This is a genomic window from Streptomyces sp. TRM68367, from assembly GCF_014495685.1.
Taxonomy (GTDB): Bacteria; Actinomycetota; Actinomycetes; order Streptomycetales; family Streptomycetaceae; genus Streptomyces.
This window is the reverse complement of sequence record NZ_JACTVI010000040.1, coordinates 1-55,854: the sequence shown is the minus strand read 5'-3', so window position 1 is coordinate 55,854 and position 55,854 is coordinate 1. Positions and strand designations below refer to the sequence as shown.

At 70.5% G+C, this 55,854-nt stretch carries 53 protein-coding genes and 5 pseudogenes (1 of these 58 only partly in view); 41 read left to right on the top strand and 17 right to left on the bottom strand.

What is annotated here, in order from left to right:
- Nucleotides 1-233 carry the 5' portion of a helix-turn-helix transcriptional regulator gene (locus tag H8R17_RS24380; protein ID WP_316959521.1) on the bottom strand. The gene continues 655 nt to the left of window position 1, outside the view, so 233 of the gene's 888 nt are visible here — the first part of the coding sequence; its start codon is at nt 231-233; its stop codon lies beyond the left edge, outside the window.
- 179 nt (nt 234-412) lie between these two features.
- Between H8R17_RS24380 and H8R17_RS24375 the strand changes: the two genes are divergently transcribed.
- The gene (locus H8R17_RS24375; protein ID WP_187825340.1) at nt 413-841 is read left to right on the top strand and encodes an ATP-binding protein; all 429 of its coding nucleotides are present in this window, start codon (nt 413-415) and stop codon (nt 839-841) included.
- Between the two features lie 94 nt (nt 842-935).
- Complete coding sequence (locus H8R17_RS24370) at nt 936-1,619, top strand: ankyrin repeat domain-containing protein (protein WP_223125416.1); 684 nt, start codon at nt 936-938, stop codon at nt 1,617-1,619.
- A 27-nt stretch (nt 1,620-1,646) separates the two neighbouring features.
- On the opposite strand, the gene H8R17_RS24365 is transcribed toward H8R17_RS24370, so the two are convergent.
- Nucleotides 1,647-2,345, bottom strand: a complete 699-nt coding sequence (locus tag H8R17_RS24365; protein WP_187825339.1) for a TetR/AcrR family transcriptional regulator — start codon at nt 2,343-2,345, stop codon at nt 1,647-1,649.
- Nucleotides 2,346-2,477: 132 nt separating this feature from the next.
- Here H8R17_RS24365 and H8R17_RS47300 point away from each other — a divergent pair, with 132 nt between their 5' ends.
- The 3 genes and pseudogenes from H8R17_RS47300 to H8R17_RS24355 form a co-directional block, all read left to right on the top strand.
- Nucleotides 2,478-4,220 (top strand): ABC transporter ATP-binding protein, encoded by a 1,743-nt coding sequence (locus H8R17_RS47300; RefSeq protein WP_316959520.1) that lies wholly within the window; start codon nt 2,478-2,480, stop codon nt 4,218-4,220.
- Nucleotides 4,217-6,054, top strand: a pseudogene (locus H8R17_RS47295) (ABC transporter ATP-binding protein). Before H8R17_RS47300 ends, H8R17_RS47295 begins: the two are co-directional and overlap by 4 nt.
- 64 nt (nt 6,055-6,118) lie before the next feature.
- Nucleotides 6,119-6,368: pseudogene (locus H8R17_RS24355) on the top strand (IS5/IS1182 family transposase); the annotation flags it as partial.
- Nucleotides 6,369-6,620: 252 nt separating this feature from the next.
- Here H8R17_RS24355 and H8R17_RS24350 read toward each other — a convergent pair.
- Nucleotides 6,621-7,337, bottom strand: a complete 717-nt coding sequence (locus H8R17_RS24350) for an SDR family oxidoreductase (RefSeq protein ID WP_187825338.1) — start codon at nt 7,335-7,337, stop codon at nt 6,621-6,623.
- Nucleotides 7,338-7,408: 71 nt separating this feature from the next.
- On the opposite strand from H8R17_RS24350, the gene H8R17_RS24345 reads away from it, so the two are divergent.
- A complete protein-coding gene (locus H8R17_RS24345; RefSeq protein WP_187825337.1) occupies nt 7,409-8,185 on the top strand; it encodes a helix-turn-helix transcriptional regulator in 777 nt (258 codons plus the stop codon).
- 116 nt (nt 8,186-8,301) lie between these two features.
- On the opposite strand, the gene H8R17_RS24340 is transcribed toward H8R17_RS24345, so the two are convergent.
- On the bottom strand, nt 8,302-9,741 hold the full coding sequence (locus H8R17_RS24340) for an MFS transporter (RefSeq protein ID WP_316959519.1): 1,440 nt from the start codon (nt 9,739-9,741) through the stop codon (nt 8,302-8,304).
- 115 nt (nt 9,742-9,856) lie between these two features.
- Between H8R17_RS24340 and H8R17_RS24335 the strand changes: the two genes are divergently transcribed.
- On the top strand, nt 9,857-10,498 hold the full coding sequence (locus H8R17_RS24335; RefSeq protein WP_187825335.1) for a TetR/AcrR family transcriptional regulator: 642 nt from the start codon (nt 9,857-9,859) through the stop codon (nt 10,496-10,498).
- 59 nt (nt 10,499-10,557) lie between these two features.
- Here H8R17_RS24335 and H8R17_RS24330 read toward each other — a convergent pair whose 3' ends face one another.
- Nucleotides 10,558-12,126, bottom strand: a complete 1,569-nt coding sequence (locus H8R17_RS24330; protein WP_187825334.1) for a carbohydrate-binding protein — start codon at nt 12,124-12,126, stop codon at nt 10,558-10,560.
- A 225-nt stretch (nt 12,127-12,351) separates the two neighbouring features.
- Nucleotides 12,352-13,065: a MerR family transcriptional regulator gene (locus tag H8R17_RS24325; protein ID WP_187825333.1), complete on the bottom strand. Its 714-nt coding sequence runs from the start codon at nt 13,063-13,065 to the stop codon at nt 12,352-12,354.
- Between the two features lie 111 nt (nt 13,066-13,176).
- Here H8R17_RS24325 and H8R17_RS24320 point away from each other — a divergent pair, with 111 nt between their 5' ends.
- The 5 genes from H8R17_RS24320 to H8R17_RS24300 all read left to right on the top strand — a co-directional run bounded on the left by H8R17_RS24320 (nt 13,177) and on the right by H8R17_RS24300 (nt 17,791).
- On the top strand, nt 13,177-13,770 hold the full coding sequence (locus H8R17_RS24320; RefSeq protein WP_316959518.1) for a putative immunity protein: 594 nt from the start codon (nt 13,177-13,179) through the stop codon (nt 13,768-13,770).
- The gene (locus H8R17_RS24315; RefSeq protein WP_187825332.1) at nt 13,767-14,282 is read left to right on the top strand and encodes a putative immunity protein; all 516 of its coding nucleotides are present in this window, start codon (nt 13,767-13,769) and stop codon (nt 14,280-14,282) included. The genes H8R17_RS24320 and H8R17_RS24315 overlap by 4 nt, the downstream gene beginning before the upstream one ends.
- Nucleotides 14,283-14,599: 317 nt before the next feature.
- The gene (locus H8R17_RS24310; RefSeq protein ID WP_187825331.1) at nt 14,600-15,952 is read left to right on the top strand and encodes an NAD(P)-binding domain-containing protein; all 1,353 of its coding nucleotides are present in this window, start codon (nt 14,600-14,602) and stop codon (nt 15,950-15,952) included.
- 25 nt (nt 15,953-15,977) lie between these two features.
- Nucleotides 15,978-16,370: an ArsI/CadI family heavy metal resistance metalloenzyme gene (locus H8R17_RS24305; RefSeq protein ID WP_187825330.1), complete on the top strand. Its 393-nt coding sequence runs from the start codon at nt 15,978-15,980 to the stop codon at nt 16,368-16,370.
- 407 nt (nt 16,371-16,777) lie between these two features.
- Nucleotides 16,778-17,791 (top strand): cytochrome c oxidase assembly protein, encoded by a 1,014-nt coding sequence (locus H8R17_RS24300; RefSeq protein WP_187825329.1) that lies wholly within the window; start codon nt 16,778-16,780, stop codon nt 17,789-17,791.
- Nucleotides 17,792-18,213: 422 nt separating this feature from the next.
- Here H8R17_RS24300 and H8R17_RS24295 read toward each other — a convergent pair whose 3' ends face one another.
- A complete protein-coding gene (locus H8R17_RS24295; protein ID WP_187825328.1) occupies nt 18,214-18,651 on the bottom strand; it encodes a hypothetical protein in 438 nt (145 codons plus the stop codon).
- Between the two features lie 588 nt (nt 18,652-19,239).
- On the opposite strand from H8R17_RS24295, the gene hemL reads away from it, so the two are divergent.
- The 10 genes from hemL (at nt 19,240) to H8R17_RS24250 (ending at nt 28,125) form a co-directional block, all read left to right on the top strand.
- Complete coding sequence (hemL, locus tag H8R17_RS24290; RefSeq protein ID WP_187825327.1) at nt 19,240-20,556, top strand: glutamate-1-semialdehyde 2,1-aminomutase; 1,317 nt, start codon at nt 19,240-19,242, stop codon at nt 20,554-20,556.
- A gap of 38 nt (nt 20,557-20,594) precedes the next feature.
- Nucleotides 20,595-21,242 (top strand): histidine phosphatase family protein, encoded by a 648-nt coding sequence (locus H8R17_RS24285; RefSeq protein WP_187825360.1) that lies wholly within the window; start codon nt 20,595-20,597, stop codon nt 21,240-21,242.
- Nucleotides 21,243-21,569: 327 nt separating this feature from the next.
- Nucleotides 21,570-21,704: a hypothetical protein gene (locus H8R17_RS47290; protein ID WP_262505471.1), complete on the top strand. Its 135-nt coding sequence runs from the start codon at nt 21,570-21,572 to the stop codon at nt 21,702-21,704.
- A gap of 66 nt (nt 21,705-21,770) precedes the next feature.
- Complete coding sequence (locus H8R17_RS24280; protein ID WP_187825326.1) at nt 21,771-22,415, top strand: TlpA disulfide reductase family protein; 645 nt, start codon at nt 21,771-21,773, stop codon at nt 22,413-22,415.
- Nucleotide 22,416: 1 nt separating this feature from the next.
- On the top strand, nt 22,417-23,184 hold the full coding sequence (locus H8R17_RS24275; protein WP_187825325.1) for a cytochrome c biogenesis protein CcdA: 768 nt from the start codon (nt 22,417-22,419) through the stop codon (nt 23,182-23,184).
- Between the two features lie 3 nt (nt 23,185-23,187).
- A complete protein-coding gene (locus H8R17_RS24270) occupies nt 23,188-24,924 on the top strand; it encodes a cytochrome c biogenesis protein ResB (RefSeq protein ID WP_187825324.1) in 1,737 nt (578 codons plus the stop codon).
- Nucleotides 24,921-26,003: a c-type cytochrome biogenesis protein CcsB gene (gene ccsB, locus H8R17_RS24265; protein ID WP_187825323.1), complete on the top strand. Its 1,083-nt coding sequence runs from the start codon at nt 24,921-24,923 to the stop codon at nt 26,001-26,003. Before H8R17_RS24270 ends, ccsB begins: the two co-directional genes overlap by 4 nt.
- Nucleotides 26,004-26,200: 197 nt before the next feature.
- Nucleotides 26,201-26,491, top strand: coding sequence for a hypothetical protein (locus H8R17_RS24260; protein WP_316959516.1), 291 nt, complete (start codon nt 26,201-26,203; stop codon nt 26,489-26,491).
- A gap of 38 nt (nt 26,492-26,529) precedes the next feature.
- Nucleotides 26,530-26,955: a hypothetical protein gene (locus H8R17_RS24255; RefSeq protein ID WP_187825322.1), complete on the top strand. Its 426-nt coding sequence runs from the start codon at nt 26,530-26,532 to the stop codon at nt 26,953-26,955.
- Between the two features lie 402 nt (nt 26,956-27,357).
- Nucleotides 27,358-28,125: a CDP-alcohol phosphatidyltransferase family protein gene (locus H8R17_RS24250; protein WP_187825321.1), complete on the top strand. Its 768-nt coding sequence runs from the start codon at nt 27,358-27,360 to the stop codon at nt 28,123-28,125.
- Here the strand turns inward: H8R17_RS24250 and H8R17_RS24245 are convergent.
- Complete coding sequence (locus tag H8R17_RS24245; protein ID WP_187825358.1) at nt 28,064-28,837, bottom strand: MerR family transcriptional regulator; 774 nt, start codon at nt 28,835-28,837, stop codon at nt 28,064-28,066. The two genes, H8R17_RS24250 and H8R17_RS24245, sit on opposite strands and share 62 nt — an antisense overlap.
- 92 nt (nt 28,838-28,929) lie before the next feature.
- Here H8R17_RS24245 and H8R17_RS24240 point away from each other — a divergent pair, with 92 nt between their 5' ends.
- Nucleotides 28,930-29,451 (top strand): hypothetical protein, encoded by a 522-nt coding sequence (locus H8R17_RS24240; RefSeq protein WP_399477183.1) that lies wholly within the window; start codon nt 28,930-28,932, stop codon nt 29,449-29,451.
- 207 nt (nt 29,452-29,658) lie between these two features.
- On the opposite strand, the gene infA is transcribed toward H8R17_RS24240, so the two are convergent.
- A complete protein-coding gene (gene infA / locus H8R17_RS24235; protein WP_010981942.1) occupies nt 29,659-29,883 on the bottom strand; it encodes a translation initiation factor IF-1 in 225 nt (74 codons plus the stop codon).
- Nucleotides 29,880-30,671, bottom strand: coding sequence for an N-acetyltransferase (locus tag H8R17_RS24230; protein WP_187825320.1), 792 nt, complete (start codon nt 30,669-30,671; stop codon nt 29,880-29,882). The genes infA and H8R17_RS24230 overlap by 4 nt, the downstream gene beginning before the upstream one ends.
- A gap of 495 nt (nt 30,672-31,166) precedes the next feature.
- Between H8R17_RS24230 and H8R17_RS45800 the strand changes: the two are divergent.
- From H8R17_RS45800 to H8R17_RS24215, 3 genes and pseudogenes are all read left to right on the top strand, one after another.
- Nucleotides 31,167-31,564: pseudogene (locus H8R17_RS45800) on the top strand (Scr1 family TA system antitoxin-like transcriptional regulator); the annotation flags it as partial.
- Nucleotides 31,509-31,634 (top strand): DUF397 domain-containing protein, encoded by a 126-nt coding sequence (locus H8R17_RS47285; RefSeq protein WP_316959523.1) that lies wholly within the window; start codon nt 31,509-31,511, stop codon nt 31,632-31,634. The pseudogene H8R17_RS45800 and the gene H8R17_RS47285, both read left to right, overlap by 56 nt.
- A 66-nt stretch (nt 31,635-31,700) precedes the next feature.
- Nucleotides 31,701-32,621: a DMT family transporter gene (locus H8R17_RS24215; protein ID WP_187825318.1), complete on the top strand. Its 921-nt coding sequence runs from the start codon at nt 31,701-31,703 to the stop codon at nt 32,619-32,621.
- Here H8R17_RS24215 and H8R17_RS24210 read toward each other — a convergent pair.
- A complete protein-coding gene (locus tag H8R17_RS24210; RefSeq protein ID WP_187825317.1) occupies nt 32,569-33,474 on the bottom strand; it encodes a LysR family transcriptional regulator in 906 nt (301 codons plus the stop codon). The two genes, H8R17_RS24215 and H8R17_RS24210, sit on opposite strands and share 53 nt — an antisense overlap.
- Nucleotide 33,475: 1 nt before the next feature.
- On the bottom strand, nt 33,476-33,805 hold the full coding sequence (locus H8R17_RS24205; RefSeq protein WP_187825316.1) for a PLD nuclease N-terminal domain-containing protein: 330 nt from the start codon (nt 33,803-33,805) through the stop codon (nt 33,476-33,478).
- Between the two features lie 87 nt (nt 33,806-33,892).
- Between H8R17_RS24205 and H8R17_RS24200 the strand changes: the two genes are divergently transcribed.
- From H8R17_RS24200 to H8R17_RS24155, 11 genes are all read left to right on the top strand, one after another.
- Nucleotides 33,893-35,344, top strand: a complete 1,452-nt coding sequence (locus H8R17_RS24200) for a menaquinone biosynthesis decarboxylase (RefSeq protein ID WP_187825315.1) — start codon at nt 33,893-33,895, stop codon at nt 35,342-35,344.
- Nucleotides 35,341-36,243 (top strand): menaquinone biosynthesis prenyltransferase MqnP, encoded by a 903-nt coding sequence (gene mqnP / locus H8R17_RS24195; protein WP_187825314.1) that lies wholly within the window; start codon nt 35,341-35,343, stop codon nt 36,241-36,243. The genes H8R17_RS24200 and mqnP overlap by 4 nt, the downstream gene beginning before the upstream one ends.
- A gap of 67 nt (nt 36,244-36,310) precedes the next feature.
- A complete protein-coding gene (locus tag H8R17_RS24190) occupies nt 36,311-36,985 on the top strand; it encodes a UbiX family flavin prenyltransferase (protein ID WP_187825313.1) in 675 nt (224 codons plus the stop codon).
- A gap of 67 nt (nt 36,986-37,052) precedes the next feature.
- On the top strand, nt 37,053-37,508 hold the full coding sequence (locus tag H8R17_RS24185; RefSeq protein ID WP_187825312.1) for an Lrp/AsnC family transcriptional regulator: 456 nt from the start codon (nt 37,053-37,055) through the stop codon (nt 37,506-37,508).
- 85 nt (nt 37,509-37,593) lie between these two features.
- On the top strand, nt 37,594-38,757 hold the full coding sequence (mqnE, locus tag H8R17_RS24180) for an aminofutalosine synthase MqnE (RefSeq protein WP_187825311.1): 1,164 nt from the start codon (nt 37,594-37,596) through the stop codon (nt 38,755-38,757).
- A gap of 269 nt (nt 38,758-39,026) precedes the next feature.
- Nucleotides 39,027-39,692: a UdgX family uracil-DNA binding protein gene (locus H8R17_RS24175; RefSeq protein ID WP_187825310.1), complete on the top strand. Its 666-nt coding sequence runs from the start codon at nt 39,027-39,029 to the stop codon at nt 39,690-39,692.
- A gap of 56 nt (nt 39,693-39,748) precedes the next feature.
- On the top strand, nt 39,749-40,273 hold the full coding sequence (locus H8R17_RS24170; protein ID WP_187825309.1) for a GNAT family N-acetyltransferase: 525 nt from the start codon (nt 39,749-39,751) through the stop codon (nt 40,271-40,273).
- Nucleotides 40,274-40,360: 87 nt separating this feature from the next.
- Nucleotides 40,361-40,660, top strand: a complete 300-nt coding sequence (locus H8R17_RS24165; protein WP_187825308.1) for a DUF4229 domain-containing protein — start codon at nt 40,361-40,363, stop codon at nt 40,658-40,660.
- 174 nt (nt 40,661-40,834) lie between these two features.
- A complete protein-coding gene (locus H8R17_RS48795) occupies nt 40,835-40,936 on the top strand; it encodes a putative leader peptide (protein WP_316959515.1) in 102 nt (33 codons plus the stop codon).
- A 51-nt stretch (nt 40,937-40,987) separates the two neighbouring features.
- On the top strand, nt 40,988-42,289 hold the full coding sequence (locus H8R17_RS24160) for a dicarboxylate/amino acid:cation symporter (protein ID WP_187825356.1): 1,302 nt from the start codon (nt 40,988-40,990) through the stop codon (nt 42,287-42,289).
- A 65-nt stretch (nt 42,290-42,354) separates the two neighbouring features.
- On the top strand, nt 42,355-43,005 hold the full coding sequence (locus tag H8R17_RS24155; protein WP_187825307.1) for a TetR/AcrR family transcriptional regulator: 651 nt from the start codon (nt 42,355-42,357) through the stop codon (nt 43,003-43,005).
- 3 nt (nt 43,006-43,008) lie between these two features.
- Here the strand turns inward: H8R17_RS24155 and H8R17_RS47280 are convergent, their stop codons facing one another.
- Nucleotides 43,009-44,331, bottom strand: a complete 1,323-nt coding sequence (locus H8R17_RS47280) for an SDR family oxidoreductase (RefSeq protein WP_262505464.1) — start codon at nt 44,329-44,331, stop codon at nt 43,009-43,011.
- 87 nt (nt 44,332-44,418) lie between these two features.
- On the opposite strand from H8R17_RS47280, the gene H8R17_RS24140 reads away from it, so the two are divergent.
- Both H8R17_RS24140 and H8R17_RS24135 read left to right on the top strand, forming a co-directional pair.
- Nucleotides 44,419-45,705, top strand: a complete 1,287-nt coding sequence (locus tag H8R17_RS24140; RefSeq protein WP_187825306.1) for an acetyl-CoA C-acetyltransferase — start codon at nt 44,419-44,421, stop codon at nt 45,703-45,705.
- Between the two features lie 286 nt (nt 45,706-45,991).
- Nucleotides 45,992-47,917: a long-chain fatty acid--CoA ligase gene (locus tag H8R17_RS24135; protein ID WP_187825305.1), complete on the top strand. Its 1,926-nt coding sequence runs from the start codon at nt 45,992-45,994 to the stop codon at nt 47,915-47,917.
- A 42-nt stretch (nt 47,918-47,959) separates the two neighbouring features.
- On the opposite strand, the gene H8R17_RS24130 is transcribed toward H8R17_RS24135, so the two are convergent.
- The 3 genes and pseudogenes from H8R17_RS24130 to H8R17_RS24120 all read right to left on the bottom strand — a co-directional run bounded on the left by H8R17_RS24130 (nt 47,960) and on the right by H8R17_RS24120 (nt 49,265).
- Nucleotides 47,960-48,637 carry a class I SAM-dependent methyltransferase gene (locus H8R17_RS24130; protein ID WP_187825304.1) on the bottom strand — a complete coding sequence of 226 codons (678 nt, stop codon included), beginning with the start codon at nt 48,635-48,637 and terminating at the stop codon, nt 47,960-47,962.
- Nucleotides 48,638-48,714: 77 nt separating this feature from the next.
- Nucleotides 48,715-48,846: pseudogene (locus H8R17_RS24125) on the bottom strand (branched-chain amino acid ABC transporter permease); the annotation flags it as partial.
- 215 nt (nt 48,847-49,061) lie between these two features.
- Nucleotides 49,062-49,265: a cold-shock protein gene (locus tag H8R17_RS24120; protein ID WP_187825303.1), complete on the bottom strand. Its 204-nt coding sequence runs from the start codon at nt 49,263-49,265 to the stop codon at nt 49,062-49,064.
- Nucleotides 49,266-49,609: 344 nt separating this feature from the next.
- Between H8R17_RS24120 and H8R17_RS24115 the strand changes: the two genes are divergently transcribed.
- Both H8R17_RS24115 and H8R17_RS24110 read left to right on the top strand, forming a co-directional pair.
- Nucleotides 49,610-50,458: a menaquinone biosynthetic enzyme MqnA/MqnD family protein gene (locus H8R17_RS24115; RefSeq protein ID WP_187825302.1), complete on the top strand. Its 849-nt coding sequence runs from the start codon at nt 49,610-49,612 to the stop codon at nt 50,456-50,458.
- 45 nt (nt 50,459-50,503) lie between these two features.
- Nucleotides 50,504-50,926, top strand: a pseudogene (locus H8R17_RS24110) (serine/threonine protein kinase); the annotation flags it as partial.
- A gap of 102 nt (nt 50,927-51,028) precedes the next feature.
- Here the strand turns inward: H8R17_RS24110 and H8R17_RS24105 are convergent.
- The gene (locus tag H8R17_RS24105; protein ID WP_187825301.1) at nt 51,029-55,630 is read right to left on the bottom strand and encodes an FtsK/SpoIIIE domain-containing protein; all 4,602 of its coding nucleotides are present in this window, start codon (nt 55,628-55,630) and stop codon (nt 51,029-51,031) included.
- Between the last annotated feature and the right edge of the window lie 224 nt (nt 55,631-55,854).

Here is a 55,854-nt window from a genome sequence, read left to right as displayed (position 1 = left end):
TGGTCGGTGAGTCTGCGCAGCCGCTCCTCGCTGATGCCGTGCTTCCCGGACTCGATGTTGCTGATCTGCGCCTGGCTCGTGCCCAGCCAGGCGGCGACATCGCGGGACACCAGCCCCGCTGCCTCGCGCAGCCTGCGCAGTTCCGTGCCAAGGCGTCCCTGACGTGCGGTGGGCGTGCCCCTGGGCGGCATGCCGTCCTCCTGGATTCCGGTGACGCGGTTGCGCCGTTGCAAATATACCGAGTACCTTCGTTGCGTACTCACGGAGCGTGCCCGCGTGGTCACTCATCCGCAACTCCCCCTGCCCATCGCCCGTTGGAAGTGCCACCCCGGCCCGTCGACACCCGGGGCGCCGGACAGCAACGCGGCCGGGCTCAGTAGAAACCCGCTCACCACAACGGAGTTGATGCCCCATGCCCTCGTACACCCTCATCTGCCCACCCCTGGACACCTCCCCGCGCATCGCCCGCGACTTCGTCGCCACGGTCCTCCGTGAACTGAGACTCGACGCCGAACTCGTGGACGACGCGACCCTCTGCACCTCCGAACTCGTCACGAACGCCTGCGTGCACGCGAAGGGCGACGGCGCCGCGCTGTGGCTGGCCGTGGAGGCGGGACGCGTCCGGGTGGTCGTGTACGACGGCGACGAGAACCCGCCGGTGATAAGGGAGTTGACGCCCGAGGTGTGGGGGACGGGCGGGCGCGGGCTGTATCTGGTGGACGCGCTCACCGGTGGGTGCTGGGGCCACGGTCGGGCCGTGCAGTACGACGGGCTGCTGCGACCGGAGGGCAAGGCGGTCTGGTTCGATCTCACGACTCGGGTCAGTGGCGGGTGTCCGTGAAGTCCCTTTCAAGAACCCCAGACCAACCAGACCAAGGCGTGTCCAGCGCAACTCCCGCTGCCGTCACCGCGGCGTGATCCATAGACTCGGCCACGTGGATGCCGAGAAGAAGGTCGCGCAGTGGGACGGTGTCACCCGTCGGACGTCGCTCAAGCCGGAGTACGCGAAGAAACGGGACCAGCTCGCCGACGCCGCGCGGGACGGGGACTGGGCCACCGTCTTCCGGATCCTCGACGACAGCTGGAACACCGAATGGATCAACTCCGCGCGCCTCGAAGGCCGCAGCGGCTACGCCCCGCTGCACCAGGCCGCTTGGCACGGTGTCCCCGCCGAGGTGGTCGAGCGCCTCCTGGGATACGGCGCCTGGCGCAGCCTGCGGGCAACTGACGGAACCCGCCCCGTGGACATCGCCGAACAGCGCGGCCACCACCAACTCACCGCCCTCCTCCGCCCCGAGTTCCCGCACCCCCTGCCGGACGACGTACGCACCGGCCTGCAACAGCACCTGCACCGCCTGATCCGGCACAGGGCGGGCCTTGAGGGCGGCTCGGACCTGGCCACCGATCAGGGCATGCGCCTGCCGGAGGTCGAGGTGCTGACCGAACTCGCCAACCCCGTGTGCTGGTTCCCCGTGCCGGGCATGTACGGGGGCTTCAAGATCGAGCTGCGCGGCCGTGAGCTGATCGTGGACAGCTGGATCCGGGTCGTCGGAGGCTCGGAACGCACGGACCGCGTCACGCCCGACGGGGTGCACCTGCAGGAGGGCAAGCAGCTCTGACGCCGCTGCCCGTCTGCGGGAGGCCGGTCAGTCGGCTGTCAGGGTGATCGCGTCGGGGACTGCCGCGAACGCCTCGTCCACGCGGGCGGCGAGGGGGGTGGGGCCGCCCTCGCCCCGGGGGCCCGCGCCCTCGCCACGGCCGGCGGTCCAGTTCTTGGCGCCGACGCGGTAGGCGCCGAACGCGATCTCGGCGAGGAGGCGCAGGCGCACGTCCCCGCGGCTGTTCAGGCCCAGCTTGGCCTCCAACTGCTCGACGATCTGCTGCTGGTGGTGCGCGGCCATCATCAGGCTGTGCTTGCGCAGTCCGTTGTGGCGGGCGGCCAGGCGGCGGGTGGCCCAGAAGCGGCGCGGCCAGTCCTCGTCCATGCCGGTGATGGTGTCGACGAGCGTGGTGCGCAGAGTGGTGAGGACGTCGCCGTGCAACTCGGTCTCCGTGAAGGCGTCGACGTAGGAGATCCAGAGTTCGGCCTCGGCGGCGAGGGCGACCGACTCCTTGGAGGAGTAGTAGCGGAAGAAGGTCCGCTTGGAGACCTCCACCTCGTCGACCAGCTCGTCGAGCGTCACCTCGTCGAAGCCCCGCTCCGTGAACCGTGCCAGTGCCACGTCGGCCAGGGCGCGGAACGTGCGCTGCTTCTTGCGTTCGCGCAGGGGGAGGACACGGTCGTCCTGCGCGTCGTTCTTCCTGTCGCCTTTTGCGCTGGTCGTGGCGGAGTTCCGGCTCTCCATGCGGCACACCTTAGCTTCCCGCGCGCAGACCACTCGCCGGAAAGTCACTGATGGGTAATCGCCTCTCATGTCATACTGCCACTGAGTGGCATTTCGCTCTCAGTGCCCCCCTGCCTGCCGTGAGGAGCCCGCGTGCGTGTCCTGATCCGGCTGCTGGCCGCCGGCCTCCGCCCCTACGCCCGCTCCGTGGCCGCCATCGCCGTCCTCCAACTCGCCCAGATCACCGCCACGTTGTACCTGCCGATGCTGAACGCCGACGCCGTCAACCACGGCGTGCTCACCGGCGACAGCGGGCACGTGCTGCGGGTCGGCGGCGTGATGCTCGCGCTGACGCTGGTGCAGCTGACGTGCGCGGCGGCGGCCGTGTACGTCGGCGCGCGCACGGCGATGGCGCTCGGGCGGGACCTGCGGGCCCGGGTCTTCGCGCGGGTGCGAACCTTCTCCGTGCGGGAGATGAGCCGCTTCGGCGCGGCCTCGCTGATCACCCGGGCCACGAACGACGTGCAGCAGATCCAGACCCTGGTCGTGCTCGTGTTCACCCTGGTTGTCGCGGCCCCCGTGATGGGAGCGGGTGCCCTGGTGATGGCGGTGCGCCTGGACGCTCCGCTGTCGCTGCTGCTCGTCGTGGTGCTGCCCGTGCTGACCTGCGTCATGGGGGTCATCTTCGGCCGGCAGATGCCCCTGTCGGCCTCCCTCCAGCAGCGCGTGGACCGGCTCACCAAGGTGGTGCGCGAGCAGATCACCGGCATCCGGGTCGTGCGCGCTTTCGTCCGGGACGAGCACGAGCAGGCCCGGTTCGCCGAGGCCAACCGGGACCTGTTGGAGGTGGGGCTACGGCTGGGCCGTATGCAGGCCTTCGCGATGCCGGCCGCCATGCTCATCATGGAGTTCTCGGGCATCGCCGTGCTGTGGTTCGGCGGGCACCGCGTGGCCGGCGGCGGGATCCAGGCCGGGACACTGATCGCGTTCCTGCAGTACCTCACCCAGATCCTCCAGGCCGTGATGATGGCGATGCTGGCGTTCCTGATGTCGCCGCGCGCCAGCGCGTGCGCCCGGCGCATCCGCGAGGTCCTCGACACCGCCGGCGGACTGCACGTCCCCGCGACACCGGTCACCGAACTACCCGAACCGGGGCGGCTGGAGCTGCGCCGCGTCGGCTTCCGCTACCCCGGCGCCGAGGAGCCGGTGCTGCGCGCGGTGTCCCTGACCGCCCGGCCCGGCGAGACCGTCGCCGTCGTCGGCTCGACCGGCAGCGGCAAGTCGACGCTGCTCCAGCTGGTGCCGCGGCTGTACGACACGACCGAGGGGCAGCTCCTGGTCGGCGGCGTCAACGTCCGCGAACTGGACCGGGCCACGCTCGCCGCGACCGTCGGCCTGGTGTCGCAACGGCCGTACCTCTTCTCCGGCACCGTCGCCTCCACCCTGCGCTACGGCCGTCCCGACGCCAGCGACGACGACCTGTGGCGGGCGCTGGAGACCGCGCAGGCCCGCGACTTCGTCGAGGCGTTACCCGACGGCCTCCACGCGCCCGTCGCGCAGGGCGGGAGCAACTTCTCCGGCGGTCAGCGGCAGCGGCTCGCGATCGCCCGGCTACTGCTCGCCCGGCCCCGGATCCACCTCTACGACGACTTCTTCTCCGCGCTGGACGCGGCCACCGACGCCCGCCTGCGCGCCGCCCTCGCCGCGCACACCGCCGACGCCACGGTCGTCATCGTCGCCCAGCGCGTGGCCACCGTCCGCCACGCCGACCGCATCGTCGTCCTGGACGAGGGCCGCGTGGAGGCGAGCGGCACCCACGACGAGCTCATGGACACCAGCCCGGCCTACCGGGAGATCGCCCTCTCCCAGCTGACCCCCGAGGAGGCCGCCGCGTGACCGACGCAGGTGAGCAGAAGCAGAAGAGCAACAAGCCCCGGAGTTTCGGCAGTTCGGCCCTGCGGCTGCTGCGCACCCTGGGCCCCGACCGGCGCCGCCTGGCCCTGTGCCTGGCGCTGAGCGTGGTGAGCGTCGCGCTGACGGTGTCCGTGCCGATGCTGCTGGGCCACGCCACCGACCTGATCATTCGGCAAGCCTCCAATGAGGAAGCGGACTTCGGGCAGGTCGGCGCGGTCCTCGGCGGGGCCGCCGTACTCGTCCTCGTCTCCGCCGCCTGCGCCCTCGCGCGCGGCCGGCTGGCCCAGGACATCGGCCAGCACACCGCCCACCGGCTGCGCGCCCGCACCTCGGCCAAGCTCGCCGCCCTGCCCCTGGGATACGTCGACCGCCGCCCTCGCGGGGACATCGTCTCCCGGCTCGCCAACGACGCCGACAACGTCGCCCTCACCCTCCAGCAGCTCCTCACCAAGATCGCGGTGTCCCTGCTCAGCGTGCTCGGCGTGCTTGGCATGATGCTGTGGCTGTCGCCGCTGCTCACCCTGGTCGCGGTGGCGTCCCTGCCGGTGGCGGCGGGCGTCACCCGGCTGCTGGGCCGCCGCTCACAGCCCGAGTTCACCCGGCAGTGGCGCACCACCGGCGAACTCGGCGCCCACGTCGAGGAGATGTTCACCGGACACGACCAGGTACTGCTCTTCGGCCGCGGCGAGGACGCCCAGCGCCTCTTCGACGAACGCAACGCCGCCCTCTACGACGCCGCCCGCCGCGCCCAGTTCCTCTCCGGCGTCATCGAACCGGCGCTCGCCTTCCTCGGCCACATCACCTTCGTGGCCGTCGCCGTGCTGGGTGGGCTGCGGGTGGCCTCCGGCGCCATGACGGTCGGCGAGATCCAGGCGTTCCTCACCTACACCCTCCAGTTCACCAACCCCCTCACCCAGGCCGCCGCCCTGGTGCACGTCGTACAGTCCGGCGTGGCATCGGCGGAACGCGTCTTCGACCTCCTCGACGCCGAGGAACAGATCCCCGACCCGGCGGTCCCAGCCCGCCGCCCGACCGGCATCACCCCGACCGGAATCACCTCGCCCGGCATCACCGGCCGGGTCGCCTTCGAGAACGTCTCCTTCCGCTACACCCCCACCGAGCCCCTGATCGACCACCTCACCCTCACCGTCGCCCCCCACCGCACGGTCGCCATCGTCGGCCCCACCGGCGCAGGCAAGACCACCCTGGTCAACCTGCTGCTCCGGTTCTACGACCCCACCGCCGGCCGCATCACCCTCGACGGCACCGACATCGCGTCCCTGCCCCGCGCCGAACTGCGCCACCACATCGGCATGGTGCTCCAGGACACCTGGCTGTTCGAGGGCACCATCGCCGCCAACATCGCCTACGGCAGGCCCGGCGCCCCGTACGAGGACATCGTCGCGGCGGCCCGCGCAGCCCGCGCGGACCACTTCGTCCGCACGCTCCCCGACGGCTACGACACCCTCCTCGACGAGGCGGCGCGGGCCTGAGCGCCGGCGAACGCCAACTGCTCACCATCGCCCGCGCCTTCCTCACTCAGCCGTCGATCCTCGTCCTCGACGAGGCCACCTCCTCCGTCGACACCCGCACCGAGACCCTCGTCCAGCGCGCCATGGCCGACCTGCGCACCGGCCGCACCAGCTTCGTCATCGCCCACCGCCTCTCCACCGTCCGCGACGCCGACACCATCCTCGTCATGGACCGTGGCCGGATCGTCGAACAGGGCACACACGAGGACCTGCTGGCGGCGCGGGGCGCGTACGCCCGCCTGTATACGGTCCAGTTCGCGCAGCCGGCGCCCCAGTCCGCCTGATGCCCCATGCCTAAGAGGTCGCGCAGATAGGCGGCTTGGGGAGCCCCGGCATCGAGGCGGGCACAGGTCCCTGCACGGCCGCGTCGCGCACAAGGGCGAGAAGGCACCGATCCAGGCGAGCCGGCGATGGCACGTCGAACGCACCCACGCCTGGCAGAACGCCTTCCACCGCCTCGCCCGTTGCCACGAGCGCCGCGCGACGGTCATCCACGCCTTCTTCGACCTCTCCGACACCATCAATCGCCGTCCGCAGCCTGATCCGCCGGGCCTGGACCACCCACCGCTGGAACAACCGCCCGAACCGCCGCCCATGAGCGCGCACCTGTCTGCGCAGCCTCCTTGCGCTGCTGCCAAGCACGGCTTCAGCCTGAGGAGGACGGCCGCTCTCGAAACCCGGGGCGTGCGAGTCAATGCCGTCGCCCCCCGGCTTCGTTGACACGCCGCTGCTGAGCGGCCGTGAGCGCTGCTGTCCGACCGCGCGGCGTCCACAGCAGCCTTCACCTGGTCGATGGTGGCTACGCGCGCGGTGAAGGCGCCCCGCCGAGTGCTTCCGGATGTCAGCGCGCTCACCAGGGCACGGGCGTTCCGTCCCAGGAGAAGAAGCCTCCCGTGGGGCCGTCGTCCGGCAGCAGGGCCAGGAGGACGGCTTCCTGGGCGGCCTCGGCCGGGTCGCCGCCGGCAGCGGCGGCCCGGGGGTTGAGGTCGGTGGCCCGAAGGCCGGGGGCGAGCGCGTTGACCTTGAAGCCTTCCTCGGCCAGCGTCTGGGCGTAGAGGACGGTGAGGGCATTGAGGGCGGCCTTGGACGACCGGTAAGCGGCGGCGCCACCGCTTCCAGGAGCGAACTGGGGGTTGGGGTTCGTGCTCCAGGTCAGCGACGCGGTGCCACTGGAGACGTTGACGATGCGCGGGTGCGGGGACCGGCGCAGGGCGGGCAGGAAGGCATTGGTCACCGCCACCACCCCGAACACGTTGGTCTCGTACGTGCGCCGGAACTCCTCGACGCCGGTGTCGGCCGGCGGGGCGAGTGACGGCGAGATCCCGGCATTGTTGACCAGCACGTCCAGGCGGTCCACCTGAGCCGCGGCCCGTGCGATGCCGTCAGGATCTGTCACGTCGAGGACCAGCAGGCGGGCGCCGTCGCCTAGCTCCTCGACGGCCCGCTTTCCGCGCCCGGGATCGCGGGAGCCCACGTACACGGTGAGGCCCTCGGCGGCGAGCAGCCGGGCGATGTGCTTGCCGATGCCCTTGTTGGCACCGGTGACCAAAGCTGTGCGATCGTTCATGACAACTACCGTTCCCTGGCCGTGGGCGCTTTGCCAGGGACAGCCTGTACCAGGCAGTGGGAGGAGGTGGCATGGCGCGGCAGGAGCTGGCCCGCTTCCTGCGGGACCGCCGGGCGGGCCTGCGTCCGCACGAAATCGGGCTGACGGCGACGGGCACCGTTCGCCGTACACCGGGCCTGCGCCGCGAAGAGGTGGCCGAGCTCGCCCATATGTCGGTCGACTACTACACGCGGCTGGAGCAGGCCCGGGGCCCGCGGCCGTCGGCCCGGATCCTGGAAGCGTTGTCCCAGGCGCTGCGGCTCACGTCGGCCGAGCGCAGCCACCTGTTCCGCCTGGCGGGATCGAGCGCGCCGCCCGGCATCAGCGCCGTGCGCCGGGTACGCCCGCATGTGGCCCGGATGCTGGAGCGGTTGCCCGAGACCGGTGCCATCGTCACTGACGCGGCGTACGGCGTCGTCGCCTGGAACCCCCTGGCCCAGGTACTGCTCGGCGGCGATCTCGGAGGCGGGACGACGAACCTGGCCCGGCGCCGCTTCTTGGGCCAGGGGCGGATGTACGAGAGCTCCAGCGCTGAGGAGTTCGGGCACATTGTGGTGGCGCGGCTGCGCCGGGCCGCCGACCGCTACCCGCATGACCCGCAGCTGTCGGCCCTGCTGGCCGAACTGCACGTCGGCAGCCCCCCCGGGCACCGCACCAAGACCCTCCACCACCCGGAGGCCGGCACGCTGCGCTTGAACTGCGATGTCCTGCTCGTACCCGAGGATGACCAGGAAGTCGTCCTGATCACGGCCGACCCCGGATCATCTGCCGCAAGGACCCTGTACAGGCTGGCCAGGCAGGCGGCCTGAAACAAAGGACTGGCACAGGTCTCGCCAGTGGTTACAGAGCGTCGCAGCTGCATGATCACTGGGGCCTGTGCCCACATCGTTGCCGAGGCTTTCCGCGCCGCCTATCTGCGCGGCCTCTAATGCGACGGGTCGTTCTGCCGGGGCAGGGCGAGCGACACAGCGGCTACGGCGGCCAGGACCACGGCGATGGCCAGGAACGCCCGCGCGTACCCGGCCGTCAGGGCCCGCACACCGGGCGCGTCGGCGGCGGCCAGGGCGGACAGCGCGGCGAGACCGAGGGCGCCGCCGACCTGCTTGGCGGTGTTCATCAGCCCGGAGGCGGCCCCCGCGTCGGCCGGGTCCACGCCGCTGGTGACGGCGGAGGTGACCGGGGTGAGCAGCAGCCCGCTCCCGGCCGAGACCAGCAGCGCGGGTCCGAGCACCCCGTCGGCGTACCCGCTGTCGGGTCCGATGCGGCTCTGCCACCAGAACCCGGCCGCACAGAGGACGGCGGCGCCGGCGATCAGCGTGCGCGGGGCGGCGTACGTCAGCAGGCGCGGGGCGAGGCGGGCGGCGACGGCCATGGTCAGCAGGGTGTGCGGGAGGAAGCCGACGGCGGTGCGCAACGGGCCGTAGTGCAGGACCTGTTGCATGTAGAGGGAGAGGAAGTACCACATCGGGATGAGGCAGCCGCCGGTGAGCAGCAGGATCACGTTCCCGACCGCCACCGAGCGCAGGCGCAGCAACCGCAGCGGTACGAGCGGGCTCCGGGCGAGCCGCGCCTCGAACCACGCGAACGCCGCCAGCGTCAGCGCCCCGGCCGCCATCGCGCCGGGCGTCACCGGGTCGTGCCAGCCGTGGGACTCCGTGCGCGTCAGACCGTAGCTGAGGGCGGCCAGGCCCGCCGTCGCCAGCACGGCGCCGGGGACGTCGAGGCCGGGACGCCCGCCCCGGCCCGGCCGTCGGCCCGGCAGGACGCGCAGGGCGAGCAGCGCGCCCGCCGCCCCGACCGGCACGTTGGCCAGCAGGGTCGAACGCCACGACAGGTACTCCGTCAGCGTTCCGCCGACGAGGTTGCCCGCAGCGCCGCCCGCGACCCCCACCGCCGTCCACACCGCGAGCGCCCGCGTCCGCGCCGGCCCCTCGGGAAACGTGCCGGTGAGGACGGTGAGCGTGGCGGGGGCGAGCAGCGCCGCGCCCGCGCCCTGCACCGCGCGGGCGGCGACGAGCGGACCCGGCGCCCCGGCCAGCCCGCCCGCCAGACTCGCCGCCGCGAACAGGGCCAGGCCCAGCACGAAGGCGCGCGCGTGCCCGAGCACGTCGGCGAGCCTGCCGCCCAGTGGCAGCAGACCCGCGAAGGCGAGCCCATAGGCGTTGACGACCCAGGACAGGTCCGCCGGAGCGAAACCGAGGGCGGAACGGATCGACGGCAGGGCGACGTTCACCACCGACACGTCCAGCACAACCAGGAACTGCGCGGCACTGGCCACGGCGAGCACCCACCCCGCACGCCGCCGCCCACCCCCTGCTCCCGCCGGTACGTGTTCCAGGGCCGTGCCGTCGTCCTGTCGCCCCACGCCGCCCTCCCATGTCCGCGGGACCTTTATGATACGTCGTATCAAAACGCGGGCCCTGCCGGGCACGCCTGCCGGGAACACCTGCGGCCATGCCTGCCGGGAATGAAGGAGCACCGTGCCCAGAACCGCCGACCACGCCCAGCGCCGGGCCCAGATCATCGACGGTTTCGTCCGCGTCGCCGCCCGCGACGGCGTGCACGCCGTGACCATGCGCGGGGTCGCGGCCGAGGCCGGGGTCTCGCTGCGGCTCGTGCAGTACTACTTCGAGACCAAGGGCCGCCTGATGCTCGTCGCGCTGCGGCACCTGGAGGAGCGCAGCCACGCCCGCTGGGCCGACCGGCTGGCCGCGCAACCGCAGCCGGCGTCACCGCGGGCCCGCGTCGAGGCGCTGCTCGCCGAGGCCCTGCCCACCGACGAGGACAGCCGGACCTTCCACATCCTGTGGACCTCGTGCGCGATGCTCGCGATGACCGACCCGGACCTCGCGGCCCAGTCCTTCGCGCAGGGCCCCGACCGCCTGGAGGCCCAACTCGCCGGCCTGCTGCGCCAGGCGCAGTCCGACGGCCTCCTCGACGAGGGCGCCGACCCGGACACCGAGTCCGCCCGCCTGCTCGCCCTCGGCCACGGCCTGGGCACGAGCGTCCTGGTCGGCCGCCGCACCCCCGAGGCAGCGCTGCGGGTGCTGCGCTACCACCTGGACCGCGTGTTCACGGGCGCCGCTGGCTCCTCCTCGCGGCAGACAAGGAGGTGCCCCTGACACCGGCCAGTCGGCCGGTGTCAGGGGCGCGGGTCACCGGGGCGCCGCCCTGCGCGGGATCACGGCGTCACCGTGCTGCCCCCGAAGGTCACCACGAGGCGGCCGTCCGAGGCGAAGGACCAGTCCAGGGCGCCGGAGTAGGAGGAGCAGCGAGAGCCGTTCGAGCCGGACCAGAACTGGTTCGAGCGGTCGGCGTCGCCGATGATCCGGTCGTTCGATCCGCTGTTGCACGAGGTGTTGTTCCGGAACACCGAGGAGCCGCCGTCGAAGTTGAAGTTGCGCTCCTCATTGCCGATGCTCGCGTTGTCCGACACCGTCATCCTGCCGAGGTTCCTGTTGTAGGTGAACCCGTGCTTGCCGTTCTCGTAGGCGATGCTGCGCCGGACGGTGTGGTTGACCCCGATGTCGTCGCCGCCGAGCTTGTAGCCGTTGCGGTCGCCGTTCCCGGCCTGGGAGCCGTCGCTGAGGGTGCCGTTGTCGTAGGCGAGGGAGTCCTCGATGGTCACCGCGCCGATGGGGCCCGTCTCGCTCTTGGTGTAGAGGTCGTAGCCGTCGTCGATGTTGTTGTGGGCCACGGTGTAGCGGAAGACGTTCCCGGGGCCGACGGTGAGCTTCGGCGCGAAGCCGTCGGCGTCCTCGCCGTCGGAGTCGACGTTGTCGTGCGACTGAGCGCTCAGTATGAGGTTGTTGGACGGCCACTGGTCCTTGGGTGTGCTGGAGAGCGCCCGCGAGAGCTGCAGCCCCGAGTCACGGTTGTGGCGCGTCACCGTGCGCTCGATGACGTTGTTGCTGCCGCTGACGAAGATGCCGTTGTCACCGGCCCGTTCGACGACGAGGCCCTTGACGTGCCAGTACGACGCGTTGACGGCGAGGCCGCGGTTCGACGTGGCCTCGCTCTGGGCCGAGAAGTTCAGCACCGGGGTCTCGCCCGGGTAGGCGAACAGTTCCGTGCGGTCGCCCGAGGTGCCGTTCTTGCCCGCCGGGATGGTGACCGTCTGCGAGTAGCGGTACGTCCCGCCGCGCAGGTAGATCGTCCCGCCGGGGGTGATGCGGGAGATCGCCGAGGTGAGGGTCGTCGGGCTCGACTCGGTGCCGGCGGCGCCGTCCGTGCCGTTCGGCGCGACGTACAGCGCGGGGCCAGTGGGTGACGGGTTGCTGCCGCCCGTCTCGACCTCCAGGGAGTCGATGTTGGGCAGGCCGCCGGAGGTGGTCGGGTTCAGCCGGATGGTGTTGCTGCCCGCCTTGAGCTGCACGGTCAGCGTCTTGGTGGCCCAGGTGGACCAGGCGCCCGTGACCTCGAACGACGGCGTCTGCACCGTGGAGCCGTTGACGATCAGGCTCGCGGGGCGCGCGGTGGTGCTGCCGTTGGCGAAGCGGACCTTCAGTGTCGCCGTGCCCGATGCGGGTGCGGTCACGGTGAACTGGGCGTAGGCGCCGGCCGCGTTGACGCCGTTGCAGAAGCCGTTGCCGGTGTAGCCGGACCAGTTGGAGTCGATGGTGCCGGTGCAGACCGCCGGGGAAGTCTCGGCCTGGTAGAGCGTGGTCGCCGCCTGTGCCGAGGTGCCGGACAGCGCGACGAGCGTGCCGGCCACCAGGCCGGCGCTCGCGATCACGGGTCTCACTCGCATCGTGGGTCTCCAGTTTGGTTGGGTCATCCTGCGTTCGGGAACGTGAACACGACGGACCGGCGGGCGGGGCAGCCCGACGGGAACGGGGCGGTGGTAAGCGCTTTCTCTGGAAGCTAAGCGGATGCCGTGGACGCGTCAATAGACCCGTACTTGATCCTTATTCACGGACATGAATCATGCGGCGTGTGGCATACGAAACCGGCTCTTCCGAGTTCCGGTCGAGGCTCAGCCGGTTCGCGCGGATCTGTCCAAGGCGTCGAGGTAGGTGGAGAGCTGACTGGCGGCGTACAGCTGGGCCGTTCCGCGGGACCTGAGGTCGCGCCGCCACTCTTCCAGTGCCCTGGCGAGCGCTTTGAGGCTGCCAGCGTCGCGGAGTTGTCCGAGGACGGTGGCGATGGTGCCTAGGGGCTGGCCTCCTCGGCGCAGCAGGTGCGCCAGTTCGGCGTCGCGCACGTCCAGCGCGAGGTACTGGCGGTGCCCGGTGCGCGGGTCGCGTTGTGGGGTGAGGACTCCAGCGCGTTCCCAGGTTCGCAGGGTGGCCGGGTTGAGCCCGAGGCGGCGGGCGAGTTCACCGATGCTGTACGGCGCCCGAGTGCTGGCGGTTGCATCTGGGGTGGCGGCTCCGAGACGGGAAAGCGTCGCTTCGACGGTTCGTAGCGTGTTGCGGTCGCGAGCCAGGAGCGCGTGCCCAGCGTCGATGTACTCCAGTGCTTCGTCCAGCTGACCGCTGGTGACGGCATGCATGATGTGCCGACTCGTCGAGTAGCCGAAGGCAGGGACAAGCGCCAGGTAGGCCGCGAGGCCAGCGGCATGGGTGGCGGTGTAGTCCCGGTACCCCGTCCGGCTGCGGTGAGCAGGCGGGATGATGCCGGCGTCCTCGTAGTTGCGAACCGCCTGCGTGGAGAGGCCATGCTGACGAGCCAGATCCACGGGTCGCATGTCACCTCCGATTGAGGGTTTCGGACGCACGTAAGGTGGAAAACGAGTCGCAAAGTCTCCACCGAGCTTTCAAGGATACGATTCAGGGGCATGACACAGAGCAGGTGCACCGTGTCCGGAGACTTCGACCTGACGATGGACGAGCTGCGCGTCGTGGCGCGCTACGTGGTTCGGCACGCAGAGGACGTTCTGCCGGTCTTTGAGCAGGCTGTTCCCGATGATTCGCGCCCCAGTGCAGCGCTCGACGCGGCCTGGGCGTTCATCAACGGTGCCAACAGGACGAAATTGCAGCGCGTCACTTCCCTCGACGCTCATCGAGCCGCCCGGTCCGCACCCTCCGAAGTCGCGCGACTGGCCGCGCGATCCGCCGGTGACGCCGCATCGGCCGCATATCTGCACCCCATTGCCCAGGCCAGCCAGGTCGGCCACATTCTCCGAGCCTCCGCGAGCGTTGCGCGCATCGGGGAGCTGGAGGCGGGCGGTGCCCCCGCGATCGGCGATGCCCTGCTGGAACGGTCGAGGCTGTGTGCGACACCGGTGCTCATCGACGTGCTCTGCCGCTACCCGCCCACGACGAGCGGCAGCAGTCGTCTCGCCCGGCTGATGAGCACTCTGGATCATTCCCTGCGCCAGGCGGCTGACCGGTCGCCAGGACACACCTCAGGGAGTGGCGCCGATGCGCGCAGGAGGGACTGCAAGTCATGATCCTCCCGAAGGTCCGGGACCCTCGCTTCGTGACGATCCGCCGTGGTGGGACTCTCACTGATGCGGATCATCGTCTCCTCGCGCTATGGGCTGCCTCGTGTGCAGAGCACGTCCTTGGCCTCTTCGAGTCTGCTCGGCCTGGGGACCCGAGACCGCGCCAGGCGATCGAGCATGCCCGGGCATGGGTGCGTGGCGAGGTCAAGATGATGCAGGCTCGCGCGGCGGGCGGTCATGCGATGGGGGCGGCCAGAGACCTGCGTGGGGCAGCACGGCATGCCGCGTACGCCGCCGGCCAGGCCGGGGCCGTCGCCCACGTCGCCGCGCACGAGCTCGGCGCGGCCGCCTACGCGATCAAGGCCGCACGAGCAGCGGCACCGGAAGGCGAGAGCGAGACCGCGGGACGACTCGAGTGTCAGTGGCAGCGCGATCAGCTCCCGGAGGCGATCCGCGAGCTCGTATTTGATGACCAGCGGCTGCGCAACGACATCTGCTGGTCGGTGTTCGACTGTTGAAGCCGAGCGGGCGACAGCACTCTTGGACCGTGGAGCTACCGGCAGGAGCCTGCGGCGACCACCTCGACGACTCGATGGGGAGGTTCCCGGCGCCGGTCGTGACGGGCCGGTGACCGTGGCCGCGGGCCTGGCCGGTTCCGGTCGTGACGGGCCGGTGACCGTGGCCGCGGGCCTGGCCGGTTCCGGTCGTGACGGGCCGGTGCCGTGGTCAGCAGCGCCCGCGCTGATGAGATGCATGTCTATGTTGACGTACGTCGAATCAAGGGTCATGCTTGCGTCGTAAGGCATCGACGAACGTCGAAACAAAGGGGAATCAAGTGAACGCGCCCGACCACCTGCCCGTCATCGTCATCGGCGCCGGCCCCGTCGGCCTGGCCGCCGCCGCCCACCTTGTCGCGCGCGGCCTCGAACCCCTGGTTCTGGAGTCGGGCCCGTCCGCCGGAACCGCCGTACGCGAGTGGGCACGTGTACGGCTGTTCTCCCCGTGGTCCGAGGTCACCGACCCGGCCGCCGAGAAGCTGCTCGCCCCCACCGGCTGGACGCGCCCCGATGGCACCACGTACCCGACCGGCGGCGACTGGGCCGAGCGGTATCTCCAGCCGCTGGCCCACGTCCTCGGCGACAGGGTCCGTTACGGCGCCACAGTCACCGGCGTCGCCCGCGCGGGCCGCGACCGCATCGTCGACGCCGACCGCGACGAGCAGCCCTTCGCGGTGCACGTCCGGCGGTCCGACGGCCGCGAGGAGCGGATCACCGCACGCGCCGTGATCGACGCCTCCGGCACCTGGTCGATCCCCGGCCCCCTGGGCGCCGACGGCCTGCCCGCCCTCGGCGAGAAGGCCGCCGCCGACCGTGTCTCGTACCGCGTCCCCGACCTCACCGACCCGGCCGTCCGCACCCGCTACGCGGGCAGACGTACGGCGGTCGTGGGCTCCGGCGCCTCCGCCTTCACGGCCCTCGCCCAACTCGCGGACCTGGCAAGGGAAGAGCCCGGCACCCACACCGTGTGGATCCTGCGCCGCGGCATCGGCGCCGACACCTACGGCGGGGGAGAGGCCGACCAGCTCCCCGCCCGGGGCGCCCTGGGTCTGCGCGCCAAGGCCGCCGTGGAGAGAGGTCACGCGACCGCCGTCACCGGCTTCCGTACCCAGGCTGTGGAACGCGACGGCGACCGGCTCGCCCTGGTCGCCGAGGACGGCCGCCGCCTGGACCCGGTCGACGAGATCATCGTCCTCACCGGCTTCCGCCCCGACCTGTCCTTCCTCTCCGAGATCCGCCTCGGCCTCGACGAACGTCTCCAGGCCCCGGCCGCGCTGGCCCCGCTCATCGACCCCAACCTGCACTCGTGCGGCACGGTCTACCCGCACGGCGCCCGCGAACTCTCCCACCCCGAACCGGACATCTACCTGGCCGGCATGAAGTCCTACGGCCGCGCCCCCACGTTCCTCGCGCTGACCGGCTACGAGCAGGTCCGCTCCGTCGCCGCCGCGATCGCCGGCGACCGCGAGGCCGCCGAGCGCGTCGAGCTGACCCTGCCGGAGACCGGCGTGTGCGGCGGCGCGGGCCTGTACGACGAACCCGCTGCCGCGCAGGGCGCCGATACCGCCGGCAGCTGCTGCGGCACCCCGACGACCCTCCAGATCGGCACCGCGCCCCCGAGCGCAAACTGACCCAACCCACACAGGGAGTCACACCATGTCACGCATCCAACTCGCCCTCCGCGTCCCGGATTTCACCGCATCGGTCGCCTTCTACAGCAAGCTGTTCGGCACCGAGCCCGCCAAACTCCGTGACGGCTACGCCAACTTCGCCATCGCCGAGCCTCCGCTCAAGCTCGTCCTCATCGAGGGAACCGGGGACGAGCCCACCCGCCTGGACCACCTCGGCGTCGAGGTCGAGTCGACCGAATCCGTCCACACCGCCACCGCCCGCCTCAGCGAGGCCGGCCTGTTCACCACCGAGGAGAACGACACCGCCTGCTGCTACGCCCTCCAGGACAAGGTCTGGGTGCACGGCCCCGGCCGGGAACCCTGGGAGGTGTACGTGGTCAAGGCCGACGCCGAGACCCTCAGCAAGCGGCTCCAGTGAGCCACCCTCATGCCGGCAGGGCCCGCAGGGCCCAAGTGACGGCGGCGGTGACGGCGACGGCGACGACGGCGTACTGGGTGTCACATGGCGGGGCTCCCTGCCGGTCATGAAATGGCGGTCCAGCAGCCCGGCGGTGCACAGGGCGAAGGCAACCAGGAGCAGCTGACCGGGGAACGGCAACCGGGCGGCCAGCGGCTGAGGAGGGTGAGCGCGGGCGTGGGCAGGTCGCCGCGCAGGTCGCGGAGGGCGTCGAGGGCGAGCACGGTGCGAGGGCGGAGCAGGCGCCCCGGGTACCGCCCCCCGCACCGGGGGACACCCCGCTGCCCGGCCCGGGGCAGCCGAGGACTACCGTCCCGCTGTGTCGCCACGACAACTCGGCACATGAGGCCCGGAGGAGGACACCCCGCATGGTTGGTCACGCCGTGACGGAATCGGCAGGGCAGCTCGCGGAACCGACCGCCGGTCGGCTGCTGTCCTCGTGGCAGTTGGACGTCCCCGCGCTGCTGCTGGTCATCGTCCTGGGTGTGCTCTACGGCTGGGGCGTGGCCCGGCTGCGCAGGCGCGGCGAGCCCTGGCCGCCCGCCCGCGTCGCCGCCTTCGTGCTGATCGGGCTCGGGGGACTGGTGGCGGCCACCATGTCCGGGCTCGCCGTGTACGACCACGTGCTGTTCTGGCCGGCCGCCGTCCAGAACATCCTGCTCGATCTGGTCGCGCCCCTGGGCCTGGCCCTCGGCGATCCGCTGCGGCTGGCCGTCGGAGCGCTGCCAAAGGCGGCGGCGGGGCGGGTCCGGGGCGTGATGACGAGCCGGGTGGTGCGTACGCTGACGTTCCCCTTCGTGAGTACGGCCGTGGTGCTGGGCACCGAGCTGACGGTCTACTTCACGCCGTACTTCGCCACCGCCCTGCACGTGGGCTGGCTGCACGAGCTGATGTACCTGCACCTGCTGGCGGCTGGCTGCCTGGTCGTCGTACCGGTGCTGACCCACGAAGAGGCGCTGCCGTCCTGGTGCACGCATCCGGTGCGGGCGCTACTGATCTTCCTGGACGGCATCGTCGACGCGGTCCCCGGCGTCGTCGTCATGACGCACGGCACGTTGATCGCGGGGGCCTGGTATCTGCACCACGCGCCGTCCTGGTCGTCGGACGTCCGGTACGACCAGCAGGTCGGCGGCGGCGCGATGATCGGCATCGCCGAACTGGTCGCGCTGCCCTTCCTGCTGGCGATGCTCCACCAGTGGTACCGCGCCGAGCAGGCTCAGACCGCAGTGCTGGACCGCCGCCTGGACGCGGAACTCACCGTCGCGCCCGCACCCCCCGCAGACCACGGCCAAGCACCCGCCCCCGAACGGGTACGTCCCTGGTGGGAGACGGAACAGAACGAGGTGGCCGCCAGAATCCGACGTCAGCGAAGGGATGGCTGACCTCGATGCACCAGGGCCCGTCTGATGGGTCAGAAGGGTCCTAGGCCGACCCGAAGCCGTACTGGAAGCCCAACGTCGCCCGGCATCCGGGCATCCTCCGCGCCGTTCCCGAGGGTGCGGTGACGCGCTGGACGTCGGCTGCGGGGACGGGCTGCTGGCGCGGAAGCTCGCCGAGTCGCCGACCGTGTCGCAGGGATCGACAGCTCGCCGGAGATGCTCGCCTGCCGTCCGGCGAGACCCGCACCCGCAAGGCGATTGACGACGCCTTCACCGAGGACCTCGGGCTGGAAGCCCAGGGCACATCATCAGTGCCCGCTCCCAAACCCATGTGCCCTCAATGTGCCCTGGCCGCCTGACGACCCTCCCGGCACATGACGAGGGCGGGGCCCGAAACCCCGCCCGGAAACCAGCGAAACTCCAGCTCAGGGCCAAACAAGGCAATAAGCCTGATGCCCCGCCTCATGCAACCGATGACTGAAGTCCTGCCACTCGTGCAGCAACTGGTACACATTGAACGCATCCCGCGGCCCACCCCGGTCCGGCACCGTCGACCAGATGAACGCCGCCGCGCCGACCGCCTCCTCGCCGATGCCGCGCAGGGGGTCGACGACGGTCATCGGGAGTTTCACCACCGCGTAGTCGGGGTGCAGGACGACCAGTTCCAGGGGCGGGACCTTGTACAGGGGCACGCCCTCGATGCCGGTCAGGACCATCGCCGCCATGGTCTCCGGCTTGATCTTGGTAAACATGCCGTTCATACCGAGCTCGTCGCCGCCGAGCTCCTCGGGACGCATCGAGATCGGCACCCGGGCCGCCGTCGCGCCGTCGGGCGCGCCGAAGTACTTGTACGTCACCCCCACCCGACCACCATTCCTGCTCCCGGCCCGGAGGCGATCGGCCCCGTGGTCGATCCGCCGATCGGCCGGCTCCGGCTCACTCGGTACACCGTGTGCCTGACGTGCTTCGGTCGTTTCCTCCGCGTCGCGCCGGTGCCTTCCCCGCCGGGCACGTCGAGGACCCAGATCATCAGTCCCCTCGCCCAGTCCGCCACCGCGATGCATATCTCCACCCGACTGCTTTTCTAGGACGCGCGGCCCCCGCCGCGCAACCCGATCATCGTGTCAGTGACCTCCCCCACGGCCGCCCGCCGAAACGTGCGGTGAAACATCTGTCCGCAGGATCTTCGCAGCCCCTGACCACCACCTCCGCCATGAGCTGCGGGTACGGGGGCGGGGGCGAGAGCCGCGGTGTGTGTCACGTCCAGTTTTGCAGATCTTGATCCGCTCTCCGTCCCGTTCGGGGCGGATGCCGGACAACGGGTCGGGGAGGGGGCGGCCACCCCGGCGGCTCGCTGCCGTCCGCACCCCCTGGCCTACCCTGAACAGGTCACTGGCAACCGGAGCCCGAGACATCCGAGAAGTCGAGGAAGGTCGGAGAATTCGCAGGTCATGAGCGAACTGGCATATCCATACGAAGCACCGGCCTCGCAGGCTCTGTTCGACCGTGCGGAGGCCGTCACGCCCGGCGGTGTGAACTCGCCGGTGCGCGCCTTCCGGGCCGTGGGCGGCACCCCCCGTTTCATGGTGTCCGGCACCGGGCCGTACCTGACCGACGCCGACGGGCGGGAGTACGTCGACCTCGTGTGCTCGTGGGGTCCCATGATCCTCGGGCACGCCCACCCGGAGGTGATCGCCGCCGTGCAGGACGCCGTCGCGCGCGGTACGTCCTTCGGCACGCCCGGTGAGGGGGAGGTCGCCCTCGCCGAGGAGATGATCGCCCGGGTCGAGCCCCTGGAGCAGGTGCGGCTCGTGTCGAGCGGGACCGAGGCCACCATGTCCGCGATCCGGCTGGCCCGCGGGTTCACCCAGCGGTCCAAGGTGATCAAGTTCGCCGGGTGCTACCACGGCCACGTCGACTCCCTGCTCGCCGCCGCCGGCTCCGGCGTCGCCACCTTCGCGCTGCCCGACACCCCGGGTGTCACCGGCGCCCAGGCCGGCGACACCATCGTCCTTCCGTACAACGACATCGACGCCGTGCACGCCGCCTTCGCCGCCCATCCCGGCGAGATCGCCTGCGTGATCACCGAGGCCTCGCCGGGCAACATGGGCGTCGTGTCTCCGATGCCCGGGTTCAATGAAGGGCTGAAGGGAGCCTGTCACGCCAACGGCGCCCTCTACATTTCCGACGAGGTCATGACCGGGTTCCGGACCAGCCGCGCCGGGTGGTACGGCATCGACGGCGTCCGGCCCGACCTGATGACCTTCGGCAAGGTGATGGGCGGGGGCTTCCCGGCCGCCGCCTTCGGGGGCCGCGCGGACGTCATGGCGCACCTCGCGCCCGCTGGGCCCGTCTACCAGGCCGGCACCCTCTCCGGGAACCCCGTCGCCACCGCCGCCGGGCTCGCACAGCTGCGGCTCCTGGACGACGCCGCGTACGGCAAGGTCAACGCCGTGTCCACGCAGATCCAGTCCCTGGTCTCCGAGGCGCTGACCAAGGAGGGCGTGACGCACACCCTGCAGAGCGCCTCCAACATGTTCTCCGTCTTCTTCACCGACCGGGCCGTGCGGAACTACGAGGAGGCCAGGGTGCAGGAGTCCTTCCGGTTCACCGCGTTCTTCCACGCGATGCTCGCCGGGGGCGTCTATCTGCCGCCCTCGTCCTTCGAGACCTGGTTCGTCTCGACCGCGCACGACGAGCGGGCCGTCCAGCGCATCGCCGACGCCCTTCCGGCGGCGGCCCGAGCAGCGGCGGAGGCGACCGCGTGAGCACGAACAACAGCAGCGACATCACCGTCGTCCACGTCATGCGGCACGGCGAGGTCGCCAACCCCGACGGCATCCTGTACGGCAGACTGCCCGGCTACCACCTCTCCGAGCTGGGCCGGCGCATGGCCGACCGGGTCGCCGAGCACCTGGCCGCCCGCGACGTCACCTACGTCTGCGCCTCCCCGCTGGAGCGCGCGCAGGAGACGGCCACCCCGATCGCCAAGGCACATGGCATCGACGTGAACACCGACGAGCGGCTCATCGAGGCCGGCAACGTCTTCCAGGGCAAGACCTTCGGCGTCGGCGACGGCGCGCTGCGCAAGCCCGGCAACTGGAAGCACCTGGTCAACCCCTTCCGGCCGTCCTGGGGTGAGCCGTACGTCGACCAGGTCGTCCGCATGATGGGCGCGCTGGACGCAGCCAAGGAGCAGGCCCGGGGGCACGAGGCCGTGCTCGTCGGTCATCAGCTGCCGATCTGGATCGTGCGGTCGTACGTCGAGCGGCGGCACCTGTGGCACGACCCACGCAAGCGGCAGTGCACGCTCGCCTCCCTCACGTCCTTCACCTACCAGGGCGACAGGATCGTGTCCGTCGGCTACACCGAGCCCGCCCGCGACCTCGTCCCGGCTCACCTCCTCGCCGGCGCCAAGCCGGTGAAGGGCAAGGACAAGGCCTTCGGCGCGTAAGCGTCCGAATGTTTGAGGCGTAGGCCCTGTCTGCGCGCCTCTGTTACGAGCTGTCCGCCTCTGTTACGAAACCCATGAATACCGGCGGAACCTCCCCGTTCTTCACTTCCTCTGACTGGATGACCGCTCAGAGAAACAGTGGCGAACGGGGATGCCATGCGCACTCTCTCCCGAAGGGGAATGCTCGGCCTCGGTGCGGGCCCGCTGCCGCCGTCGGACTCGCCGGCTGCGGCACCCTCACGTCGTCAGACGGGTCGACCCAGGCGACGGGTTCCGCCGGCGACCGCCCCGGCGCGCCGAAGCCGACCGCCCGCTTTCGTCGACTGGATGGACGTACAGAAGCCGGAGGCGCTCGCCGAGCTGCGCGGTCTGGAGGTCGGGCAGCAGCCCGTGGGCGGGTGGAGCGAGCTCCTGAAGGCCACTCCGGCCGGCACCGCCACACCCTCCCCAAACGCCGCCTGAAATGCGGGTTTCCGCCCGAGAGGGGGGTGCGCAAGATCCTCGGAACGGACATGCGAAACTTTTCACATGAGTGCCGCCAGCCGCGCCCCGCTGCCCTCGCCCCACCACCGAGGCAACACCCGACACAATGTCCGCCGTAGCGCCTGCCGCGCCGCCCTCCTCGCGGCCGGCGCCGCGCTGACCCTGTCCGCGTGCGGCTCGGGCGGGACCTCGGGAGGCGGCGAGAGCAACTTCGTCCTCGGCAAGGACGGCGTCGACACCGTGGCCAAGAGCGAACGGCACGACGCGCCCGACCTGTCCGGCAAGACCGTCGACGGCAAGCAGCTGGACGTCGCCGACTACAAGGGCAAGGTCGTCGTCATCAACGTGTGGGGCTCCTGGTGCCCGCCCTGCCGCGCCGAGGCACCCGGCTTCGAGAAGGTCTACAAGGACGTCAAGGGCCAGGGCGTACAGTTCGTCGGCATCAACACCCGCGACACCGGCACCGGCCCCGCACTCGCCTTCGAGAAGGAGTACGGGATCACCTACCCCAGCCTGTACGACCCGACGGGCAAGCTGATGCTCCGCTTCGAGAAGGGCACCCTCAACCCGCAGGCCATCCCGTCCACGCTCATCATCGACCGGGACGGCAAGATCGCCGCGCGCACCCTCCAGGCCCTCACCGAGGACAAGCTGCGCGCCATGATCAAGCCGGTCCTGGCGGAGAAGTGACGTGACCGTCACCACACTTGCCGCGGCGGGCTACAACGGCACGGTGCTCAACGGCGCCCTGCTCGTGGCCCTGCCCGTCGCCCTGCTCGGCGGCCTCGTCTCGTTCTTCTCGCCGTGCGTCCTGCCGCTCGTGCCCGGCTATCTGTCGTACGTCACCGGCGTCACCGGCACCGACCTCGCCGAGGCCCGGCGCGGGCGGATGGTCGCCGGCGCCTCCCTGTTCGTGCTCGGCTTCACCGCCGTGTTCGTCTCCAGCGGGGCCCTGTTCGGGTACTTCGGCCAAACGCTCCAGGAGGAGCGGGGCGTCATGTCCAAGGTGCTCGGCGTACTCATGATCGCCATGGGTGTCTTCTTCATGGGGCTGATGCCCTGGTTCACCCAGCGCGAGTTCCGCCTCCACAAGCGGCCGGTGAGCGGCCTGATCGGTGCCCCGCTGCTGGGCGCGCTGTTCGGGATCGGCTGGACGCCGTGCATCGGCCCGACCCTCTCCTCCGTGCTGATGCTCTCCTCCAACCAGGGCAGCGCGGGCCGCGGGGCCCTGCTGACGGTCGCGTACTGCCTGGGCCTCGGCGTGCCCTTCGTGCTCGCCGCCGTCGCCTTCCGCAAGGCGCTCGGCGCGTTCGGCTGGGTCAAGCGCCACTACGTCTGGGTGATGCGCGTTGGCGGCACCATGATGATCGTGACCGGTGTGCTGCTGTTGTCCGGCGCCTGGGACCGCATCCTCGAGCAGATGCAGACCTGGTCCAACGGCTTCACTGTGGGGATCTGATCCATGAGCAAGACCACGACACCGGAGACCTCGGACACGACGTCGGCTGCCGCCGAGGACCGGGACCTGAGCGCCGCCGGCTCCGAGCTCTCCACCGCACCCAAGGAGGAGGGGCCGAACCTCCCCTCCCTCGGAGTCATCGGCTGGGCCCGCTGGTTCTGGCGGCAGCTCACCTCCATGCGGGTCGCGCTGCTGCTGCTCCTGCTGCTCTCCCTCGGCGCCATCCCCGGCTCGCTGATCCCGCAGGAGGGCACCGACGCGACGAAGGTCGCCGCGTTCGTCAAGAACAACCCCACCCTCGGGGAGGTCTACGACAAGCTCGGCATGTTCCACGTCTACAGCTCGGTGTGGTTCTCCGCGATCTACATCCTGCTGTTCATCTCCCTCATCGGCTGCATCATCCCGCGCACCTGGCAGTTCGTCGGCCAGCTCCGCGGCCGCCCCCCGGCCGCGCCCCGGCGCCTGACCCGGCTGCCCGCCTACACCACCTGGCGCACCGAGACCGAGCCCGAGCAGGTCCGCGAGGCCGCGCTGGCCCTGCTGAAGAAGCGCCGCTTCCGCGCCCACCTCGCCGGTGACGCCGTCGCCGCCGAGAAGGGCTATCTGCGCGAACTCGGCAACCTCGCCTTCCACATCGCCCTGATCGTGATGCTGATCGCCTTCGCCTGGGGCCAGTTGTTCAAGGCCGAGGGCTTCAAACTCGTCGTCGAGGGCGACGGCTTCTCCAACACCCTCACCCAGTACGACGACTTCAAGTCCGGCAACCTCTTCACCTCCGACGACCTGAACCCCTTCAGCTTCAACCTGGAGGACTTCAAGGGCACGTACGAGACGAGCGGGCCCAACCGGGGCACCCCGCGCACCTACCAGGCGACGATCGACTACAGCGTGGGCGCCTACGGCAAGGAGCGGAAGACCACCATCAAGGTCAACGAGCCGCTCACGCTCGGCGACACCAAGGTCTACCTGGCCGCCCACGGCTACGCCCCCGTCGTCACCGTCCGCGACGGCAAGGGCAACGTCGTCTACCACGAGCCCGTGCCGCTGCTGCCGCTGGACTCCTTCGCCACCTCCTCCGGCGCGGTCAAGGTCATGGACGGCTACCGCAACCCCAAGGGCCAGAAGGAACAGCTGGGCTTCCAGGCCTTCTTCGTGCCGACCTACCACGGCGGCGCGATGATCTCCCAGTTCCCGGCGCTCGACAACCCGATCCTCGCGCTGAACGCCTACCACGGCGACCTCGGCGTCGACTCCGGCATCCCGCAGAGCGTGTACCAGCTCGACAAGTCCCACCTGAAGGAGTTCAAGGACTCCAAGGGCCAGCTGCTGAAGAAGCTGCTCAAGCCCGGCCAGACCATGCAGCTCCCGAACGGCGCCGGCTCGATCACCTTCGAGAAGAACATCAAGGAGTGGGCGCAGTTCCAGATCACCCAGCAGCCGGGCAGCGGCTGGGCGCTGGGCGGTGCCATCGCCGCGATCTTCGGTCTCGCCGCCTCCCTGTTCATCCAGCGCCGCCGGGTCTGGGTGCGCGCGGTCAGGGGCGCCGACGGCATCACCGTCGTCGAGATGGCCGGCCTAGGCCGCAGCGAGTCCGCCAAGGTCCCCGAGGAACTCGGCGACCTCGCCGGAATCCTCTACGACCAGGCCCCGGGCGCGCCCGACCCGGACGACGACCCCACTCCCGACGACCCCACCCCCGACCCCCAAGCCGTACCTGCCGAAGGGGCTGAGCAGCAATGACTCTCGCCGCCGCCACCAACGAACATCTCGCGAACATCAGCAACGTGCTGATCTACTCCGCGATGGCCGTCTACACCCTGGCCTTCTTCGCCCACATCGCCGAGTGGATCTTCGGCAGCCGCAGCAAGGTCGCGCGGACGGCCGCCGCGCTCTCCGGCAAGCAGGAGGCGAAGAAGGCGGCCCCGGCCGTCACGGTCAACAAGGCCGGCGGCACCGCCGTACTGGAGCGGCCCAAGGTCGTCGTACGGGCCGCGGCCGGGCAGCGGGACGTGCCGGACGGGCCCGGGGCGCACGGCGGGGACGCGCAGGGCGACCTCTACGGGCGCATCGCCATCTCGCTCACCGTGCTGGCCTTCCTGATCGCGCTCAGCGGCGTGCTCACTCGCGCCCTTTCGGTGCAGCGGGCGCCGTGGGGCAACATGTACGAGTTCAACATCACCTTCTCCACGGTCGCCGTCGCCGTGTACCTGTTGCTGCTGGCACTGAAGAAGAACGTGCGGTGGCTCGGGCTGTTCCTGGTCACCACGGTCCTCCTCGATCTCGGCCTCGCCGTCACCGTCCTGTACACCGCCAGCGACCAGTTGGTTCCGGCCCTTCACTCGTACTGGCTGTACATCCACGTCTCCACCGCGATCCTGTGCGGCGCGGTCTTCTACGTCGGCGCGGTCGCCACGATCCTGTACCTCTTCAAGGACTCGTACGAGAACAAGCTCGCCACCGGCGGCACGCCCGGCACCTTCGCGACCTCCGTCCTGGAGCGGCTGCCCGCCTCGTCCTCCCTCGACAAGTTCGCCTACCGCGTCAACGCCGCCGTCTTCCCGCTGTGGACGTTCACGATCATCGCGGGCGCCATCTGGGCGGGCGACGCCTGGGGCCGCTACTGGGGCTGGGACCCCAAGGAGACCTGGTCCTTCATCACCTGGGTCGCCTACGCCTGCCACCTGCACGCCCGCGCCACGGCCGGCTGGAAGGGCCGCAAGGCCGCCTACCTGGCCATGCTCGCCTTCGGCTGCTGGCTGTTCAACTACTACGGCGTGAACATCTTCATCTCCGGCAAGCACTCGTACGCCGGGGTCTGAGACCCTCATGCTGTTCAAGGCCGGTTCCTGTGACCTGAGTCACGGGAACCGGCCTTCGTCGTACCCGGCTCACCGGCGACTGGGCGAGCGCCGAGGACGTCGTCTCACTGACCTTCCTGGACGCCTGGCGGCTGCGCGGAAAGCTCGACGAGGAGGGGGCCTCCCTGCGGGTCGGCGACCTGATCCAGTCGGCGATCGTGCCGCCGGCGCAGCGGGCGGCCCGCTACCGGGCGGTCGCGCGCATCCCCGGCGTGAGCGTGGTGGAGGACGCAGTCGACGCCGTCGGCCGACGCGGCGTGGCGATCACCCGCCAGGACCCCGACAACCACAGCCGCGACGAGTGGATCCTCGACGCGCGGACCCACGAGTTCCCCGGCGAACGCAGCGTGGCCACCGACGACTACTTCAACATCGAGGAGGGCACCGTCACCAGCAACACCGCCGTCCTGCGCCGGGCCGTCGTGGACAAGCCGGGCGAGCGCCCGTAGCGCGTGCACGACACCCTGCGCGGAGTCAGGCTGGTGTCATGACCGGTTCCATCGAACAGGGCGCCAGCCAGACCCGCGGAAGCACGCACATCCTGCACTTCCTCGTGCGGCTTCCCCGGCCCATGGAGGCGGTCTGGCCGGCGTTCTCCACGCCGGACGGGCTCGCCGCCTGGTTCACCCCGGCCGACGTGCTCGAACCCCACCTCCATGGCGCGGTCACCCTGCGTGACCTCGGCAGCGGGCAGATCACCGCCTGGGACGTGGACCGGGTCGCCGAGTACACGGTCGAGGGCGGCGGCCGGATCCGCTTCCACCTGGAACGCGACGGCGAGGAGGGCTCCGCCCTCCGCTTCACCCACGAGTTCCGGGGGGAACAGGAGTCCGAGCAGCGCTGGCGGAATCGTTTCGAGCGGCTGATCGAGCTGCTGGAGAGCAGACAGGATCCCGCGCGACCGCCACGATGACGTCCCGCAGCCGGTCCACGTACAGTCGCAGGTTCTTGTGCGCGACATCGGTGTCCGGGTAGCGGCTCGCGAAGCACAGCCCCTCGTGCAGCCGGGGCACCCACGCGCACACCTGGTACGCCGGCGGCCGGGAGTCCTCCGGCGTGCGTCTCGCCGCCGCGACGGTCGCCGGACTGAGCGTCCACTCGACGAGCCGTCCGGGCAACGGAGATCAGTCGGCCTCCAGTCGGAGATCCGCCGACATCGACGGAGGCGGACCGGCCGGACCGCCACCGGTCCGCGGTCCAACGGCCCATCAGACCACCGACGTTGACCTGGCCCGAGCCCCGCCGAAACCCCCTCTGTACGCTGGCCCGATCATCGCCGCGCGTGCGGCAGTTGCCCGGGTGTGGAGGAACGGTCATGGGTGCTGCTCCGGTACTGGAGGAGCTGCGGGAGGTCTGCCAGCCGCAGGCCAAGCTGGCAAGCCGGAACGGCGAACACTGGGCGGGCCGCCTGTACATGCGGAGGATCTCGCTGCGCTTCACCCGGCAACTGGTCCGCACCCCCGTCACCCCCGACCAGCTGACCTGGACCATGGTCGTGTGCGGCGTCGCGGCCGGCGCCGCACTGATGATCCCCGGCCTGACCGGCGCCGTCCTGGCCGTCGTCCTGATGCAGCTCTTCCTGCTCTTCGACTGCGTGGACGGCGAGGTCGCCCGCTGGAAGGGCCAGAACAGCGCGGCCGGCATCTACGTCGACCGCCTCGGCGCCTATCTGGCGGACGCCGCGCTCATGGCGGGCGCCGGATACCGCGCTGCCGAGTCCGGGTTCGGCGGCTGGCTCTCCGTCGGCATCGCCACCGCCCTCGGCGTCGTCCTGCTCAAGGCCTCGACCGACCTCGTCGACGTGGCCCGCGCCCGCCGCGGGCTCGCCGTCGCCGACGACGAGTCGACCCGCCCGCGCTCGCAGGGCGTGGCCGCCGTGCGCCGGATCGCCGCCGCGTTCAAGATCCACCGCGTGACGAACGGCATCGAGGCGTCGCTGGTCCTGCTGGCCGCTGCGGTCGCCGACAAGGTGACGGGCGGCATCGAACCCACGCGCTGGGTGCTCGCCGCGCTCGCCGTGATCACGTGGGTGATGGTCCCGGCCCACCTGCTGTCGATCCTGTCGTCGTCCCGGCTGCGCTGACGGGGCTTACCACGCCGAGGTAGTCGTGCAGGGCGCCCGCGCCCTCCAGCATCTCCCGGGTACGGCCCGCCAGCGCCTCCCCGCGTGCCGCGATCGCCGCCCGCAGCGCCTCCGTGCTCCCCTCGCGGCGCAGCTCGTCCAGGACCGGCCGGATCTGGCCGAGCAGGTAGTGGCTGCGGCGCAGCGTCTGTACGAACCGGGCGTCGCGCACGTCGGCCGGGTCGTACACCCGGTATCCCGTGCCGCGCTCCCGGCGCGGCGCGAGCAGCCCGGCCGCCTCCCACACGCGCAGCGCGGACGGCCGTACGCCCAGCAGCGCGGCCACCTCGCCGACGCGCAGGCCGCCGGAGCGGGGGAGCGGAGCGGGCGGCTGCCCGGCCAGGACCTCCAGGGCCTCGCTGGCTGCGTGCAGGGAGACCCGCTCCTCGTGCAGCGCCGCGTGCGTGGCATCCACGACCGCGAGCGCGCCGGATACGTCCCCCTCGTGCACGGTCCGCATGATCCGCGTCGCCGTCACCGGCCCGTACCCCTTCATCAGCGTGCGATAGGCCAGCAGCGCACGCCGGTGCACCTCCTCGAAGACGCGGTAACCGGACGCGGTGCGGGCGGCCGGGGGCAGGATGCCGGCGTCCTCGTAGTTGCGGATCTGCTGCGTGGAGACCCCGGCGAGGCGGGCCAGGTCGACGGGGCGGAGGCGGCGGGCATTCATCATCGATTTGAAGGTTACGTCAGGTCGCATCAGCCAGGTCATCGATGGTCGCCGTAAAAGTCTCAACAAAGCACTTCAATGGAAAACTTGAAGGCATGGACGACGACCGCATACACATCACCGGCGCTCGCCTGCACAACCTCAAGAATGTCTCCCTCAGCCTCCCGAAGAACAGTCTGGTCGTCCTGACCGGCCTGTCCGGCTCGGGCAAGTCCACACTCGCCTTCGACACGCTGCACCGGGAGGGCCAGCGCCAGTACATGGAGTCGCTGGGCATGGTCACCGGCTTCGTCAGCCGCCCCTCCGTGGACTCCATCACCGGCCTGTCCCCGTCGATCAGCGTCGACCAGCACCTCACCAACCGCAGCCCGCGCTCCACGGTCGGCACGGTCACCGAGGTGTTCACCTACCTGCGCCTGCTGTGGTCCCGGATCGGCGCACGCCCCTGCCCCGGCTGCGGCGGCACGGTCCCGCCCGCGCACACCTACGCCTACGACGATGACGAGGACGCCGAACCGGAGATGGCACCCTGCCCGCACTGCGGCACCCTCGTGCCGGAACTCGTGATGGGCACCTGCGGCTGCGAATCGAAGCTCTTGCTCCCGGACCGGACGTAGACGTTGTAAACGTCAGCCTCGCCATCGTCGACGACGGTGAACCATGCTCGGGCGAGGCATTCGTCATTCATATTGGTCAATGTCCCCGTGACATAGGCCCAGTTCGTAGGTCTCGTAACACGATCTTGGCATCATCGTGGCTCCGGTCACGGATACGCCGTGACCGGAGCCCCAGGATCAGCTACCGCGGAAGGTGCCGACCGCCGCCTAGTTCCGGTACCGGAACACGATCCGGCCGCGCGTCAGGTCGTACGGCGGGAGCTCCACCAGCACCCGGTCCTCCAGCATGATCTTGATGTAGTTCTTGCGGATTTTCCCGCTGATGTGCGCGAGCACCTGGTGGCCGTTCTCGAGCTCCACGGTGAACATGGCGCTGCGCAGGCACTCGACGACCTTGCCCTCGACTTCGATGACGTTCTTGTTCTTCGTCATCGCACCAGCTCCAGGTTGCTGCTCATCGGCCGGGCGCCGATGCCCTCGAACAGCGCCGAGGCTGCTTGGTTGGACTCGTGGACTTCGGTCCAGGCCGCGGCGAACCCGGAGCGGTGCAGCGTCCCCAGCGCGTGGGCCAGCAGCGCCCGCGCGATGCCGCGGCGCTGCTCGCCGGCCCGGACCGCGACCAGCCCGATGCGCGGCCGGTTCACCGTCACCACCCGGATCAGACCCAGGTAGCCCTCCGGCGCCGCGGCCACGGCGTACTTCGACGGGTCGACGATGGTGTCGCCTTCGGGGCGGGGAATTACCTCCGCGGGCATCGACTGCCACCCGACGGTCGCCTCGACTTCGTCACGGATCGCGCGGTCCACCGCCCGCAGCAGACTCTCGTCCGCCTGACCGGCGGGCACGATCGTCACGCCCGAAGGCGGCAGGACTTCGTCGAGCCCTGTGACCCGCGGGTCGGTCGGCACGACGTACTCCCACTCGCGACGCCGGATCGTGAAACCGGCCCGCCGCCAGCCGGCCGTCAGCTCGACGGCGGCTTCGTCGACCACCGTGTACAGCGGCGCCGGCAGTTCCGCCAGCATCGCCTCGGCGAGCCGGTCGAAGGTGGCGTCGTGCCAGGCGTCGATGCTGACGAACAAGCGTCCGTCGGGCCGGTGCTCCGCATGCCCGCGGCCGACCACCAGGTCGTCATCCAGTGCATGCCACTGCCTGTCCGCGACGCGCGTGATCATCACCGCGTTCTCGCTCAGGCCAGATGTGAAAGGCTTCGTGTTCATCGGAGTCTCCTTCCAGGAGAGCCTCGATCTCAGGCGCTCCTGGCGACACCGAACGTCAGCCGCCGGACCGTGACGGGTTGAGGGAGCACCCATGGGTAACTGTGTTCACGGGGCTCACCTCCATACGACGACTTCACGGTCCACCACGAAAGTAGCAGCGGGGCGCCGCCTCGCTCCAATCCTTTTCCTATGGCTCGTAGCGCGATCATGATCCGGTCTTCTTGAGCCTTCGAGCCGTACGCCTTGTCGCCCAGAAGGCACTCCGGCCGCCGCCGGGGCCGGGCCGGGTCGTCCGGCGACGGGCGGGAGGCCGTCGACGAGATGGAGGGTCTGGCTGATGTCGTTGACGTCGACGGTCACCTCACAGCCGTTCCAGTACCGCGGAGTCCGCGAACGTACGGCGATACCGGGTGTGCCGCGTCTCCTGGGTGCGCCTGCGCTGCCACTCCTCCACCTGCGCCGGATCCGGGTGCCGTCCTGACGCCGCCCCGCAGGCGCAGGGCCAAGATGGACGCCGAGGCGGTGGAACTGTGCGCATATCAGGAGCGGGTCATTCCAGGTCTGTTGCAGACGCCTGACTACGCGTGGACGCTGTTCTCGCGTGTCATGAGCGACGACGAGGCCGAGGAACGCGTCCGTGCCCGGCTGAGCCGACAGCAGCGCTTCCTGGCCGACGGCGGCCCCCTGTACGTCGTTCTCCACCGTCAGCCCGCGAGTCCGCCGTTCTGATCAGCGACGCGATGGAGGGGTATGAGCAGCATGAACAGGTACGAACTCAGCGCGGCGACCTGGGTCAAGAGCAGCTACAGCGGCGACAACGGCGGCGACTGCGTCGAAATCGCCCCCGCTATCCCCGCCGTCGTCCCCGTCCGCGACAGCAAGACGGCCCCTGACGGCCCCGTCCTGACCGTCAGCCGAGCCGCCTGGGCCGCGTTCACCTCGTCGTATCGGCGTCACCGATAGGCCCATCGAGGAGACGCCCCACTGGCGCGTAGCCCCGCAGGTCAGAGCCTCCGTACCGTCCTGGGCATGATCTCGGATTACAAGGGCACCGCCCAACTCACCGCCGCCATGGTGCTGTCCGGCACGCTCGGCGTGTTCGTCGTGGAGTCGGGTGCGTCGCCGTTCAATGTCGTCTTCTTCCGTGTGCTGTTCGGCGCCCTCGCCCTTGGCGCCTATGTCGTCGCGCGGGGCTGGCTGCGCGGCCACGGCTTCACTCCACGCACGCTCGGGCTCACCGTTCTCGGTGGGGTGTTCATCGTCTTCAACTGGGTGTTTCTGTTCGAGTCGTACGAGAACACCTCGATCTCGGTGGCCACGGTCGTCTATCACACGCAGCCGTTCTATGTGGTGCTGCTCGGCGCGCTGCTGTTCCGTGAGCGGTTGACCGGCGCCAAGGTCGGGTGGATCGTCGTGGCCTTCGCGGGGTTGATCCTGGTCTCCGGGGTCACGCCCGGCGACTTCGCGAGCGGGGGTGGCTATCTCCTGGGTGTTGGTCAGGCCCTGCTCGCCGCGCTGTTGTACGGGCTGTCCACGCTGGTCACCAAGCGCGTCACCGGCGTACGTCCGCATCTGATCGCCCTCGTCCAGGTGCTCGTAGGCATCCCGCTGTTGCTGCCCTTCGCGGAGTTCGGAGCGATGCGGGGCACCGGGGCCGACTGGGGCTGGCTGGTCGGGCTCGGCATCATCCACACGGGGCTGATGTACGTCCTGATGTATGCCGCCTACGCCCAGCTGCCGACATCGAAGATCGCTGTGCTGGCCTTTGTCTACCCGGCCGTCGCGATGGTCATGGACTGGGCGGTGTACGGCCACCACATCGGGCTCGTCCAGGCCCTCGGCGTCCCGCTGATCGTGACGGCGAGCCTGAAGGTGACGCTGGCGAAGTCACGGGTCGTCACCGCTCGGCCGACGCCTGCTCCCGCATCACCCGTAGCGTCTCGTCGATGAACAGCCGTAGGTGGCGCGGCAGCCGCTTGCCCTCGCGCCAGGCCAGCTGGGTGTGGAGCTGGAAGGGGGGCTTCCAGTCCAGTTCCGCCAGCTCGCCGGAGGCAAGCTCGGTCCGTACGGCCATCCGCGGCAGCAGCGCGACGCCGAGGCCGCCCGCCACACCGCGCTTGGTGGCCTCGATCGTGCCGAACTCCATGAAGGGCGGCGACTGGCCGTGCACGCCCTTGAGTTCGGCCTCGAACAGGTCGCGGTACGGGCAGCCGGGCTCCGTGCCCACCAGCTGGGCCGCCGCCAGGTCCTCGGTCGTGAGCGTGGGCCGGCCGGACGCCAGGGGGTGGCGCGGCGCGGCGACGAGTACGAGCGGTTCGGGGATCAGCACCGCCGTCTCCAGGCCCGGGTGCTCGGCCATCGGCTCCATCAGGAACCCGACGTCGTACGTCCCGTCCCGCAGCGCCTGCCGGGTCTCGTCGCCCAGCGTCGGACGCATCGACAGCCGGATTTTGGGATAGCGGTGATGGAAGAGCTCCAGCAGCGGGGGCAGCCGGTACGACGTCAGCGACTCCATCGTGCCGACCGTCAGCGAACCGGCCGGTTCCTCGGCCCCGGCCACCGCCGCCCGCGCCTCCTCGTTCAGCTCGATGATCCGGCGGGCGTACGGCAGCAGTCGCTCGCCCGCCTCCGTCAGGCGGATGCGGCTGCCGAGGCGGTCGAACAGCTCGGCGCCGAGGGAGGACTCCAGGGCGCGGACCTGGCTGGTCACGCTGGACTGCGCGTACTTCAGCTCGGCCGCGGCGCGGGTGAAGCTCAGCAGCGTGGCGACCTTCTCGAAGGTGACGAGCAGCCGCAGCTCCATGTCAGGTCTCGTCCCGCTTCCGGTCGTCCTTGTCGTCGTTGTCGGGGTCCTCGTCGAGGGACTTCAGGAAATCGGGGTTGTCGTCCGGCGCGACCCACTGCTGCGAGCGGCTGCCGCCGCTGCGGACGCCGGACCAGCCCTCGGCGGCCGGGCTGCGCTTCTTGCCCGCGATGATCCAGGAGATCGAACCGACGAGCGGGAAGACCAGCACGAGGATCGCCCACAGCGGCTTCGGCATGTGGCGGACCTCGTCGTCCTTCGTGCTGATGCAGTCGATGAACGCGTACACGCTCAACGCCAGGGGGATGAGGAACATCAGCACCCGGAGCATGGGCCTCTCCAGCGACAGGGGGGTCGGGGCCGCGGTCACAGCCCCCAGGTACAGGGCAAGGGTAGCCGCTCGGGGATACTTGACCCCATGGCTTACGACGATCTTCGCTCCCTGCTCAGGGCGCTGGAGCGCGAGGGTGACCTCAAGCGCATCAAGGCCGAGGTGGACCCGTATCTGGAGGTCGGGGAGATCGTCGACCGGGTGAACAAGGCCGGCGGTCCCGCGCTGCTCTTCGAGAACGTGCGCGGGGCGCGCATGCCGCTCGCCATGAACGTCTTCGGGACCGACCGGCGGCTGCTGAAGGCGCTCGGCCTGAAGTCGTACGACGAGATCTCCGGCAGGATCGGCGGGCTGCTCAAGCCCGAGCTGCCGCACGGGTTCGTCGGCGTGCGCGAGGCCTTCGGCAAGCTCGGCGCGATGACGCACGTACCGCCGAAGAAGGTGAAGGACGCGCCGGTGCAGGAGGTCGTGCTGCGCGGTGACGACGTCGACCTGGACTCCCTGCCCGCGCTGTTCACCTGGCCCAAGGACGGCGGCTCCTTCTTCAACCTCGGGCTCACGCACACCAAGGACCCGGAGAGCGACGTACGGAACCTCGGTCTGTACCGGCTCCAGCGGCACGACCGCCGCACGATCGGCATGCACTGGCAGATCCACAAGGACAGCCGGAACCACTACCAGGTGGCGGCCAGGAGGGGCGAGCGGCTGCCGGTCGCGATCGCCTTCGGGTGTCCGCCCGCGGTGACGTACGCGTCCACCGCCCCGCTGCCCGGCGACATCGACGAGTACCTCTTCGCCGGGTTCGTCGCGGGCAAGCGGATCGAGATGGTCGACTGCAAGACGGTGCCGTTGCAGGTGCCGGCGCAGGCGGAGGTTGTCCTGGAGGGCTGGCTGGAGCCCGGCGAGATGCTGCCCGAGGGGCCGTTCGGCGACCACACCGGGTTCTACACGCCGCAGGAGCCGTTCCCGGCCCTGACCATCGACTGCGTGACGATGCGGAAGCGGCCGCTGCTGCAGTCGATCGTCGTAGGCAGGCCCCCGACGGAGGACGGACCCCTCGGCCGGGCGACGGAACGCTTCTTCCTCCCCCTGCTGAAGATCATCGTCCCGGACATCGTGGACTACCACCTGCCGGAGGCCGGCGGTTTCCACAACTGTGCGATCGTCTCGATCGAGAAGAAGTACCCCAAGCACGCGCAGAAGGTGATGCACGCGGTCTGGGGTGCGCACATGATGTCCCTGACCAAGCTGATCGTGGTCGTCGACGCCGACTGCGACGTGCACGATCTGCACGAGGTCGCGTGGCGGGCCCTCGGCAACACCGACTACGCCCGTGACCTCACCGTCGTCGAGGGGCCGGTCGACCACCTCGACCACGCCTCCTACCAGCAGTTCTGGGGCGGCAAGGCGGGCATCGACGCGACGAAGAAGTGGCCCGAGGAGGGCTACACGCGCGACGGGGGGTGGCCGGACATGGTGGAGTCCGACCCGGAGACGGCGGCGAAGGTGGACCGCCGCTGGAAGGAGTACGGCCTGTGAGTTCCGCGTCCGCTGCGATCCCCCAGCCGGGGCGCACCAGGGCCTTCCTGCGCCTGGTCATGATCGAGCACTCGGTGTTCGCGCTGCCCTTCGCGTACATCGCCGCGCTCACCGCGATGTTCCAGTGGGACAAGAACATCCACTGGGGGCGGCTGCTCCTGGTCACCATCTGCATGGTCGGGCTGCGCACCTTCGCCATGGCGGTCAACCGGATCATCGACCGCGAGATCGACGCCCGCAACCCCCGTACGGCGCACCGCGAGCTGGTGACCGGCGCCATGACGGTGAAGCACGCCTGGACGGGTGCGCTGGTCGCGCTGGTGATCTTCCTGGGCGCGGCGGCCCTGCTGAACCCGCTGTGCCTGGCCCTGGCCCCCATCGCCGTCATCCCGATGGTGGTCTACCCGTACGGCAAACGCTTCACGAACTTCCCGCAGGCCATCCTGGGCCTCGCCCAGGCGATGGGCCCGATCGGCGGCTGGCTGGCGATCACCGGCTCGTGGTCCTGGGACGCGGTGATCCTGGGCCTGGCCGTCGGCATCTGGATCGGCGGCTTCGACCTGATCTACGCCTGCCAGGACGTGGAGACGGACCGCGAGATCGGCGTCATGTCGGTCCCGGCGCGCTTCGGGGTGCCGGCGGCGATCTGGGGCGCGCGGGTCTGCCACACCCTCACCACGGTCCTGTTCGTCTGGTACGCCCTCACCACCGGCGCCGGCGCCTTCTTCTGGCTCGGCCTGCTGATCGTCGCGGGCGCCTTCCTGTACGAGCACTCGATCGTCCGCCCGCATGACCTGTCCCGCGTGAACAGGGCGTTCTTCAGCGTCAACGGCTTTATCGGGATTGCCCTGTTCGTGTGCGCGCTGCTGGATCTGTCGGTGCGCGGGCTCACGGTCTGACCGCAGGGCACCCGGTCCGAAAAGGTCGCGGTCCGGATCTTGGTAGCCGACGGATAGGCTCGTCCCCATGAAGCCAGGACAGACGCAGCGCACACCTTGGATCTTGGGGGTGTCCGGGGCTTCCGGAACGCCCTATGCCGCCTCCGTGCTGCGTGCGCTTCTGGCGGCGGGGGAGAGCGTGGACCTGATCGTCTCGCGGGCTTCCCGGCTGACGCTGCTCGACGAGACCGGGATCTCCTTCCGGGACGCCCACTGGCGGGACGACCTGCGCGAATGGCTGTCGCGGGGGGCCGACGGGAAGCCGGGGGCCTGCGACATCGGCCTTACCGACGTACGGCACTGGAGTCCCGGGGACCTGGCGGCGGGGCCGTCCTCGGGGTCGTATCCGGCCAAGGGCATGCTGATCGTGCCCGCGTCGACGGCCTGTGTCGCCGGTGTGGCGCTGGGGCTGTCCAAGGATCTTCTGCAGCGGGCGGCGAGCGTGACCCTCAAGGAGCGGCGCCCGCTGGTCGTGGCCGTGCGCGAGACCCCGCTCAGCGGCCAGACCCTGCGGCATCTGGTCGCCCTCGACGACGCGGGCGCGGCCGTCGTCCCGGCCTCACCGGCCTTCTACGCGGGCGCGACGCACATCCAGGACCTGGTGGACTTCGTCGCCGGACGCGCTCTCGACTCGGCGGGGGTCCCGCATCGGCTGTACCGCCGGTGGGACGGGGAGCTCGGGGGCGGGTCCCGAGCCACCTGAGCAGCCACTTCATCTTCCGGAACTCTTCAGACCTCTTCAGACCTCTTCAGCGGAAGGCTTCGATCGCATGGACGCGGTGGACAGGCAGCTCATCCAGGCCCTGAGGGAGAACGGCCGGGCCTCCTATGCGGAGCTGGGACGCCTCGTCGGCCTGTCGGGGCCCAGCGTCACCGACCGCATCAACCGGCTGGAGGCGGCCGGTGTCATCACCGGCTACCGGGCCACCGTGGACGCGGCCTCGCTCGGGCTCGGCGTCACCGCCCTGATCGGCATCTCGCTCTCCGACGCCACCGACCACGAGGACGTGGCGGGGCGGCTGCGGGAGCTCAACGAGATCGAGGACTGCTGGTTCATCGCCGGTGACGACTCCTACATGCTCAAGGTGCGCGCGGCCGACGTGGACGGGCTGGAGAAGATCATCCGGCGGTTGAGCGGTACCAAGGGTGTCTCCCGGACCCGTACGACGATCGTGCTCTCCACGAAGTGGGAGAACCGGGTGGGTGAGCTGCCGGAACAGGTGTAGGCCCGAAGGGCCGCAGGGGCATCTCCCGCCCGAGGGGTGGGGGAGTACGGTCTTTACTGGTCAAGTGTCGGAGAAAGGTGTGGGCATGGACGTCGGGCTCAAGCGCGAGCTGGAGGAGAAGGTCCGTTCCGGTGAGCGGCTGACCCGCGAGGACGGCATCGCGCTGTACGAGTCGGACGACCTGGCCTGGCTGGGCGGCCTCGCGCACGAGGTGCGCACGCGCAAGAACGGTGACGTGGTCCACTTCAACGTCAACCGGCACCTCAACATGACCAACGTCTGCACGGCTTCCTGCGCGTACTGCTCCTTCCAGCGCAAGCCGGGGGAGAAGGACGCGTACACGATGCGCATCGAGGACGCCGTCAAGCTGGCCAAGGCGATGGAGAGCGAGAACCTCACCGAGCTGCACATCGTCAACGGCCTGCACCCGAACCTGCCGTGGCGCTACTACCCGCGTTCGCTGCGGGAGCTGAAGGCCGCGTTGCCGGACGTCTCGCTGAAGGCCTTCACGGCCACGGAGATCCACCACTTCGAGACGATCTCCGGGATGAGCGCCTCCGAGATCCTGGACGAACTGATCGACGCGGGGCTGGAGTCGCTCACCGGTGGCGGTGCGGAGATCTTCGACTGGGAGGTCCGGCAGCACATCGTGGACCACCGGACCCACTGGGAGGACTGGTCCCGGATCCACCGCCTGGCGCACGAGAAGTGTCTGAAGACCCCGTGCACCATGCTGTACGGCCACATCGAGGAGCCCCGCCACCGCGTCGACCACGTCCTGCGCCTGCGTGAGCTGCAGGACGAGACGAACGGCTTCCAGGTCTTCATCCCGCTGCGCTACCAGCACGACTTCGTCGACATGAAGGACGGCAAGGTCCGTAACCGCCTCCAGGCGCGGACCCAGATGGCCACCGGCGCCGAGGCTCTGAAGACCTTCGCGGTCTCCCGCCTCCTCTTCGACAACGTCCCGCACGTCAAGGTGTTCTGGGTCATGCACGGCGTCAACACCGCCCAGCTGGCCCTGCAGCACGGGGCCGACGACATGGACGGCTCGGTCGTCGAGTACAAGATCACCCACGACGCGGACGACTTCGGCACGCCGAACAAGCTGACCCGCGACGATCTTCTCGACCTGATCAGGGACGCGGGCTTCCGCCCGGTGGAGCGGAACACGCGGTACGAGATCATCAGGGAGTACGAGGGTCCGGACCCGGAGCGCCGGGAGTCGCCGCAGCCGATGCGGGTGTGACCGCCAGTTGGTGCGGGCCGGGGGTGGGTATCTCTTGCCCGCGCTGGCGGGGTGCCTCCCCCACGCTCGAACGAGCTCGCGCGGGGGCACCCCCATCGCCCACCCGTGCCGCCCCAGGCGGCACGGATGCCCGCAGCTGTGTCGACGGGAGTGTGCCGGCCTAAAAGGGGCGCGGGGAACCGCGCGACCAGCCCCCACCCACCCGCACCCGGCCACGAACTGAACCACCCCGCCCGTTCTCCGCCCCGAACCCGGGGTACCCGGCGAGCATGGTGAGTACCAAGGCGCCCGAGGACGCCTACACCGCCGAACCCTTCGTCCCCGACCGCGGCGGTCTGACCGCCCTGCGCAAGGCCGCCGCCGACTGCCACGGCTGCCCCCTGCACCGGGACGCGACCCAGACCGTGTTCGGCGCCGGCAACAAGGACGCCCGGGTCATGCTGGTCGGCGAGCAGCCCGGCGATCAGGAGGACCGGCAGGGCAAGCCGTTCGTGGGCCCGGCGGGCCGGCTGCTGGACCGGGCGCTGGAAGAGGCCGGCATCGACCCCGGCGACGCCTACGTCACCAATGCCGTCAAGCACTTCAAGTTCACGCAGACAGAGCCCCGCAAGCGCCGCATCCACAAGGCCCCGACCCTGCGCGAGATGACGGCGTGCGGCCCCTGGCTCGCCGCCGAGCTGGCCGTCGTGGAGCCGGAGTTGATCGTCGTACTCGGCGCCACCGCGGGCAGGGCGCTGCTCGGCTCGTCCTTCCGCGTCGGCCAGGCACGCGGCGCGGTGCTGGAGCGGGAGATCCACGGGCGGCAGGAGAAGCTGGTGGCGACCGTGCATCCGTCGTCGATCCTGCGTGCGCAGGACGACGAGGACCGGAGGGCGGCGTACGAGGGTCTCGTGTCGGATCTGAAGGTGGCGGCGCAGGTGCTCGCGGCCGCCTGACGTCCGGTTGCTGGAGTATTTTGGGGCGGGCGCGTCGTAATGCGTACGCTCCTCCCATGCCCCTTACCTTCACCCTCGACCCTTCCGTGACCCCCGACCTGCGTGACGGCCTCCTCGACCTGTGGACCGACGTCTCCAACGCCGACGGAGCCGTCGGCTTCGTGCCGCCGGTGATGCGGGAGGACATCCGGCCGGAACTGGTGAAGCACTTCGCGGCGATGGCGGAGGGCCGGGTCCGGCTGCTCGTCGGGCACGACGAGGACGGTCGGGTGGCCGCCACCGCGTTCCTCACCTTCAACACGCACCGGCTGATGACCCACTGGCTCTGGCTGTACACGGTGATGGTGCACCCCCGGCACCAGGGCATGGGCTACGGCCGCGACCTGCTCGCCGCCGCCGAGAACGCGGCCCGTTCCCTCGACGGCATCGAGGCGATGCGGCTCACCTGCCGCGGCGGCGTCGGCCTCGAGCGCTTCTACGGCTCCTGCGGCTACAAGGAGGTCGGCCGCATCCCCGCCGCGATCCGCGTGGCGCCCGGCGACGACCGCGACGACATCCACATGCTGCTGCCGCTGACCTGACCCCCCTGCAAGATCCGCAGCCCACCGTGCTTCACTGGACGGTGCCCCTTTGGGAACATTCGGACCGTTACGGAAGAGTGGATTGAGATGCTCCGCTACACGCTGATGCGCCTCGGGATCTTCGTGGGCTGCCTCGCCGCTGTCTGGGGCCTCGTCTACTTCGGCGTCTTCCCGCGTGGTCTCGGCGAGTCCAACGGCATGTGGATCGTCCTGCTGTCGCTGGTGATCTCGGCCCCGATCAGCTTCGTCGTCCTGCGCAAGGAGCGGGACCGCGCGTCCGTGCGGATCGTGCAGAGGGTCGACCGCATGAAGGCCAACCTGGATGCGAGCCGCAGCCAGGAGGACGAGGCCGACGACTCGGCGCGCGCGCAGGGGCAGACCTCGTAGCGCGCGCCCAAGGGCTGCGTAAGGTTCGTCACAGAACGTACGGCGCCCTGGTTTCCGGGGGTTTCAGAAACCCCCGGAAACCAGGGCGCTTTGTGATGTGTGGGTCATTCTGCCGCCCAGCCTCTCAAAGCCAGGCTATGGGTTCCCTAAAGCTACGGTGTTAAAGTCGTGTGCATGAAGCCAGCAGTCGTGCCCTCCACGCCCCGGAGCGCTGTGCTCGTGGCGCGCCTGCACGTGGACCTCTGCCGGTGCGCGTCCGCGAAGTGTCGCCCCTGACGTTCCTCCCACCCGTTCTCCACGTCAGCCCCTACGCGTCCCCAACGGAGCCTGTCCGTGTCCACGAACACGAAGTCCGTCAAGCTGCCCAAGGTGCCCTTCTGGGCCCAGATACTCGCCGGTCTCGTCCTGGGTGTCCTGCTCGGCTGGACAGCCCGCAGCCAGGACGTGTCCTGGCTGGTGACGACCCTGGAGAAGGTCGGCGACACGTTCGTCGGCCTGCTGAAGCTCGCCGTCGCCCCGCTCGTCTTCTTCGCGATCCTGGTCTCGGTCACCAACCTGCGGAAGGTCAACAACGCGGCCCGCCTGGCCTCCCGCACCCTCCTCTGGTTCATGATCACTTCGCTGATCGCGGTGAGCATCGGCCTGGTCATCGGACTCCTCACCAACCCGGGCGCCGGCACCGGCCTCACCCCGCAGGACGGCGCGAAGCCCAAGACGACCGGTTCCTGGATCGACTTCCTGACCGGCATCATCCCGACCGACGTGATCACACCGTTCACCCAGCTGAACGTGCTGCAGATCGTCTTCATGGCCGCCGTCGCCGGTATCGCGGCCCTCCAGCTCGGCGAGAAGGCCCAGCCGATCCTCACCCTGAGCGAGTCCGTCCTTGAGCTGCTCCAGAAGGCCCTGTGGTGGGTCATCCGGCTCGCCCCGCTCGGCACCGTCGGCCTCATCGGCAACGCCATCGCCACCTACGGCTGGGACCTGATCGGCAAGTACGCCACCTTCACCGCCGACATCTACGTCGGCTGCCTGATCGTACTCTTGGGGGTCTACCCGACGCTGCTCGCCACCGTCGCCAAGGTCAACCCGGTCCAGTTCTTCAAGGGCGCCTGGCCCGCGATCCAGCTGGCCTTCGTCTCCCGCTCCTCGGTGGGCACGATGCCGCTGACCCAGAAGGTCACCGAGCGCCTGGGCGTGCCGCGCGAGTACGCGTCCTTCGCCGTCCCGTTCGGCGCGACCACGAAGATGGACGGCTGCGCCGCGATCTACCCGGCGATCGCCGCGATCTTCGTCGCGCAGATCTTCGACCTGCGGCTCGGCATCGGCGACTACCTGCTGATCGCCTTCGTGTCGGTGGTCGGCTCCGCCGCCACGGCCGGTCTGACCGGCGCGACCGTGATGCTGACGCTCACCCTGTCCACGCTCGGCCTGCCCATGGAGGGCGTCGGCCTGCTGCTAGCCATCGACCCGATCCTGGACATGATCCGCACCGCCACCAACGTTGCCGGACAGGCCCTGGTACCGGTCCTGGTCTCGGCCCGCGAGGGCCTGCTCGACCGGAAGGCGTACGAGGCGGTCGCCGCGTCGCCGGTGGAGGAGCCGCAGCGGGTGGCTGCCGCGACCTGATGCTCCGCGGCGTGGGACGGAAGCTGACGGGCTGACAGGGCCGCACGGACCGTACGCTGATCCGCATGGGTGCCGTCAAGACCAAGCGGATGCCGCGTGCGGTCCGTGAGCAGCAAATGCTGGATGCCGCCGTGCAGACCTTCGGCCAGCGGGGGTACATGGCCGCGTCGATGGACGAGATAGCCGAACTGGCCGGGGTGTCCAAGCCGCTGGTCTATCTGTACCTGAACTCCAAGGACCACCTGTTCACCGCGTGCATCCGCCGTGAGGCCAAGGCCCTCACCGAGGCGGTGCGCACGGGCGTACGGCCCGGACTGCCCGCCGACCGCCAACTCTGGGACGGGCTCACGGCGTTCTTCACGCACACCGCGCAGAACCCGGACGGCTGGTCGGTGCTGCACCTCCAGGCGCGCACCCACGGCGAGCCGTTCGCCGCCGAGGTCGCCGCGATGCGCGAGGAGATCGTGGCGTTCGTGACCGAGCTGATCCTCGCCGCCGCGCGCGCCGCACACCGCGACCCCGAGATGCCCGAGCGGGAGGTCGCCGGGCTCGCCGAGGCCCTGGTCGGTGCGGCCGAGTCGCTCGCCGACTGGGCCAACGCCACGGAGGGAGTCAGAGCCAAGCAGACGGCGGCGACGCTGATGAACTTCGCGTGGGCGGGGTTGGGGAGCCTGATGGACGGGCGGCCGTGGTCGCCGCCGGCGGATGGCGCCTGAGGCTCAGCCCCGGTCGAAGGTCCCTGAGACCAGCGGGTTCACGTGCCCCGTCACGTGAATTCTCCCCCGCCCGCCCCGCAGCTCGAACCGCGCCCCCTGAGCCGCGTACGTCACCGTCCCCGGCAGCAGCACCGGCGCCCTGAAGTCGGCTCGCACGAAGCAGGCCGCGGGTGTGCCGTGTGCGGCGAGACAGTGGGCCACGGTCCACATGCCGTGCGCGATGGCGCGCGGGAAGCCGAACAGGCGGGCGGTGAGCGGGTGCAGGTGGATCGGGTTGCGGTCCCCGGACGCGGCGCCGTAGCGCCGGCCCACGTCCCCGGCGAGCTGCCACTCGGCGACGGGCGGCAGCGGCTCCCGGTCTTCCGCCGGCGTTGCCGGACGGCCGTGGGTGCGGTGCCGGGCCAGATACGTGCTGCGCGACTCCCACACGACCTCCCGCCGTCCCGCACCTCCGTGACGACCGTCGCCTCGGTCCCGCGCCGGTGCGGCGCCAGCCCCTCGACGTACACGGTGAGTTCGTACGTCCAGTCCGTCCGGGAGGGCCTCGGCGATCCGCTCGCCCGCGTCGGCGGCGGTGATGTCGAGGGCAAGGGCGCAGGCGCCGCCGCCGAGCCGGCCGGCCACCCGCTCGGCCGCTTCGAGAGCCGACGGCACGTCGAGGACGACCAACCGGGCGCCGTCCCTGGCCAGCGTCTCGGCGACGGCCGTACCGATGCCGCGCGCGGCGCCGGTGACCAGGGCGGTACGGCCGGCGAGGGGACGGTCCCGGTCGGCGGGGGCGTCGACCGTGTGGGCGGCGACGTGGATCACCTGGCCGCTGACGTGGGCGGACTTGGGGGAGAGCAGGAAGCGGAGGGTGGACTCGGCGGCGTGCGCGTCGGTCAGCCGGACCAGGTTCACGGTCCTGCCCCGGCCGATCTCCTTGCCGAGCGAGCGCGTGAAGCCCTCCAGGGCCTGCTGAGCGGCGGCCTGATGGTGGTCGGCGGGGTCCGGCGGGGCGCCCAGGACGACGACCCGGCCGCTCGCGGCGATCGACCGTACGACCGGATGCAGGGCCGCGTGCACTTCGGCGAGGTCCTCGGCGGTCCGCACGCCGGTGGTGTCCAGGACGGCGGCGGCGAGGGCATTCTCGGAGACGGCCGAGGTCAGACCCGGGAACCCGAGGTCCAGGTCGGACGTTCCGGCGGTGCGGTGGAGGAGGTCACCGCCCAGGTCGGGATGCTCCGGTGACCAGCGTTTCAGCGCGGCCGGCTGGGGCAACCCGAGGCGGCGGGTCAGGAACCGGCCAGGAGCCGTGCCGGTGAAGCGCAGATAGCGGTCGACCATGTCCGACTCCCGGGCCCCTCAAATTCTGACCCTGGAGTAAGGTGTTACCGGAGGTAAGCCTACGTCAAACGTGAGGAGTGGGTCGAGGTGAGCCCTGTGAACCCGCAGGAGACACGCCGGGTCGCGGTCATCGGCGGCGCCCGCATCCCGTTCGCCCGCTCCGACGGGCCGTACGCCACCGCCTCGAACCAGGAGATGCTCACGGCGGCCGTCAACGCGCTCGTCGAGCGCTACGACATCCAGGAGCCCGGCGCCGTGGGGGAGTTGGTCGCCGGTGCGGTGCTCAAGCACAGCCGCGACTTCAACCTCGCCCGCGAGACGGTCCTCGGCTCGGCGCTGGACGCGCGCACTCCGGCGTACGACATCCAGCAGGCCTGCGGCACCGGGCTCCAGGCCGTCATCGCCGCCGCCAACAAGATCGCCCTCGGGCAGACCGAGGCGGCGATCGCGGGCGGCGCGGACACGGCGAGCGACGCGCCGCTCGGCGTGAACGACTCCCTGCGGCGGATCCTGCTTCAGGCGCGGCGGGCCAGGTCACTGGGCGGCCGGATGAAGGCGCTGGCCCGCGTCCGGCCGTCCCACCTCATCCCCGACATCCCGCGCAACGCCGAGCCGCGCACCGGCCTGTCCATGGGCGAGCACGCCGCCGTGACCGCCCGCGCCTGGGGCATCGGCCGCGAGGCCCAGGACGAGCTGGCGGCGGCCAGTCACCAGCGGCTGGCGGCGGCGTACGAACGCGGCCTCTTCCAGGACCTGGTCCTGCCCTTCCGGGGCCTGGCCCGCGACCAGAACCTGCGTCCCGGCTCGACCCCGGAGAAACTCACCGCCCTGAAGCCGGTGTTCGGCCTCGACGGGCCCAACCCGACCATGACGGCCGGCAATTCGACGCCGCTGACGGACGGGGCGGCGGTCGTGCTGCTGGCGAGCGAGGAGTGGGCCTCCCGGCGGGGTCTGGAACCGCTGGCGTATCTCACGGCGTACGAGACGGCGGCCGTGGACTTCGTGCACGGCGACGTGGCCGACGGCGAGGACGGGCTGCTGATGGCGCCGGCGTACGCGGTCCCGCGCATGCTGGAGAAGGCCGGACTCGGACTGGAGGCCTTCGAACTCGTCGAGATCCACGAGGCGTTCGCGTCCCAGGTGCTGGCGACGCTGGCCGCCTGGGAGAAGCGGGGCCTGGCCCCTGTGGACCGCGCCCGCATGAACGTCGCGGGCTCGTCGCTGGCGACCGGCCACCCCTTCGCCGCGACCGGCGCCCGGATCGTCGCGACGCTGGCGAAACTGCTGGCCGAACGGGACGTGCCGGCACGGGGGCTGGTCTCGGTGTGCGCGGCGGGCGGACAGGGTGTGACGGCGATCCTGGAACGCACATGAGCGCGCGTGACGGTGGCCCGGGAGCGTGCGTGACGGCGGCCCTGGCACGCACGTGACGGCGATCCCGGAGCGTACCTGAATGACCCTCACGTAACCGCCGAGATTGCACATACCCGGCTCCCTACCACCCCCGAACACGCACAGGCCCCTCACGCGGCGGCCGTACGATCCCCTACCTAACCTGCGGTAACGCCTCTTTCCATGGCCCGCGGGTGAGCGCCTCGGTGCGCGAGGCACGTATGTCATGCAGCAAGCAGTTCTTCGCTGCACGCCCCAGGAGCCGCCCGTGTCCACTGCCTATCCCTCCTCCGCCTACGGCGACGCGTACGGAGAAGGACCGGTCCTCGTGGAGCCCGAGACGCGCCGGCTGGACGGAGTCGTACGGGAGGCGGCCGTACCGCCGCTCGCGCCGCCGTGGACGCACGGCTCGCTCGCCGACCTGCCGTTCGACAACGCGGCCGCGGCACCGGATGCCGTGGTGCTCAGCCGCAAGGGGCCGGACGGGAAGTGGTGGGACGTCACGGCGGCCGAGTTCGCCGAGCAGGTGCTGGCGCTCGCGCGGGGACTGGTCGCCGAGGGACTGATGCCGGGCGACCGGGTCGCGGTCATGTCGCGGACGACGTACGAGTGGACGCTGCTCGACTTCGCCGCGTGGGCGGCCGGCCTGGTGACCGTGCCCATCTACCCCACCTCGTCCGTCTACCAGGCCCGCTGGATCCTCCAGGACTCCGGCGCGGTGGCCCTGCTCACGGAGACCGCCGGCCAGGCCGCGGCGCTCGGCCCCGAGCGGGAGCGGATACCGGACCTGCGGCACCTGTGGGTGATGGAGAAGGGCCACGTGGAGCGGCTGATGGAGCTGGGTGCGCAGGGCGCCCGGGACCAGGAGGTCGACGTACGCCGCGGGATGCTGGGCCCGGGCACGCTCGCGACGCTGGTCTACACGTCGGGCACGACGGGCCGCCCGAAGGGCTGCGTCCTGACCCATGGCAACTTCTTCGCCGAGGTGGACAACGCGATCGAGCTGCTCTACCCGGTCTTCCGGGCGCGCACCAGCGAGGAGGCCTCGGTCCTGCTCTTCCTGCCCATGTCGCACATCTTCGGCCGCATGGTGGCCATCGCCTGCATCCGCGCTCGGGTGCGGCTGGGCCACGCGCCGAGCATCAAGGCGGACGAGCTGCTGCCGGACCTGGCCTCCTTCCGGCCGACGTGCCTGCTGGCCATCCCGTACATGCTGGAGAAGGTCTTCAACACCGCGCGAGCCAAGGCCGAGGCGGGCGGCCGGGTGACGTCGTTCGACCGGGCGGTGTCGGTGGCGCGGCGGTACGGCGAGGCCGTGGAGGCCGGGAAGACGGGCACCGGCAGCGGCCCCTCCCGCGCCCTGAAGACGGCTCGCGCCTTCTACGACCCGCTGGTCTACCGCCGGATCCGCAACGCCATGGGCGGCCGGGTCCGTTACGCCATCTGCGGCGGCTCCCCGCTGGGCGTTCGGCTGGCCGCGTTCTTCGCCGGCGCCGGCATTGAGATCTTCGAGGGCTACGGCCTGACCGAGACGACCGGCGCGTCCACGGTGACGCCCCCGCTGAAACCCCGCCTGGGCACGGTGGGCTGGCCGATGCCCGGCACCCGGGTCCGCATCGCCTCCGACGGCGAGATCCTCATCGCCGGCGACAACGTCCTGCGCGGCTACTGGGACCCCTCGGCGGGGGGCGTCGTCCCCGCGGCCCCCGACGGCTGGCTGCCCACCGGCGACATCGGCGAACTGGACGAGGAGGGCTACCTCACCATCACCGGCCGCAAGAAGGAGATGCTGATCACCGCGGGCGGCAAGAGCGTGGCCCCCGCCCCGCTGGAGAACTGGCTGCGCTCCCACCCCCTGATCTCCCAGTCCATGGTGCTCGGCGACGGCCGCCCCTACATCACCGCGCTGATCACCCTCGACCCCGACGGCATCACCCACTGGCGCCGCATGCACGGCAAGCATCCGGTGCCGCCGACACTCCTCGTGGACGACCCGGAACTGAGGGCCGTGCTGCAACGAGCGGTGGACGAGGCCAACAAGCTGGTCTCCCGCCCGGAGTCCATCCGCCGCTTCACCGTCCTCCCCGTCGACTTCACGGAGCACTCGGGCCACCTGACCCCGTCGATGAAGCTGCGGCGCCAGCAGATCATGCGGGACTTCGCGGAGGACGTGGAAAGGCTGTACGAGAGGTAGGGGCCAGGGCTTCGTCGGCTACGGCGAGGGGCCCGGCCCCGGCTACGACGCCGGTTTGCGGGCGGGCTTGCGGGCGGGCTTGTGGGCGAAGAGGTACGCCTGCGGAGTCGACTCGGTGGTCCCCTCCTCGGGTTCGCGGACCATCCGTGCCCGTATGCCGAACCCGGCCTCCTCCAGCAGCGCGGCGACCTTGTCCGGTTGCCGCCGCTGGAAGTCGAGGGAGACGGGGTGGCCGTAGGGCCGTTCGTGGCGCTTGGGCTGGTCGCCGACCTGGAAGGCGACCAGCAGATGGCCGCCCGGGGCAAGGACCCGCCGGAATTCGGCGAAGAGCTCGGGCAGCCGCTCCTCGGGGGTGTGGATGATCGAGTACCAGGAGAGGACGCCCGCGAGCGCACCGTCCGGGAGATCCAGCTCCAGCATCGAGCCCTGCTCGAAGCGCAGCCCCGGATTCTCCCGGCGGGCGATCGCGAGCATCGACTCCGACAGGTCGACACCGAAGACGGACAGCCCCAGCGAGTCCAGGAACGCCGTCACCCGACCGGGCCCGCACCCGAGATCGGCCACCTGGCCGCCGTCCGCCCCGACGAGGCCGGCGAAACCGGTCAGCACCGCCCGGTCCAGCTCCCTGCCGGCGAATATGTCCCGGAACAGGTCGGCGTAGGTCTCGGCGAAGGAGTCGTAGAACGTCCTGGTCGTGATCAGAAAGTCGGAGTCGGTCATGAGCGGGAACCCTACCGACGCCCACTGACAACGCACCGGGTTCACGCCTCCCCCGGCGGCTCGCAGGACTGCGGTGGCGCCCCGGCCAAGCGCGCGAGCCGTCCCCGGCCGATGATCTCCGCGACGGTGAGGCTGAAGACCGCAGTACGGGTGTTGAGCAGCAGCCCGGTGGCCGCCGCGGCGACCGGACCGCCCCCGGCCAGCCTGGACTGGATCGCCGCCTGCCTCCGGCGGGTGCTGGTCATGCAGCACGTCTGAGGGAACTCGCTGCCAGAACTCGCTGTCCGGCGCTTCCCGAAAGGCAGGAGCCCCGATTGCCTGGACGGCACGGGGCTCCTTGGGTACTGCTCTCAATCCGCAGGATCAGATACTGATCAGATACTGACTGGATCAGATACTGATCCGAGGGCCGGATCCGTGAGGATCAGACCGGGGTGACGTTCTCCGCCTGCGGGCCCTTCGGGCCCTGGGTCACGTCGAAGGTCACCTGCTGGTTCTCTTCGAGGGAGCGGAACCCGGTGGCGTTGATCGCGGAGTAGTGGACGAAGACGTCGGGGCCGCCGCCTTCCTGGGCGATGAAGCCAAAGCCCTTTTCGGCGTTGAACCACTTAACGGTTCCGGTAGCCATAAGCCCTCCTTGGGCCCAAAGGGTTGCCCTGCTCCAGAACCTGCAAGTGTGAAAACAAGTCCATGCCGCACAACTGCATTCGTCTGAAAACGACTAGAGCCCGCGGTCACATGCTCCGCAGGCTCTGCACTGCAAGGGAAACCAAACTGCAACTTGCGACGAGCCTAGCACGCGGGCAGCCGAAAGCAAGAGAGGTCAAGATCACGTCACCCGAATGTTTGAAGATTCCGAAAGGAGGTGGCATCGGGTCGGTCGCTGAGTCGGCCGCCGGGCCGGTGCCGGAATCACCGGGATCGGCGGGGGTCGGAGCCCGCAGCGTACCCGCCAGGGTCTAGCCTCACGATGTGGACAATCCTCGCACCCGGCCGCGTGTCGGCCACATCCAGTTCCTGAACTGCCTGCCCCTGTACTGGGGGCTTGCGAGAACGGGCACGCTCTTCGACTTCGAGCTCACGAAGGACACCCCCGAGAAGCTGAGCGAGAAGCTGGTGCAGGGCGACCTCGACATCGGGCCGATCACCCTGGTCGAGTTCCTCAAGCACGCCGACGATCTGATCGCCTTCCCGGACATCGCCGTCGGCTGCGACGGCCCCGTGATGTCGTGCGTGATCGTCTCGCAGGTCCCGCTGGACCGCCTGGACGGCGCCCGGGTCGCCCTCGGCTCGACCTCCCGCACCTCCGTCCGCCTGGCCGAGCTGCTCCTGGCCGAGCGCTACGGCGTACGGCCCGACTACTACACCTGCCCGCCCGACCTCAGCCTGATGATGCAGGAGGCGGAGGCGGCCGTACTCATCGGGGACGCGGCGCTGCGCGCGAACCTGCTGGACGGCCCGCGCTACGGCCTCGACGTGCACGACCTCGGCGTGCTGTGGAAGGAGTGGACGGGCCTGCCGTTCGTCTTCGCGGTGTGGGCGGCGCGGCGCGAGTACGCGGAACGCGAACCGGTCATCACCCGACTGGTGCACGAGGCCTTCCTCGCCTCCCGCAACCTCTCCCTGGAGGAGGTCGTCAAGGTCGCAGAGCACGCGGCCCGCTGGGAGGCCTTCGACGAGCAGACCCTCGCGCAGTACTTCACCACCCTCGACTTCCGCTTCAGCGGACCGCAGCTGGCGGCGGTGGCGGAGTTCGCGCGGCGGGTGGGGCCGACGACCGGGTTCGCGGCGGACGTGAAGGTGAACCTGCTGGAGCCGTAGACGGTGTACGGCACGGGCCCACTCCCCTGCTGAGAGTTGCCCCCTGTCAAGATCGTGCACCCGCACCTCGCGCTCGACGAGGACTTCCGGACCCGTTTCCGGCGCGAGGTGGAGGCCGCGCGCCGGGTGTGCGGCGCGTGGACGGCACCGGTCCTGGACGCGGACTGCGACGCACCGGTGCCGTGGGGCGCGACGGCCTACGCCGCGGGCCCCTCCCTGACAGCGGCGGTCACGGACACGGCCCGCTCCCGGTCCACACGGTACGGGCGCTGGGCGCGGGCCTCGCCGAGGCGCTGACCGCCGTCCACGGGCGTCTCGATCGGTTTCCCCTGGCTACATGTCGCCCGAGCTGCCGCCGGCGAGCCGCCCTTCCCCGGCGACTCCTCCGCCGCGCTGCTCTACAAGGTCGTACACGAGGAGCCCGAACTGGGCTCTCTGGGAGGTGGCTTGCGCTCCCTGGCTCACGCCGCAGACTTCGAGGCCTACGCCCTGCCCGCAGTATGAGCTGAGACGGCAACGGGTCACGGAATACTGACGATTCCGTGACCCGTACGTCGGCGTCCGTCACCTCTACACCGGCGTCGTGACCGTGAGGTGGTCCCCGGTGCCCAGGTGCAGCAGGCCCTTGCCCGGCGTGACCGGGCCGCCGACCATGCTGCGCGTCGTACGGATGCCGATCAGCTCGCCCGAGGACGTCTCCTGCGGGGAGAGCAGCACACCGCGGCGGGCCTTCTTCGCATCGACCTGCCAGCCGGAGAAGCCGTCGCAGATCTCGTCCTCGTCGCCGGCGATGACAACGGCCAGGCCCTCTTCGGCGCCGCGCTCGATGATGCGCTTGAAGACGTCCTCGGCGTCGCAGTCCTCAAGGATCTCGGCGTCGTCGACCAGGACGACGACCGGATCCTCCGGCTTGGCCGTGCCGACGAGCTCCTCCAGCTCGTCCTCGTCGATGTCGCGGCCGGTGAAGACCTCCAGGACGCCGTCCTGGCCTTCGAGTTCGCGCAGCGGGGACTGGCGGGGCGCCGCGAGGACCAGGCGGGTGCCCCGGGTGAGGTAGGAGCGGGCGAAGTTCAGCAGCACCGTGCTGCGGCCGGACTTGGCCGGGCCACCGATCACGAACGCCGGTACGCCCTGCGCCAGGTCCGGGCCGAACCCGGTGAGTTCGTCGCCGCCGACGCCGACGAGACCCCACAGCGGCGAGGCCGTCGTGGCCGGGTCGCGCATCTCCCAGGCGTCCGCGAAGGAGATCCGCCTGGGCAGCACGTCGACCCGGAACGGGCGCCGGGAACGCGGTACTCCGGCGTCCCGGGCCTGCGCCGCCTCGCCGATAGCGACCAGTGCAGCGGCCTGACCCTGGCCGGTGGTGTCCTCGGAGAGCAGCGCGAACTGCGTCTCCGTGGCCGTCTCGTTGCGGAAGGCACGGCCCGGCGGGATCTCCTCGGGGACCTTGCGGGCGTTGATGTCCAGCGACGAGAAGTCGCTGCGGTCGGCGAGCCGCAGGCCGTACTTGTCCTCTGTGAGGGAGGCGATCCGCCCGACGAGGACCTGGCGGTCACCGGTGATGATGACGTGGATGCCGACGCTCGCGCCCTCGCGCATCATCGCCATCAGCTGGTCGGTCAGATCGCCGTGGTCGTACTCGCCGAGGGTGGGCAGCCAGCCCTCCCAGCGGTCCAGCAGCAGCACCATGTGCGGCAGCCGCTCGTCCTCCGCGACCGCGGCCCGCTGCTCGCCGATGTCGGCGTAGCCCTTCTCGGCCAGCAGATCCTGGCGGCGGGTGAGTTCACCGGACAGGCGGGTGAAGAGGCGGACCACGCGCTCGGTCTGGTTACGACCGACGACCGCGCCGCAGTGCGGCAGCCGGGTCAGCGCGTTGAGGGCGCCGTTGCCGCAGTCGATGCCGTACAGATGGACATCGGCGCACGAGTGCGTACGGGCCAGCGAGCCGGCGATGGTGCGCAGCACCTGCGAGCGGCCGGTGCGCGGAGCGCCGCCGACGATGAGGTGACCGAAGGTGGCGAAGTCCACGGCGACCGGGCGGCGGGCCTGGTCGGCGGGCAGATCCTCGATGCCGTACGGGGCAGCGGGCAGCGCGCCCTGCGCGCGCAACGGCGGGACGTCGTCCAGGAGCAGGGTCTCGTCCAGCGCGGGCAGCCAGGGAGAGTGCTGGGCGGGGATACCCAGGGCCTGGTTGGCCTCCCGTACGGCGTCCACGAGCACCTTGAGGTCGGTGATCTCGTCGTCCTCGCGCGCCTCGGTCTTGGGCTTCGCCAGCGCCGCCCGCCCCAGATCCTGCCAGGCGAGCTGCCCGGCCCACGGCGCAAGCGTCTGCGGATCGGCGGCGCCGGGGCGGCGGCCGCCGACGCGGCCGGACTGGAAGGGGATGAGGGAGGCGTGGCCGAGGCGGACGTACGCGCGTCCGGGCGTGCTCTTGGAGATGTGGCCGGCGTCGGGCGCGTCGATGACGTCCGTCGACTCGCCGGCGTCGGTCACGCGCAGCGCGATGCGCAGGTTGGTGTTGGCGCGGATCTCCGGGGAGACGACACCGCTGGGCCGCTGGGTGGCGAGCAGCAGGTGGATGCCGAGGGACCGGCCCCGCTGGGCGATGTTGACCAGACCCGTGACGAAGTCGGGCAGGTCGCGGACCATGGACGCGAACTCGTCGATGACGATGAGGAGCCGGGGCACGGACGGGTGCGAGGGGTCCCGGCGCACCAGGTCCTGGTAGTCCTCGATGTCCTTGGCGTCGGCGGCGGCGAGGATGTGCTCGCGCCGTTTCAGCTCGGCGCCGAGGGATTCGAGGGCGCGTTCCACGAGGTGGGCGTCGAGGTCGGTCACCATGCCGACGGTGTGCGGGAGTTTGACGCAGTCCTTGAACGCCGAGCCGCCCTTGTAGTCGACGAGGACGAAAGTCATGTTCTCGGGCGTGTTCGCGACCGCGAGAGCCGCGACGATGGTCTGCAGCAGTTCCGACTTACCGGAACCGGTCGTACCGGCGATCAGGCCGTGCGGACCGTCGCGCCGGATGTCGATGCCGAACGGGCCGTCGTACGACTCGCCGATGACCGCCATCGTCGACTGGCCGCCCATCCGCCAGCGCGCGGCGATCCCGTCCCGCGTGGGCGGCTCCAGCTCCAGCACGTCGAGCAGCCGGCTGGCCGAGGGCAGCGCCGAGTCCTCGGTCTCGCCGCTGATGTCGCGCAGCGGGGACAGCGACCGGGACAGGCGTGCGCACCAGGCGGCGGAGACGAAGTCGGGCCGTACGCCGGTCCGGCGGCGGGTCCCGGTCTGCTCGACCCGCAGCCGGATGTGCAGGTCCTGTTCCGCTTGCTGCTGCGTCTGCTGGGAGCTGTGGTGCCAGGCCTGGAAGGAGGGGAAGGCGCCGGCGGCGGCCTGGGGTGTCATCGACGCGGGGGTGTCGTCGGAGCGCCGCTGCGGCTCGGCGACGACGACAGCCTGGCACTCGCCGGGCAGGAACCGCTCCTCCTCGTCCAGGCAGATCGCGTACATGGCGACACCGGGGCCCTCGCGCAGCAGCCGTACGACACCCGGCAGCGAGCGCAGGCGCCGCGAGCCGTCCCACACGACGACGACATCGGGGTCGCTGAAGGCGGGTCCGTCCGCTCGGCGGTTGTTGTTCTCGTTCAGCGCCTTCTGCCGGGCGTCCAGCAGCTGGGTCAACTCCCCGACCCGCGCGCCCACGGTCTCGGAGTCGGTCCCGATGAGGACGTTGACGTCCTGACCGTTCGACGGGCGGGAGTGCGGCAGCCAGCGCACCCAGTCCCAGCGCGGGTGGGCGTCGTTGTCGGTGAGGACGTAGAACTGCACGTCCATGGGGCTGTGCAGCACCGCGGTCTGGGCGACGGCCCACCGGCCGAGGGCCTGTGCCGAGTCGCTGGGCCCGGCGATGCCGATGACTCCGAGGTCCTTCAGCGGCAGCGACACCGGGGAATCCTCGATCTTCCAGGTGACCTGGCGCTTGTGCTCGTCCTGCTCCGGGTCGTCGAGGACGACTTCCGAGGGAACGCGGCCGGTGCCGACCCGGACGAGCAGGTGGTCGGCGTCGGTGCGCCGCCGCTCCCACAGCCGGGTGCGCGGCCCGGTGCCGAAGGCCAGCACGGAGGCGGGGTCGGGAACGGCGGTGCGCCGGTCGACCCGCTCGATGCGCAGCGCCTCCTCGGCGTCCTTCTCGATCCGCTCCTTGGTTTCCTTGTACTCCTTGACCTGCTTCGCATGGGACTTGCGCCCGTGCTTCTTGTCCATGAAGTAGTTGCCGAAGAGCATGATCGGGCTCATCAGAGCCATGATCATGTAGTACCACTTACCGAAGACCACGACGGATACGACGGCGCCGACCAGCGGCAGCAGTGCCATGAGCCACGGCAGCGGCCGGGCCTCGTAGTCCCCGGGCTTGCTCGGCAGCCGGAAGTGCGTCTTGCGGTCGGCGGGGCGCAGCCGCGGGGGCCGGTTGTAGTCGAGCCCGGCGCCGTCCTCGGACCACTTCAGGGCCGCGTCCGGCGGGGTGTAGCCGGTGATCTCCAGCAGGGTGTTGCCGAGGGCGAGCTGCGAGCCGAGGGGCCAGCCACCGCCGTCGAAGTGCTCGCCGTCGAGACGAGGAGAGTCGGCATCCCCGTCCTTGTCCTTGCGGTCGCTCTTCTCGCTGCCCGTGCCGGTGTGGACGGTGACGTCGCAGGTGCCGTCGATGGCGATGGCCAGGGTGGCCGCGCGGGCGGCGAGTTCAGGGTCGTCGATACGGATGTGGGCGGCCGGGCCGCTGCCGATGTCGTATCTGCCGACACCGAGCCGGTGCACGGCACCGGCACCGGGCCCGCCGGCCACCCGGAACTCCACGAGGCCGGTGGGCTCCCCGAGCAGGCAGCCGGCCGGATCGTGCAGGCTGACGAGGGCGCCTTCGCGCAGCGGGGACCCGACGATGTTGGCGGTGGGATCGAGGGCGTACCCGTCGACGAAGGCCTGCGACGTGCCGTCAGGCGCCCGATGCCCCCCGATGGGGATGATCTGCGCACCGCCGGTCTCACCGAGCCTTCCGAGGCCGACGTATCGCGCCAACTCCCGAGTGATGTCGCCGACCGACGACTCCGGATCGACGTCGAGCACCACATCGGCGCTGGCGCCGCCGACGGGGTCGACGACGGTCAGACTCAGGCGCACGTTCGTCCTCCTCGCTGGTTTGAGGCCGCCCCCGGAACGCTGAACACAGTGTGAGTGACCTTAGCCGCCGCACCTTTACTCTGCGCAACGGGATGGAACGAGATACACAGGAGGTTCACGGACCAGGGGGCGCCCGCCGGCCTCACGAATTCACGGCACCAGGAGCTTCAGTGACAGCCAGTCACTTCATGGAGGAAGGGTGCTTCCGACCTGCGATGATTCAG

What these genes read in the sequence shown, in the direction of transcription:
- H8R17_RS24185 (WP_187825312.1), top strand. Translation starts at nt 37,053, where the DNA reads ATGGACGCGGTGGACAGGCAGCTCATCCAGGCCCTGAGGGAGAACGGC.
- H8R17_RS24240 (WP_399477183.1), top strand. Translation starts at nt 28,930, where the DNA reads ATGGACGACGACCGCATACACATCACCGGCGCTCGCCTGCACAACCTC.
- H8R17_RS24175 (WP_187825310.1), top strand. Translation starts at nt 39,027, where the DNA reads ATGGTGAGTACCAAGGCGCCCGAGGACGCCTACACCGCCGAACCCTTC.
- H8R17_RS24255 (WP_187825322.1), top strand. Translation starts at nt 26,530, where the DNA reads ATGACCGGTTCCATCGAACAGGGCGCCAGCCAGACCCGCGGAAGCACG.
- H8R17_RS24250 (WP_187825321.1), top strand. Translation starts at nt 27,358, where the DNA reads ATGGGTGCTGCTCCGGTACTGGAGGAGCTGCGGGAGGTCTGCCAGCCG.
- H8R17_RS24210 (WP_187825317.1), bottom strand. Translation starts at nt 33,474, where the DNA reads ATGGAGCTGCGGCTGCTCGTCACCTTCGAGAAGGTCGCCACGCTGCTG.
- H8R17_RS24120 (WP_187825303.1), bottom strand. Translation starts at nt 49,265, where the DNA reads ATGGCTACCGGAACCGTTAAGTGGTTCAACGCCGAAAAGGGCTTTGGC.
- H8R17_RS24270 (WP_187825324.1), top strand. Translation starts at nt 23,188, where the DNA reads ATGAGCAAGACCACGACACCGGAGACCTCGGACACGACGTCGGCTGCC.
- H8R17_RS24190 (WP_187825313.1), top strand. Translation starts at nt 36,311, where the DNA reads ATGAAGCCAGGACAGACGCAGCGCACACCTTGGATCTTGGGGGTGTCC.
- H8R17_RS24205 (WP_187825316.1), bottom strand. Translation starts at nt 33,805, where the DNA reads ATGCTCCGGGTGCTGATGTTCCTCATCCCCCTGGCGTTGAGCGTGTAC.
- H8R17_RS24300 (WP_187825329.1), top strand. Translation starts at nt 16,778, where the DNA reads ATGGTTGGTCACGCCGTGACGGAATCGGCAGGGCAGCTCGCGGAACCG.
- H8R17_RS47280 (WP_262505464.1), bottom strand. Translation starts at nt 44,331, where the DNA reads ATGGTCGACCGCTATCTGCGCTTCACCGGCACGGCTCCTGGCCGGTTC.
- H8R17_RS24330 (WP_187825334.1), bottom strand. Translation starts at nt 12,126, where the DNA reads ATGCGAGTGAGACCCGTGATCGCGAGCGCCGGCCTGGTGGCCGGCACG.
- H8R17_RS24375 (WP_187825340.1), top strand. Translation starts at nt 413, where the DNA reads ATGCCCTCGTACACCCTCATCTGCCCACCCCTGGACACCTCCCCGCGC.
- H8R17_RS24350 (WP_187825338.1), bottom strand. Translation starts at nt 7,337, where the DNA reads ATGAACGATCGCACAGCTTTGGTCACCGGTGCCAACAAGGGCATCGGC.
- H8R17_RS24215 (WP_187825318.1), top strand. Translation starts at nt 31,701, where the DNA reads ATGATCTCGGATTACAAGGGCACCGCCCAACTCACCGCCGCCATGGTG.
- H8R17_RS24325 (WP_187825333.1), bottom strand. Translation starts at nt 13,065, where the DNA reads ATGCGACCCGTGGATCTGGCTCGTCAGCATGGCCTCTCCACGCAGGCG.
- H8R17_RS24315 (WP_187825332.1), top strand. Translation starts at nt 13,767, where the DNA reads ATGATCCTCCCGAAGGTCCGGGACCCTCGCTTCGTGACGATCCGCCGT.
- H8R17_RS24170 (WP_187825309.1), top strand. Translation starts at nt 39,749, where the DNA reads ATGCCCCTTACCTTCACCCTCGACCCTTCCGTGACCCCCGACCTGCGT.
- H8R17_RS24165 (WP_187825308.1), top strand. Translation starts at nt 40,361, where the DNA reads ATGCTCCGCTACACGCTGATGCGCCTCGGGATCTTCGTGGGCTGCCTC.
- H8R17_RS24305 (WP_187825330.1), top strand. Translation starts at nt 15,978, where the DNA reads ATGTCACGCATCCAACTCGCCCTCCGCGTCCCGGATTTCACCGCATCG.
- H8R17_RS48795 (WP_316959515.1), top strand. Translation starts at nt 40,835, where the DNA reads ATGAAGCCAGCAGTCGTGCCCTCCACGCCCCGGAGCGCTGTGCTCGTG.
- mqnE (WP_187825311.1), top strand. Translation starts at nt 37,594, where the DNA reads ATGGACGTCGGGCTCAAGCGCGAGCTGGAGGAGAAGGTCCGTTCCGGT.
- H8R17_RS24130 (WP_187825304.1), bottom strand. Translation starts at nt 48,637, where the DNA reads ATGACCGACTCCGACTTTCTGATCACGACCAGGACGTTCTACGACTCC.
- ccsB (WP_187825323.1), top strand. Translation starts at nt 24,921, where the DNA reads ATGACTCTCGCCGCCGCCACCAACGAACATCTCGCGAACATCAGCAAC.
- H8R17_RS24365 (WP_187825339.1), bottom strand. Translation starts at nt 2,345, where the DNA reads ATGGAGAGCCGGAACTCCGCCACGACCAGCGCAAAAGGCGACAGGAAG.
- hemL (WP_187825327.1), top strand. Translation starts at nt 19,240, where the DNA reads ATGAGCGAACTGGCATATCCATACGAAGCACCGGCCTCGCAGGCTCTG.
- H8R17_RS24155 (WP_187825307.1), top strand. Translation starts at nt 42,355, where the DNA reads ATGGGTGCCGTCAAGACCAAGCGGATGCCGCGTGCGGTCCGTGAGCAG.
- H8R17_RS24230 (WP_187825320.1), bottom strand. Translation starts at nt 30,671, where the DNA reads ATGAACACGAAGCCTTTCACATCTGGCCTGAGCGAGAACGCGGTGATG.
- infA (WP_010981942.1), bottom strand. Translation starts at nt 29,883, where the DNA reads ATGACGAAGAACAAGAACGTCATCGAAGTCGAGGGCAAGGTCGTCGAG.
- H8R17_RS24280 (WP_187825326.1), top strand. Translation starts at nt 21,771, where the DNA reads ATGAGTGCCGCCAGCCGCGCCCCGCTGCCCTCGCCCCACCACCGAGGC.
- H8R17_RS24200 (WP_187825315.1), top strand. Translation starts at nt 33,893, where the DNA reads ATGGCTTACGACGATCTTCGCTCCCTGCTCAGGGCGCTGGAGCGCGAG.
- H8R17_RS24245 (WP_187825358.1), bottom strand. Translation starts at nt 28,837, where the DNA reads ATGATGAATGCCCGCCGCCTCCGCCCCGTCGACCTGGCCCGCCTCGCC.
- H8R17_RS24345 (WP_187825337.1), top strand. Translation starts at nt 7,409, where the DNA reads ATGGCGCGGCAGGAGCTGGCCCGCTTCCTGCGGGACCGCCGGGCGGGC.
- H8R17_RS47290 (WP_262505471.1), top strand. Translation starts at nt 21,570, where the DNA reads ATGGACGTACAGAAGCCGGAGGCGCTCGCCGAGCTGCGCGGTCTGGAG.
- H8R17_RS24285 (WP_187825360.1), top strand. Translation starts at nt 20,595, where the DNA reads ATGCGGCACGGCGAGGTCGCCAACCCCGACGGCATCCTGTACGGCAGA.